The 56,260-nt window shown below is 54.6% G+C and carries 63 protein-coding genes; 21 read left to right on the top strand and 42 right to left on the bottom strand.

All coding sequences use genetic code 11. The features are described from left to right. Nucleotides 1-530: 530 nt before the first annotated feature. Entirely contained in the window at nucleotides 531-2,402 is a 1,872-nt protein-coding gene (locus LG198_RS10235; RefSeq protein WP_230343089.1) for a methanol/ethanol family PQQ-dependent dehydrogenase, read from the bottom strand. A 305-nt stretch (nucleotides 2,403-2,707) separates the two neighbouring features. Here LG198_RS10235 and LG198_RS10230 point away from each other — a divergent pair, with 305 nt between their 5' ends. Further along, the gene (locus LG198_RS10230) at nucleotides 2,708-4,597 is read left to right on the top strand and encodes a sigma-54-dependent Fis family transcriptional regulator (protein ID WP_230343088.1); all 1,890 of its coding nucleotides are present in this window, start codon (nucleotides 2,708-2,710) and stop codon (nucleotides 4,595-4,597) included. A gap of 327 nt (nucleotides 4,598-4,924) precedes the next feature. On the opposite strand, the gene LG198_RS10225 is transcribed toward LG198_RS10230, so the two are convergent. From LG198_RS10225 to ilvD, 3 genes are all read right to left on the bottom strand, one after another. Next, on the bottom strand, nucleotides 4,925-5,251 hold the full coding sequence (locus LG198_RS10225) for a c-type cytochrome (protein WP_230343087.1): 327 nt from the start codon (nucleotides 5,249-5,251) through the stop codon (nucleotides 4,925-4,927). A 102-nt stretch (nucleotides 5,252-5,353) separates the two neighbouring features. Continuing rightward, nucleotides 5,354-6,265, bottom strand: a complete 912-nt coding sequence (locus tag LG198_RS10220) for a D-hexose-6-phosphate mutarotase (RefSeq protein WP_230343086.1) — start codon at nucleotides 6,263-6,265, stop codon at nucleotides 5,354-5,356. 51 nt (nucleotides 6,266-6,316) lie between these two features. Beyond that, on the bottom strand, nucleotides 6,317-8,167 hold the full coding sequence (gene ilvD / locus LG198_RS10215; RefSeq protein ID WP_230343085.1) for a dihydroxy-acid dehydratase: 1,851 nt from the start codon (nucleotides 8,165-8,167) through the stop codon (nucleotides 6,317-6,319). A 60-nt stretch (nucleotides 8,168-8,227) separates the two neighbouring features. On the opposite strand from ilvD, the gene lgt reads away from it, so the two are divergent. The 4 genes from lgt (at nucleotide 8,228) to LG198_RS10195 (ending at nucleotide 13,644) form a co-directional block, all read left to right on the top strand. After that, complete coding sequence (lgt, locus tag LG198_RS10210) at nucleotides 8,228-9,025, top strand: prolipoprotein diacylglyceryl transferase (RefSeq protein WP_230343084.1); 798 nt, start codon at nucleotides 8,228-8,230, stop codon at nucleotides 9,023-9,025. Nucleotides 9,026-9,489: 464 nt separating this feature from the next. Next, on the top strand, nucleotides 9,490-11,814 hold the full coding sequence (locus LG198_RS10205; protein ID WP_230343083.1) for an FdhF/YdeP family oxidoreductase: 2,325 nt from the start codon (nucleotides 9,490-9,492) through the stop codon (nucleotides 11,812-11,814). Beyond that, on the top strand, nucleotides 11,804-12,115 hold the full coding sequence (locus LG198_RS10200; protein ID WP_230343082.1) for a methyltransferase family protein: 312 nt from the start codon (nucleotides 11,804-11,806) through the stop codon (nucleotides 12,113-12,115). The genes LG198_RS10205 and LG198_RS10200 overlap by 11 nt, the downstream gene beginning before the upstream one ends. Nucleotides 12,116-12,216: 101 nt before the next feature. After that, nucleotides 12,217-13,644, top strand: coding sequence for an aminotransferase-like domain-containing protein (locus LG198_RS10195; RefSeq protein ID WP_230343230.1), 1,428 nt, complete (start codon nucleotides 12,217-12,219; stop codon nucleotides 13,642-13,644). Nucleotides 13,645-13,671: 27 nt separating this feature from the next. Here LG198_RS10195 and LG198_RS10190 read toward each other — a convergent pair whose 3' ends face one another. Both LG198_RS10190 and LG198_RS10185 read right to left on the bottom strand, forming a co-directional pair. Continuing rightward, on the bottom strand, nucleotides 13,672-13,890 hold the full coding sequence (locus LG198_RS10190) for a CstA-like transporter-associated (seleno)protein (RefSeq protein ID WP_407659188.1): 219 nt from the start codon (nucleotides 13,888-13,890) through the stop codon (nucleotides 13,672-13,674). Continuing rightward, complete coding sequence (locus LG198_RS10185) at nucleotides 13,875-15,944, bottom strand: carbon starvation CstA family protein (RefSeq protein ID WP_230343081.1); 2,070 nt, start codon at nucleotides 15,942-15,944, stop codon at nucleotides 13,875-13,877. Before LG198_RS10185 ends, LG198_RS10190 begins: the two co-directional genes overlap by 16 nt. Before the next feature lie 393 nt (nucleotides 15,945-16,337). Here LG198_RS10185 and LG198_RS10180 point away from each other — a divergent pair, with 393 nt between their 5' ends. The 12 genes from LG198_RS10180 (at nucleotide 16,338) to LG198_RS10125 (ending at nucleotide 33,276) form a co-directional block, all read left to right on the top strand. After that, complete coding sequence (locus LG198_RS10180; protein WP_230343080.1) at nucleotides 16,338-16,646, top strand: hypothetical protein; 309 nt, start codon at nucleotides 16,338-16,340, stop codon at nucleotides 16,644-16,646. A gap of 140 nt (nucleotides 16,647-16,786) precedes the next feature. Further along, complete coding sequence (locus LG198_RS10175) at nucleotides 16,787-18,532, top strand: ABC transporter transmembrane domain-containing protein (RefSeq protein ID WP_328485379.1); 1,746 nt, start codon at nucleotides 16,787-16,789, stop codon at nucleotides 18,530-18,532. A 345-nt stretch (nucleotides 18,533-18,877) separates the two neighbouring features. Next, nucleotides 18,878-20,173 carry a CmpA/NrtA family ABC transporter substrate-binding protein gene (locus LG198_RS10170; RefSeq protein WP_230343227.1) on the top strand — a complete coding sequence of 432 codons (1,296 nt, stop codon included), beginning with the start codon at nucleotides 18,878-18,880 and terminating at the stop codon, nucleotides 20,171-20,173. A gap of 64 nt (nucleotides 20,174-20,237) precedes the next feature. Next, the gene (ntrB, locus tag LG198_RS10165) at nucleotides 20,238-21,128 is read left to right on the top strand and encodes a nitrate ABC transporter permease (RefSeq protein ID WP_230343079.1); all 891 of its coding nucleotides are present in this window, start codon (nucleotides 20,238-20,240) and stop codon (nucleotides 21,126-21,128) included. Nucleotides 21,129-21,139: 11 nt separating this feature from the next. Next, nucleotides 21,140-21,964, top strand: a complete 825-nt coding sequence (locus tag LG198_RS10160; protein ID WP_230343078.1) for an ABC transporter ATP-binding protein — start codon at nucleotides 21,140-21,142, stop codon at nucleotides 21,962-21,964. A gap of 92 nt (nucleotides 21,965-22,056) precedes the next feature. Then, a complete protein-coding gene (locus LG198_RS10155; RefSeq protein ID WP_230343077.1) occupies nucleotides 22,057-23,376 on the top strand; it encodes an alginate export family protein in 1,320 nt (439 codons plus the stop codon). 19 nt (nucleotides 23,377-23,395) lie between these two features. Beyond that, nucleotides 23,396-24,148, top strand: coding sequence for a uroporphyrinogen-III C-methyltransferase (cobA, locus tag LG198_RS10150; protein ID WP_230343076.1), 753 nt, complete (start codon nucleotides 23,396-23,398; stop codon nucleotides 24,146-24,148). Nucleotides 24,149-24,167: 19 nt separating this feature from the next. Next, nucleotides 24,168-26,729, top strand: a complete 2,562-nt coding sequence (nirB, locus tag LG198_RS10145; protein ID WP_230343075.1) for a nitrite reductase large subunit NirB — start codon at nucleotides 24,168-24,170, stop codon at nucleotides 26,727-26,729. A 17-nt stretch (nucleotides 26,730-26,746) separates the two neighbouring features. Continuing rightward, the gene (gene nirD / locus LG198_RS10140; protein ID WP_230343074.1) at nucleotides 26,747-27,148 is read left to right on the top strand and encodes a nitrite reductase small subunit NirD; all 402 of its coding nucleotides are present in this window, start codon (nucleotides 26,747-26,749) and stop codon (nucleotides 27,146-27,148) included. A 19-nt stretch (nucleotides 27,149-27,167) separates the two neighbouring features. After that, the gene (locus LG198_RS10135; protein WP_230343073.1) at nucleotides 27,168-31,352 is read left to right on the top strand and encodes a sulfite reductase subunit alpha; all 4,185 of its coding nucleotides are present in this window, start codon (nucleotides 27,168-27,170) and stop codon (nucleotides 31,350-31,352) included. 184 nt (nucleotides 31,353-31,536) lie between these two features. Then, nucleotides 31,537-32,862, top strand: coding sequence for a nitrate regulatory protein (locus LG198_RS10130; protein ID WP_230343072.1), 1,326 nt, complete (start codon nucleotides 31,537-31,539; stop codon nucleotides 32,860-32,862). Nucleotides 32,863-32,979: 117 nt separating this feature from the next. Beyond that, complete coding sequence (locus LG198_RS10125) at nucleotides 32,980-33,276, top strand: hypothetical protein (RefSeq protein ID WP_230343071.1); 297 nt, start codon at nucleotides 32,980-32,982, stop codon at nucleotides 33,274-33,276. A 181-nt stretch (nucleotides 33,277-33,457) separates the two neighbouring features. Here LG198_RS10125 and radC read toward each other — a convergent pair whose 3' ends face one another. After that, the gene (radC, locus tag LG198_RS10120; RefSeq protein WP_230343070.1) at nucleotides 33,458-34,132 is read right to left on the bottom strand and encodes a RadC family protein; all 675 of its coding nucleotides are present in this window, start codon (nucleotides 34,130-34,132) and stop codon (nucleotides 33,458-33,460) included. A gap of 82 nt (nucleotides 34,133-34,214) precedes the next feature. On the opposite strand from radC, the gene coaBC reads away from it, so the two are divergent. The 4 genes from coaBC (at nucleotide 34,215) to rpmG (ending at nucleotide 36,361) form a co-directional block, all read left to right on the top strand. Beyond that, a complete protein-coding gene (coaBC, locus tag LG198_RS10115) occupies nucleotides 34,215-35,423 on the top strand; it encodes a bifunctional phosphopantothenoylcysteine decarboxylase/phosphopantothenate--cysteine ligase CoaBC (protein WP_230343069.1) in 1,209 nt (402 codons plus the stop codon). Then, nucleotides 35,420-35,872, top strand: coding sequence for a dUTP diphosphatase (gene dut / locus LG198_RS10110; RefSeq protein ID WP_230343068.1), 453 nt, complete (start codon nucleotides 35,420-35,422; stop codon nucleotides 35,870-35,872). Before coaBC ends, dut begins: the two co-directional genes overlap by 4 nt. A gap of 86 nt (nucleotides 35,873-35,958) precedes the next feature. Then, nucleotides 35,959-36,195: a 50S ribosomal protein L28 gene (gene rpmB, locus LG198_RS10105; protein WP_011478680.1), complete on the top strand. Its 237-nt coding sequence runs from the start codon at nucleotides 35,959-35,961 to the stop codon at nucleotides 36,193-36,195. Between the two features lie 10 nt (nucleotides 36,196-36,205). Beyond that, nucleotides 36,206-36,361 carry a 50S ribosomal protein L33 gene (gene rpmG, locus LG198_RS10100; protein ID WP_230343067.1) on the top strand — a complete coding sequence of 52 codons (156 nt, stop codon included), beginning with the start codon at nucleotides 36,206-36,208 and terminating at the stop codon, nucleotides 36,359-36,361. 126 nt (nucleotides 36,362-36,487) lie between these two features. Here rpmG and LG198_RS10095 read toward each other — a convergent pair whose 3' ends face one another. From LG198_RS10095 to LG198_RS09925, 35 genes are all read right to left on the bottom strand, one after another. Beyond that, entirely contained in the window at nucleotides 36,488-36,967 is a 480-nt protein-coding gene (locus LG198_RS10095; RefSeq protein WP_230343066.1) for a cupin domain-containing protein, read from the bottom strand. 194 nt (nucleotides 36,968-37,161) lie between these two features. Then, nucleotides 37,162-37,716, bottom strand: a complete 555-nt coding sequence (locus LG198_RS10090) for a TetR/AcrR family transcriptional regulator (protein WP_230343065.1) — start codon at nucleotides 37,714-37,716, stop codon at nucleotides 37,162-37,164. 1 nt (nucleotide 37,717) lies between these two features. Further along, a complete protein-coding gene (locus tag LG198_RS10085; protein ID WP_230343064.1) occupies nucleotides 37,718-38,506 on the bottom strand; it encodes a hypothetical protein in 789 nt (262 codons plus the stop codon). A gap of 78 nt (nucleotides 38,507-38,584) precedes the next feature. Continuing rightward, entirely contained in the window at nucleotides 38,585-39,121 is a 537-nt protein-coding gene (locus tag LG198_RS10080) for a DUF2380 domain-containing protein (RefSeq protein ID WP_230343063.1), read from the bottom strand. Nucleotides 39,122-39,661: 540 nt separating this feature from the next. Further along, the gene (locus tag LG198_RS10075; RefSeq protein ID WP_328485372.1) at nucleotides 39,662-40,948 is read right to left on the bottom strand and encodes a mechanosensitive ion channel family protein; all 1,287 of its coding nucleotides are present in this window, start codon (nucleotides 40,946-40,948) and stop codon (nucleotides 39,662-39,664) included. Nucleotides 40,949-40,965: 17 nt separating this feature from the next. Continuing rightward, nucleotides 40,966-42,405 carry a magnesium transporter gene (mgtE, locus tag LG198_RS10070; protein ID WP_230343061.1) on the bottom strand — a complete coding sequence of 480 codons (1,440 nt, stop codon included), beginning with the start codon at nucleotides 42,403-42,405 and terminating at the stop codon, nucleotides 40,966-40,968. Nucleotides 42,406-42,744: 339 nt separating this feature from the next. Continuing rightward, nucleotides 42,745-43,140 (bottom strand): 50S ribosomal protein L17, encoded by a 396-nt coding sequence (rplQ, locus tag LG198_RS10065; protein WP_230343060.1) that lies wholly within the window; start codon nucleotides 43,138-43,140, stop codon nucleotides 42,745-42,747. A 10-nt stretch (nucleotides 43,141-43,150) separates the two neighbouring features. Further along, nucleotides 43,151-44,137, bottom strand: coding sequence for a DNA-directed RNA polymerase subunit alpha (locus LG198_RS10060; protein WP_230343059.1), 987 nt, complete (start codon nucleotides 44,135-44,137; stop codon nucleotides 43,151-43,153). Between the two features lie 81 nt (nucleotides 44,138-44,218). After that, complete coding sequence (gene rpsK, locus LG198_RS10055; RefSeq protein ID WP_011478671.1) at nucleotides 44,219-44,608, bottom strand: 30S ribosomal protein S11; 390 nt, start codon at nucleotides 44,606-44,608, stop codon at nucleotides 44,219-44,221. A 13-nt stretch (nucleotides 44,609-44,621) separates the two neighbouring features. After that, nucleotides 44,622-44,984, bottom strand: coding sequence for a 30S ribosomal protein S13 (gene rpsM, locus LG198_RS10050; RefSeq protein WP_230343058.1), 363 nt, complete (start codon nucleotides 44,982-44,984; stop codon nucleotides 44,622-44,624). 124 nt (nucleotides 44,985-45,108) lie between these two features. After that, nucleotides 45,109-45,222 carry a 50S ribosomal protein L36 gene (gene rpmJ / locus LG198_RS10045; protein WP_081620790.1) on the bottom strand — a complete coding sequence of 38 codons (114 nt, stop codon included), beginning with the start codon at nucleotides 45,220-45,222 and terminating at the stop codon, nucleotides 45,109-45,111. Nucleotides 45,223-45,244: 22 nt separating this feature from the next. Further along, nucleotides 45,245-45,463 (bottom strand): translation initiation factor IF-1, encoded by a 219-nt coding sequence (gene infA, locus LG198_RS10040; RefSeq protein WP_011478668.1) that lies wholly within the window; start codon nucleotides 45,461-45,463, stop codon nucleotides 45,245-45,247. Between the two features lie 11 nt (nucleotides 45,464-45,474). Next, complete coding sequence (secY, locus tag LG198_RS10035) at nucleotides 45,475-46,761, bottom strand: preprotein translocase subunit SecY (RefSeq protein WP_230343057.1); 1,287 nt, start codon at nucleotides 46,759-46,761, stop codon at nucleotides 45,475-45,477. A gap of 43 nt (nucleotides 46,762-46,804) precedes the next feature. After that, nucleotides 46,805-47,239: a 50S ribosomal protein L15 gene (gene rplO / locus LG198_RS10030; protein ID WP_230343056.1), complete on the bottom strand. Its 435-nt coding sequence runs from the start codon at nucleotides 47,237-47,239 to the stop codon at nucleotides 46,805-46,807. Then, nucleotides 47,239-47,436 (bottom strand): 50S ribosomal protein L30, encoded by a 198-nt coding sequence (gene rpmD, locus LG198_RS10025; protein WP_230343055.1) that lies wholly within the window; start codon nucleotides 47,434-47,436, stop codon nucleotides 47,239-47,241. The genes rplO and rpmD overlap by 1 nt, the downstream gene beginning before the upstream one ends. A 2-nt stretch (nucleotides 47,437-47,438) precedes the next feature. Next, on the bottom strand, nucleotides 47,439-47,948 hold the full coding sequence (gene rpsE / locus LG198_RS10020) for a 30S ribosomal protein S5 (RefSeq protein WP_089375849.1): 510 nt from the start codon (nucleotides 47,946-47,948) through the stop codon (nucleotides 47,439-47,441). A 15-nt stretch (nucleotides 47,949-47,963) separates the two neighbouring features. Next, entirely contained in the window at nucleotides 47,964-48,317 is a 354-nt protein-coding gene (gene rplR / locus LG198_RS10015; protein WP_230343054.1) for a 50S ribosomal protein L18, read from the bottom strand. Nucleotides 48,318-48,326: 9 nt separating this feature from the next. After that, nucleotides 48,327-48,860, bottom strand: a complete 534-nt coding sequence (gene rplF / locus LG198_RS10010; RefSeq protein WP_230343053.1) for a 50S ribosomal protein L6 — start codon at nucleotides 48,858-48,860, stop codon at nucleotides 48,327-48,329. A 10-nt stretch (nucleotides 48,861-48,870) separates the two neighbouring features. Beyond that, entirely contained in the window at nucleotides 48,871-49,266 is a 396-nt protein-coding gene (gene rpsH, locus LG198_RS10005) for a 30S ribosomal protein S8 (protein ID WP_230343052.1), read from the bottom strand. Between the two features lie 14 nt (nucleotides 49,267-49,280). Further along, on the bottom strand, nucleotides 49,281-49,586 hold the full coding sequence (rpsN, locus tag LG198_RS10000; RefSeq protein ID WP_230343051.1) for a 30S ribosomal protein S14: 306 nt from the start codon (nucleotides 49,584-49,586) through the stop codon (nucleotides 49,281-49,283). A gap of 2 nt (nucleotides 49,587-49,588) precedes the next feature. Further along, on the bottom strand, nucleotides 49,589-50,128 hold the full coding sequence (gene rplE / locus LG198_RS09995; RefSeq protein ID WP_230343050.1) for a 50S ribosomal protein L5: 540 nt from the start codon (nucleotides 50,126-50,128) through the stop codon (nucleotides 49,589-49,591). A gap of 9 nt (nucleotides 50,129-50,137) precedes the next feature. After that, entirely contained in the window at nucleotides 50,138-50,455 is a 318-nt protein-coding gene (gene rplX, locus LG198_RS09990) for a 50S ribosomal protein L24 (protein ID WP_230343049.1), read from the bottom strand. Nucleotides 50,456-50,466: 11 nt separating this feature from the next. Beyond that, on the bottom strand, nucleotides 50,467-50,835 hold the full coding sequence (rplN, locus tag LG198_RS09985; RefSeq protein WP_011478657.1) for a 50S ribosomal protein L14: 369 nt from the start codon (nucleotides 50,833-50,835) through the stop codon (nucleotides 50,467-50,469). Nucleotides 50,836-50,997: 162 nt separating this feature from the next. Continuing rightward, nucleotides 50,998-51,270: a 30S ribosomal protein S17 gene (rpsQ, locus tag LG198_RS09980; RefSeq protein WP_230343048.1), complete on the bottom strand. Its 273-nt coding sequence runs from the start codon at nucleotides 51,268-51,270 to the stop codon at nucleotides 50,998-51,000. 11 nt (nucleotides 51,271-51,281) lie between these two features. Beyond that, nucleotides 51,282-51,491, bottom strand: a complete 210-nt coding sequence (gene rpmC, locus LG198_RS09975; RefSeq protein WP_230343047.1) for a 50S ribosomal protein L29 — start codon at nucleotides 51,489-51,491, stop codon at nucleotides 51,282-51,284. Nucleotides 51,492-51,493: 2 nt separating this feature from the next. Beyond that, on the bottom strand, nucleotides 51,494-51,910 hold the full coding sequence (gene rplP / locus LG198_RS09970) for a 50S ribosomal protein L16 (protein WP_011478654.1): 417 nt from the start codon (nucleotides 51,908-51,910) through the stop codon (nucleotides 51,494-51,496). Further along, entirely contained in the window at nucleotides 51,894-52,604 is a 711-nt protein-coding gene (gene rpsC, locus LG198_RS09965; protein WP_230343046.1) for a 30S ribosomal protein S3, read from the bottom strand. The genes rplP and rpsC overlap by 17 nt, the downstream gene beginning before the upstream one ends. A 10-nt stretch (nucleotides 52,605-52,614) precedes the next feature. Beyond that, nucleotides 52,615-52,944: a 50S ribosomal protein L22 gene (gene rplV, locus LG198_RS09960; protein ID WP_230343045.1), complete on the bottom strand. Its 330-nt coding sequence runs from the start codon at nucleotides 52,942-52,944 to the stop codon at nucleotides 52,615-52,617. Nucleotides 52,945-52,954: 10 nt separating this feature from the next. Then, entirely contained in the window at nucleotides 52,955-53,230 is a 276-nt protein-coding gene (rpsS, locus tag LG198_RS09955) for a 30S ribosomal protein S19 (protein ID WP_230343044.1), read from the bottom strand. A gap of 5 nt (nucleotides 53,231-53,235) precedes the next feature. Next, entirely contained in the window at nucleotides 53,236-54,069 is an 834-nt protein-coding gene (gene rplB, locus LG198_RS09950) for a 50S ribosomal protein L2 (RefSeq protein ID WP_230343043.1), read from the bottom strand. A gap of 8 nt (nucleotides 54,070-54,077) precedes the next feature. After that, nucleotides 54,078-54,386, bottom strand: a complete 309-nt coding sequence (gene rplW / locus LG198_RS09945; protein WP_230343042.1) for a 50S ribosomal protein L23 — start codon at nucleotides 54,384-54,386, stop codon at nucleotides 54,078-54,080. Next, the gene (gene rplD / locus LG198_RS09940) at nucleotides 54,383-55,009 is read right to left on the bottom strand and encodes a 50S ribosomal protein L4 (RefSeq protein WP_230343041.1); all 627 of its coding nucleotides are present in this window, start codon (nucleotides 55,007-55,009) and stop codon (nucleotides 54,383-54,385) included. The genes rplW and rplD overlap by 4 nt, the downstream gene beginning before the upstream one ends. Next, the gene (rplC, locus tag LG198_RS09935) at nucleotides 55,009-55,653 is read right to left on the bottom strand and encodes a 50S ribosomal protein L3 (RefSeq protein WP_230343040.1); all 645 of its coding nucleotides are present in this window, start codon (nucleotides 55,651-55,653) and stop codon (nucleotides 55,009-55,011) included. Before rplC ends, rplD begins: the two co-directional genes overlap by 1 nt. 97 nt (nucleotides 55,654-55,750) lie before the next feature. Beyond that, nucleotides 55,751-56,059 carry a 30S ribosomal protein S10 gene (rpsJ, locus tag LG198_RS09930; protein ID WP_011478646.1) on the bottom strand — a complete coding sequence of 103 codons (309 nt, stop codon included), beginning with the start codon at nucleotides 56,057-56,059 and terminating at the stop codon, nucleotides 55,751-55,753. A gap of 78 nt (nucleotides 56,060-56,137) precedes the next feature. Beyond that, nucleotides 56,138-56,260: EF-Tu C-terminal domain-related protein (locus LG198_RS09925; RefSeq protein ID WP_456085633.1), on the bottom strand; the 123-nt coding region annotated here is incomplete at its 5' end.

Below are 56,260 nucleotides of genomic sequence, written 5' to 3'. Positions count from 1 at the left end.
CGCCTTTTCTTTGGTATCTTTCTTTTGGCAAAGCAAAAGAAAGATACTCGCTGGCAAGCGAAAGGCAACCGTTCAATTGTTTGCAATGAGGGACAAGATCATTGCCCTTAACACTTAAAAATTTCTGGTCTTAATTCAATACTGCTATTTACGAGAGGATGGGTTTCGCCCCGCCGGGCGAGTCCATTTCTTTTGTCTCGCCAAAAGAAACAGGACCAAAGAAAAGGCGACCCAACTGCCCGCGACATCCCCTGCGCTGCTCGGCGCGGTCACATGGGAGCGAAGGTCAAACCCGGACTTGGCATCGCTGCGCTCGCCCTTGATTTCGCAAAAAAAGAGCCAGCCCACAAGGGACTGGCTAGAAGGGACTACTAAAATGGAGATGAGCCCTGTCTGGCGACAGGGGTACTGCTTAACGATGGTTTATACGGTTTTGCATTCAAGCGTAGAACAAGGCGGGCCGCCGCAGGCAGTGCTTGCGCACGGCAAGTGCGGCCCAACGCCGTTATACGTTTGAAGGTGAAACCGTATTAGAGGCTGAATACGTTGAGTGCACCACCACCAGGTGCCGCATTCCACTCCTTCAACTCCTTGTAACCACCTGCTGCGCCCAGACCTTCGTTGTCGTTGGTCAGGCCCAGGTTCATTGCCACACCTGCCCAGCCACCAATGCCGGAGAGGATTGCGACGTATTGCTTGCCCTTGTGGCCATAGGTAATCGGGTTGCCGACGACACCAGAGCCCACGCGGAATTTCCAAAGTTCCTTGCCGCTCTTGGCGTCAACAGCCTTGAACCAGCGATCCAGCGTGCCATAGAAGACAACGTCGGATGCGGTTGCCAAAGCGCCGCTCCATACCGAGAACTTCTCTTTCTTGTACCAAGCTTGCTTGCCCTTCAGGCCATCCCAGGCCATAAAGCCACCCATCACGCCATCAGGACCAGGGTACATGCTCAGTGTGGCGCCAACCCAAGGTTGACCGGCCACATACTTCACTTCGACTGGCTCGTAATCCATGCAAACATGGTTGAGCGGAACATAGAACAGCTTGGTCTTGGGTGAGTAAGCAGCAGGCTGCTGATCCTTCACGCCCAAGGCGGCAGGACAAATACCTGTGACGTTCACATCCTCATGGGTAGAGAACTTGGGATCCTTGACTGGAATACCAGTCGTCAGGTCGATACCAGTGGCCCAGTTAACGAAGGGATGCATCTTCTCGGCAACCAGCAGCTTGCCGGTTTGACGGTCCAAGGTGTAGCCAAAGCCGTTGCGGTCGAAATGAGTCGCCAGCTTCTTGCCGTCGGCATCCCAGAGAATGGTTTCGTTCACTGCATCAAAGTCCCATTCATCATGCGGCGTCAGCTGATAGCCCCATTTGGCAAACCCAGTGTCCAGATCACGTGCAAAAATGGTCATGGACCACTTATTGTCACCAGGACGTACGTCCGGGTTCCAGACGGATGGGTTACCAGTGGAGTAGTACACCAGGTTCAGGCCGGAATCATAGGAGAACCAGCCCCAAGTAGCGCCGCCGCCCTGCTCCCAACCGTTCTTGGTCGCTTGTGGCTTGAGCCATGTCTTAACACCCAGGTCTTTTTCAGGGAACTTCAGCTTTTCCTTGGGTAATGGCTTGAAGGAGCCGCCTTCCTTGTTGCCGCCATTGACGTCTTCATATACTGACAGAGCGCTGTAGTGCGGGTTGTCCTTGTTGAAGTTGTCGCCGATCAACACTTCGCTGTCAGGACCGGTGCTGTAAGCACGCCATGCCTGCGAACCATCCTTGATATTGTAGGCAGTCAGGTAACAGCGCACGCCGTATTCGCCACCGGAGCAACCAGTGATGACTTTATCCTTGAATACATGAGGGGCGTTGGTCGTGGTTGCGCCTTGCTTCACATCGACAACGCTCACTTCCCAGACCTTGGCGCCTGTCTTGGCATCCAGTGCAACCAGCTGGCCATCATTCTGCTGCAGGAAAATCTTGCCGTCGCCATAAGCAAGACCACGCGTCACGTTATCGCAGCACAACAGCGCCTGCACGGAAGGATCCTGCTTAGGGAAGTACGACCACTTGATCTTTTCCTCATTATTAAGATCAAGCGCGTAGACATTGTTAGGAAAGGCTGTCGTGAAATACATGATATCGCCGATGACCAGCGGGGCACCTTCGTGACCGCGGTTCACGCCTGTGGCAAAAGTCCAGCTTGCCTTCAGATTCTTGACGTTGGACGCGGTGATTTGCGACAGCTTGCTGTAACCAGTGCTGGCGTAATCCTTACGCGGTGCCACCCACTGGTTATCGTCCTGAATCAGCTTTTCCAGCTCATCTGCTGCAAAAGCAGGAATGGATGTCAGGCCAATCAGGCTGGCACCCAGTGCTATTTTCAAACTCTTGGCTTTCAAGGGATATTCTCCATAGTGTGATTGTTGTTTTATCTGCCGTATGACGTTCTCCACCGTCAATACGGCACCATGACCAATGAACCTCTGGTCACCAACTTGCAGGCCCTATTCAGCAAGCTGCATGCCAGCCGGCACAACAATCGGGAATAATTCCCAAAAACCAAACAAAAATAATATGTTGCCATACCGTTTCATCCCTAAATGTCGCTCAAGGCAGGCGATGAGAGGTTGTAACAAAATTGCACAAGTGCTACATTTGGGAACAGTTCCCAAAATTATCCATGAAGTTACTCATGCATCACCCCATGACAAAATCCCTGCAACAAATCGGACATGCAAGGCGACAGTTTCTTGCACAAGGCGATATGCAGGAGGGCGTGGTCAACAAAACAATTGCACAATCCTGGCGACGCAGCCTGAAGAATGGCATCAGCGCCTCCCAGCCATTAAGTACGGCGATACTGAATAGTGCTGAGCTGGATAAAAAGCGCAGCAAGAATCGTTTGCTGCTTACCCAGGCAAAACCCGAGATCACTACGCTGTATGAACAAATCGCCCACTCCCATAGCGTGGTAGCACTCACCGATGCAGAAGGCACCATCCTGCACAGCCAGGGCCAGCACCTGCTGACTGACCTTGCCCCCAGTGAGCTGCTAAGCCCCGGTTATTCATGGTGCGAACAACAGCGCGGCACCAATGCCATCGGTACCGCGATTGTGGAAAAACAGGCCGTGGCAGTGCAAGGCGCCGAGCATTTTGTTGAGCAACTACACAGCTTTAGCTGCTATGCAGTCCCCATTTTTGGTCCCAATCAGCAACTGCTTGGCACACTCAATGTATCCAATGCCTTCTCCACTCAACAGCCGCACACGCTGGCGTTGGTGAAAATGGCAGCCCAGCTCATAGAAAACCGCATATTCAGGGCCTGCCACCAGGGGCCGGTACGGCTGCATTTCCATACCCACTCCGACTTCGTCAATACCCAGTGGGAAGGCATCGCAGTATTTTCGCGACAAGGCGAGCTGCTGGCCATCAACAGGCATGGACTCAGCCTGCTGGATTTGCAGGACATTCCTGGCGACTTCCAATCCATCTTCGCGGAGTCATTTACCGGCATTTGCAATCAATCCCAGCAAAATGTCGTATTAAACCTACGCCAGATCAATGGTGAACCGCTCCATGCCGTACTTGAGATTGAAGCAGATCCGTCTGCGAATGACAGGATTGCCGCGATACGCACCTCCTCCGCACCTACCGGCCTCTTGGTCGAAATGACCAGCGATGACCCGCGTATCGCCGAGGTATTAAGCCAGGCCAGACTGGTCATGAACCAGGATATTCCTATCCTGATCCAGGGTGAGACCGGCGTCGGCAAGGAATTGCTAGCAAGCGCCATTCACCGGAGCAGCGCCCGCGCTCATGGCCCGCTGGTTGCAGTCAACTGTGCCGCATTGCCCGAAGGATTGATTGAAGCCGAACTGTTTGGTTATGAGGAAGGCGCTTTCACTGGTGCACGCCAGAAAGGCAGCCAGGGCAAGATGGAACAAGCGCATGGCGGCACTTTGTTCCTGGATGAAATTGGCGATATGCCGTTGTTGTTGCAAGCCCGTTTGTTGCGCGTATTGCAGGAGCGCAGCGTTACCCCGCTGGGCGGCAGCAAGGCCAGAAAGCTGGATTTTGCCGTCATCAGCGCCACTAACCAGAAACTACAGGAAAAAGTAGCCTCGGGCGCATTCCGCAAGGATCTCTATTATCGCCTGAACGGTATCAGCCTGACATTGCCGCCATTGCGAGAACGTCAAGACTTGAACGCCCTCGTAAATCACATCATGGCCGCGGAAGGCGCCAGCGAGATCGAGATTCATGAAGAGGTGCTGGCACTGTTCCGCCAACACCCCTGGCCGGGCAACATCCGCCAATTGCACAATGTGCTGAAAACCATGCTGGCGCTAGCTGCAGGCAAGCCACTGGGCCGCCAGCACCTGCCACCAGGCTTTATGGAAGAACTGGGTAGCATCACCACGGAACAAGCCGCTACGGCAGCCCTGTCCGCAGGCTCTATCGACGATATTACCAATGAGGCAGTCAGGCTGGCATTGCAACATCATGAAGGCAATATCTCTGCCGCAGCACGCGAGCTAGGCATGAGCCGCAACCGTTTCTACCGCAAGCTCAAGGCGCTCGGCCTGGCATAAGAGCCTGTGCAGCCTTGTTTCATCGGGTACGTTGCCCACCATGGTAGTCGAAGCAAGGCGCCCACCACAGTCGGGCTTACTGCCCGGCGAGGATGGGCAACGCAGCAGCGGCTGCCATGGTGGGATAACCCGAAGGGCATGGACTCAAAACGCGCCCGCTCCGCGTCGCAGTCACAAGGCGTAAGCAATAAGCATCACCTGAGGCCTGCGCCTTGACCGGACGCGTTTTTAAACCATGCGTACCCCATGAAACGAGGCTGCACAGGCTCTAAGACAAGAAAAAACCAGCCGATCAGCGACTGGTTTTTCAAGATTAAACCACAGTGTTTACAAGGTCAGTATCCACTGCACAATGAGCTTGATGTCTTCATCCTTTACCTGTGGGCTGTTGGGCCGCATGGGAACCGGCCCCCAAACTCCGCTCGTGCCGTTCTTGACCCGGCCAATCAGCTTGGCTTCCGCCCCCTGCTCGCCCCGGTACTTCGCGGCAATATCCTGCAACGCGGGGCCAATGACCTTTTGCTTGATCGTGTGGCAAGCCAGGCAGCCATTCTTCTGGGCAAGCGCTTCTGCCGCTTTTGCATCCAGCGCTACCGCCTGCCCTGCCATGAACAAACAACTTGTGGCCACCAATATGCGTATGATTGTCTTCATTCCATCTCCTTGGGAGGCCGTCCTGCTTCACCTGAATGCATTACAACGGTTCAGGCCATAGCAGCGTTGACCATGCCGCCCGCCATGTCAATAATAGACCGGCTACAAGCTCTCGGTGCTGTACTGAACATTCAAGGTGTGTGAGCTGCCAGGCTCCACAGTCACCATATTATCCCTGACATTGGAAGACTCGACACAGAGCATATGCCGCCAGCCGTAATGGCTGCCCAGGTCGCCGATCTCGGCCGCTTTGCGTTCCCATGGCGTCCAGACCACGGTTGAACGGCTGCCCGACTTTTCAATAATGATCTTGCGCCGCAAGCCCGGGTCTTCCAACACGCAGGTAGACTCGGTATTAAGGTACACACGATCAACCTCGTCATTGAAAGTAACATCGCCAGACTGGCGCTTGAGCGCGTAATCCTCAACCTTGTCCTCGTATTCGGTATGGTCCAGGCCCAGCACTCTGACCACTTCGATATCGCTGACCTGGAAATAAGTATGCAACGCTTCGCCGATCACAAACGGTTCGCTGCCATGATTGATGGTGGTCAATGCCATCTTGAGCACCGGCCCCACATTAATCGTCAACGTGAGCTCGCAATCGTAAGGCCATTGCTTTTCCACCTGGCGGCTATCCACCAGACGCATTACCAGGCTGGTGGTATTGTCCGGCTCGGGCCTGGCATCCACGACTTCCCATGGCACGACACGGGCAAACCCATGCGGGCAGAGGGTTTCATCCGTGGGATGCGGCCCGAACCATGGCCAGCAGACCGGTACGCCGCCACGAATTGAGCGCCCGGCAACAAACCGTGCCTGATCGGACAGCCACAGCACCGGCGCCTCGTCATGCCGCGGATTCCATTGCATGACATGCCCACCCTGCAAGGCAACCTTGGCAGTGGCGTGCGGATTTTCAATCTCCAGCGTCACCAGGCCGTTAAGATCGGCGGAAAAATGGATTTTATGCCCGACCCCGTACCGGGCATTCAATTCGTGTACTGATTGCATACGCTCTTATTAATCTAATTAATGAATTCTTATTATTATTTTTCGTACCGCTTACTTCTCGATCTGGCTAACGTCGCGCACAGCTCCTCTCGCGGCTGAAGTGCTCATGGCAGCATACGCACGTAATGCAACGGATACATGGCGCTGGCGGTTGACCGGCTTCCAGGCATCCTTGCCTCGTGCCTCCATCGCGGCACGCCTGTGTGCCAGTACTTCATCCTTGACAGCCAAGTGGATGGTACGGTTCGGAATATCAATCTCGATGATGTCATTTTCTTCCACCAACCCAATGGCGCCGCCTTCTGCCGCCTCCGGCGAAGCATGGCCGATGCTCAGGCCGGAAGTGCCGCCCGAGAATCTTCCATCGGTGAGCAATGCACAAGCCTTGCCCAGGCCCTTGGACTTGAGGTAGCTCGTAGGGTAAAGCATTTCCTGCATGCCCGGGCCGCCACGCGGTCCTTCGTAGCGGATGATGACAATATCGCCGGCCTCGATCTTGTCGGCAAGAATCCCTGCCACGGCATCGTCCTGGCTTTCAAAGATACGCGCCCGCCCGGTGAACTTGAGGATGCTGTCATCCACACCGGCTGTCTTCACAATACAGCCATCCAACGCGATATTGCCGTAAAGCACGGCCAGGCCGCCATCCTGTGAGTAGGCATGTTCCTTGTTGCGTATGCAGCCTTCGTTGCGGTCTGTGTCCAGATCAGGCCAGAGCATGGACTGGCTGAAGGCGATCGTGGTTGAAATGCCGCCCGGCGCAGCACGGTAGAACTTTTTTACATCCTCATCCGTAGTGGTTGTGATGTCCCACTTGTCCAGCGCATCGCCCAGGCTGGGGCTGTGTACAGTAGGCGTATCTCGGTGGATCAGCCCCGCACGGCTCAACTCACTCAAAATGCCCATTACACCGCCCGCACGGTGCACATCCTCCATATGGTATTTGGCCGTGGCAGGCGCCACCTTGCAGACGCAAGGCACACCGCGCGAGATACGGTCGATGTCCGCCATGGTGAAATCCACCTGGGCCTCGTGCGCCGCTGCCAACAAATGTAATACGGTATTGGTGGAACCGCCCATGGCCACATCCAGGCTCATGGCATTTTCAAATGCATGCAGGTTGGCAATGCTGCGTGGCAGCACGCTTTCGTCATCCTGCTCATAGTAACGCTTGGCGATTTCCACAACCAGGCGGCCTGCCCTGAGGAACAAATCCTTGCGCGCGGCATGCGTTGCCAGCGTCGAGCCATTGCCAGGCAAACTCAAGCCCAAGGCCTCGGTAAGACAGTTCATGGAATTGGCAGTAAACATCCCGGAACAGGAGCCACAAGTCGGGCAGGCAGAGCGCTCAATCGCATCAGACTCTTCATCAGACACATTGCTGTCGGCAGCCGCCACCATGGCATCCACCAGGTCAAGCTTGTGGATGTTGCCCTGCCAGTTGACCTTGCCGGCTTCCATCGGGCCGCCGGAAACAAACACGACAGGAATATTGAGACGCAAGGCCGCCATCAGCATGCCCGGGGTGATCTTGTCGCAGTTGGAGATGCAGACAAGCGCATCTGCACAGTGCGCATTGACCATATATTCCACAGCATCCGCAATCAGGTCGCGGCTAGGCAGGCTGTACAGCATGCCGCTGTGGCCCATGGCGATGCCGTCGTCGACGGCAATGGTATTGAATTCCTTGGCAACGCCGCCAGCACGCTCGATCTCGCGCGCCACCAGCTGCCCCAGGTCCTTCAAGTGCACGTGCCCAGGCACAAACTGGGTAAAGGAATTGGCAATGGCAATGATAGGCTTCTGAAAGTCGTCTTCCTTCATCCCGGTGGCACGCCAAAGGGCGCGTGCGCCTGCCATGTTACGGCCATGGGTGGAGGTTCTGGAGCGGTATTGCGGCATAAAAACCCTAAACTAAACGTATAATTAGGAGATTTTACTCCAATCCAAGGGCCAATCCCAATGCTTGTTCACCCACAATTTGATCCGGTCGCCATTCATCTGGGCTCATTCGGCATCCATTGGTATGGCCTGATGTACCTTATCGGGTTCCTGGCCTTCCTCTGGCTGGGAAAATGGCGTATCCAACACCAAACCTGGTGGAGCCAATCAGGCTGGACAACCAAAACGCTCGACGATGCCCTGTTCTATGGCGCACTGGGCGTCATCCTGGGCGGCAGGCTGGGTTATGCCCTGTTCTACCAGGGCAGCTACTACCTTTCCCATCCACATGAAATTCTCTTCCTCTGGCAAGGCGGCATGTCCTTCCATGGCGGCTTCATCGGCGTCATGATCGCCATGTGGCTGTTCGCCAGGAAACGCGGCTTGACCTTCCTGGGCATCATGGACTTCGTCGCACCATTGGTGCCTGTCGGTCTCGGTGCCGGACGCATGGGCAACTTCATCAATGGCGAACTATGGGGCCGCGCCAGCGATGTTCCCTGGGCCATGGTCTTCCCGCAAATAGACAACGTTGCACGTCATCCTTCCCAACTCTACGAATTCCTCCTGGAAGGCGTCGTGCTCTTCATCCTGCTCTGGTGGTATTCGAGCAAACCGCGCGCAAGGGGATCAGTTTCTGCGCTATTCCTCATCGGCTACGGCGGCTTCCGCTTTCTGGTCGAGTTCACGCGTCAACCTGATGATTTCCTCGGGTTGCTGTCGCTCGGCCTGAGCATGGGGCAGTGGCTGAGCTTGCCTATGGTAATTGCGGGAGTATGGTTGATGATTGTGAGCTTGCGGCAGCCATCGCAAGTCTGATCATTGAACCTAGGAATGGTAAACAAGCATTCATTGCCAAACCTGCGGCGTAACATGGTGACAATAGGGGCACACGGTGCTATTGCACCACCCGAACCCGGAAAAACATCCTAATCAGTCCATGCTCAACCAAGCGGCGCTCCGGTTAAACTGGATGTCATGCGGAATCCTCAGCCTGTGCCGTGCCAACATTTGTGAGGTAAAGCACTATGTCAAAAACATCTAGGGACGTCACCATCCAGATGCCATCTGGTGGAAGCAGAATGGTGATTAACGTAGCAGCCAAGCAACCACGCGCCATCCCCGCCAGTTAAGTTCCAAACTGTACCCTAAAAATTCCCCTACTTCTGTATCTGGTTTCCTTCCGTTTGCTCCCTTACGATTGCTGTAATCGTCATTGTGTATTCATGGCCCATGCGTGAAAAAACGCGCAGGCCTAACTGTCAGGATCAAGTAGAGAACCTATGTCACAACCAAAAGCAGCCATCAAGCCATATCACCACCCTGCCGCAGGCTGGGGGGCGTTGAAGCAAGTCGCAGCCCAACTTGCATTGCAGAAGATTCCCGTCAAGGGCATCACCACCCTGTTGTCGCAAAACCAGCCCGATGGCTTTGACTGCCCAGGCTGTGCCTGGCCGGACAAGGAACACACTTCCACCTTTGAATTCTGCGAAAACGGCGTCAAGGCAGTGGCGGCTGAAGCGACCGCCAAGCGTGTGCCGCCTGCCTTCTTCGCAAAGCACACCGTCACTGAACTCATGGAGTGGAGCGACTTTGACCTTGAAGGTGAAGGCCGCCTGACCAACCCCATGCGCTATAACGCGGCCACAGACAAATATGAGGAAATTTCCTGGGACGGCGCATTCGGGTTGATAGCGCAACACCTGAATGCGCTTGACGATCCAGACGAGGCGATTTTCTACACCTCCGGTCGTGCAAGCAATGAAGCGGCGTTCCTCTATCAATTGTTCGTGCGTGAATTCGGCACCAACAACTTCCCGGATTGTTCCAACCTCTGCCACGAATCCACCAGCATGGCGTTGCCGCCTACCGTGGGCATCGGCAAGGGTTCAGTAACATTGCATGACTTCGAGCATGCCGACACCCTGCTGATCTTCGGCCAGAACCCTGCCACCAACCATCCGCGCATGCTGGGTGAGTTGCGTGAAGCCTCCAAGCGCGGTGCGCGCATCGTGGCGATCAACCCGCTGAAGGAACGCGGCCTGGAGCGCTTCGCCGACCCGCAAAGCCCGTTCGACATGTTGTCGTTCAAGGGCAGCAAGATCAGCGATATGTTCATCCAGCCCAAGCTGGGCGGCGACCTGGCCCTGGTCAAGGGCATGATCAAGTTCGTGATCCAGTGGGACGACGAAGCCATCAAGAATGGCACAGAGCGTGTCGTGGATGTGGAATTCATCCAGCAGCATACCAATGGCTTTGAAGCCATTGCAGCAGATGCACGCAATGAAAGCTGGGACCTGATCGTCGAAGAATCCGGCGTGCCACTGGCGCAGATCGAGGAAATTGCCCGCATCTATGCCACCGGCGACCGCGTGATCTCCACCTGGGGCATGGGCATCACTCAGCACAAGCATGGCGTGGCCACTATCAAGACCCTGGTCAATCTCATGTTGTTGCGCGGCAATATCGGCAAGGAAGGCGCCGGCCTCTGCCCAGTACGCGGCCACAGCAACGTGCAGGGCAACCGCACTGTGGGCATCTACGAAAAGATGCCATTGGCCTTCCTCGAAAGCCTAGAGCGCGTGTTCGACATTAAGGTGCCCAAGGAGCCGGGTTACGATGCAGTGTCTGCCATCCAGGCCATGATCGACGGCAAGGCCAAGTTCTTCTTCGCGCTGGGCGGCAATTTCTCGATTGCCACGCCCGACACTGATCGCACCTGGGATGGCCTACGCAATTGCGATCTCACCGCCCATGTCACGACCAAGCTCAACCGCAGCCATCTGGTTCACGGCAAGGAAGCGCTGATCCTGCCATGCCTGGGCCGCACCGAGATCGACAACCAGGAAACCGGGCCGCAAGGCGTGACCGTGGAAGATTCCATGAGCATGGTGCATATCTCCTACGGCATGAACAAGCCGGCATCGCCACATCTGTTGTCCGAGCCCGCGATCGTCGCCCGCATGGCCCATGCCACGCTCAAGAACAGCAAGACCCCATGGCTGGAATACATCAAGGATTACAGCAAGATCCGCGATGTCATCGAGCAGACCATGCCAGCGCTGTTCAAAAACTATAACGAACGCATCAAGCATCCAGGCGGCTTCCGCATGCCTGTACCTTCAAGCGAGCGTGTCTGGATCACGCCTTCCGGCAAGGCTGAGTTCACAGTGCATGAAATCCCGCGCAACTCGCCTATCCACCAGGCGCGCGAGCAATACGGCGACCAAATGTTCGTCCTGATGACCACCCGCTCACACGACCAGTACAACACCACGATCTACGGCATGGATGATCGTTACCGCGGCGTGTTCGGCCAGCGCCGTGTCGTGTTCATGAATCCGGAGGATATCAAGCGCATGGGACTCAAGGCGGGCGACTGGGTCAACCTGATCAGCGTCTGGCAGGATGGCATCACCCGTCGGGCCGACAACTTCCTGGTCGTGACCTATGACATCCCACAAGGTTGCCTGGGAGGCTATTACCCGGAAACCAACAACCTGGTGCCATTGGAAAGTGTTGCCGATCTTTCCCACACGCCAACTTCCAAGTCGATTCCCGTCATTATCGAAAAGACCGTCGCGGCAGAGGTATCCAATGCTGCTTGATCATGACCATGCCGAACACGAGGAGGTGGATGCCAACTTTGATCACGGACAACTGGACCAAAGCGCCGTGCTGATGCTGGGGATCCTGGAATTGCTGCATGCCGAGCATGAAGAGGGACGCGCACGTGTGTCCCTGGCCGCGATCTGCAAACGGCTGGGCATCCGCATGAGCACGCTGCAACGCCTCATGACCGCGCTCACCGAGCAGGAACTGGTTGAAGTTTCCACCGAGAAAGAGCGCCTGGTAGCGGCATTGACAGCAAGCGGCGAAGAAATTTCCCAGGCCTTGCAGGTCGCATAAGCTTCATGCGCCAGCCAGCCGGCTGGCAAAACACAAACCGCGTCGGCAGGCGGCTGGAGTACAATGGCAGGCATCAAGGACTCGACTCTCCCCGGCTTACCATGAAGCTTTATGTCTCGTTTGCTGCCCGCATACGCGCGATGATTGATGAAGGCGTTCTGCGGCCCGGCGACAAGATATTCTCCGTACGCCAGGCCAGCCAGAAATATGGGGTCAGCATCAGCACTGTGCTACGCGCCTACCTGCTATTGGAACAGGAAGGCATCATCAGCAGCCATCCCCAGTCCGGCTACTACGTCACACCACGCAAACGCCTGCAGCAGCGCGGTTCGCCGCTTGCCAAGGACATCAACCTCTCCGAGGTGGACGCAAGCAAGCTGGTACTCACCACGCTCAAATCCATCCGCGAGTTCGGCACTGTGCCACTGGGCTCGCCATTCCCGGATCCGCAGCTGTTCCCGCTCAAGAAAATCCACCAGTATGAAAAAGCCCTGACCGATGATGAAGGCGAATGGGGGATATTGAGCGACTTGCCGCCAGGCAATGAAATGCTGCGCCAGCAGATTGCCCGGCGCTATCTTGTCTATGGCATGGACGTTTCGCCTGACGACATTGTCATCACCCATGGCGCCACGGAGGCCATCACGCTTTGCCTGCAGGCAGTGACCAAGGCTGGCGACATCATTGCACTGGAAGCACCGGGCTATTATGCGCTTGCGCACACCGTGGAGCGGTTAGGCATGAAGGTTGCCGAGCTGCGCACCGACCCTGAAACCGGGATAGACCTCGATGCCTTGCGCGCCACGACAGACAATGTCCGGATTGCGGCCGTGGTGCTCACCACCACTTTCCAGAATCCGCTGGGCTTCGTCATGCCGGATGAGAAAAAACAAACCTTGGTGGAGTTCCTGGCAGAGCAACAGATTCCACTGATCGAGGATGACGTCTACAGCGAATTGTATTTTAGCGAAACCGCCCCCAAGCCGGCCAAGGCATTTGATCGCTCGGGCCTGGTGCTACATTGTTCCTCGTTTTCAAAATCACTGGCACCGGGTTATCGCGTCGGCTGGACCACTGCCGGGCGCTACCGGCAGGAGGTAGAACGGCTGATGTTCCTCAACAGCCTGTCGTTGCCTTCGGCACCGCAGATCGCCATTGCCAAGTTCATGCAGCGCGACAGCTTCGAGCAGCACCTGAAACAGTTGCGCCACACCTTGCGCTCGCAATACATCCTGATCCGCAACGTGATCGAGGAAAGCTTCCCTCCCGGCACGCAGCTCTCGGTGCCCAAGGGCGGATACGTGATCTGGGTACAATTGCCGCCGCAGCTGGACTCGCTCAAGCTTTACCGTGCCGCGATTGATAATGGCATTACCGTGGCGCCCGGCACCATCTTCTCGCGCAAGAAAGACCTCACCCACTATATCCGCCTCAACTTCAGCCATTTGTGGACATTGGCCATCGAACAGGCGGTGCGCAACGTGGGAATACTAGCCTGCGAAATGCTGGCAGGCACTGAGCAGAACTAGTCAAAGACTATTATCTGCACTGCCCCCTCAACAGCAGCGCTTTATCCCGTCCCACTTTTCATCCTGCCACGCCTTGAAAAATGCCTCCCGCGACAAAGGCGGGGCCTGGTGCCGGTGCTTTTTCTGATTGGCGGCATACAAACGCAGGTAACGCTCATAGGCATCGTCACCGGATACCTGGCGCAAAAAACGCCAGGTACGGTTCAAGGCTGGACGGAAAAACCGCAACATCAGTCGCGCACCCACGCTGAATCCAGTTGCGTCTGGACATAGGGCGCTTCAATCATGGGACGTACCGGCTTGCCGCTCAGGCTGCGGTAGCTCACGCGCAGCATATCCAGGATCACGATCCAGAGCACCACGACAAAAAACAATGTCAGCGCAGCATCAAGCTGCTGATTGAAAATAAGCTGGGGAGCGACAGCGGCTTTATCTGGCGGCAGCAAGCCTGCAGCCAGCTTGGCCGACATATCGTTGGCCGCCGCGAGGAAGCCGATACGCACATCATCGCTGGTGATCTTCTCCCAGGCTGCGCTCGTGGTTACCAACACCAGCCAACTCAACGGCAGCGCAGTGACCCAGGCATATTTCAGGCGGCCGGACTTGATCAGGATGCCGGTCCCTACCGAAAGCGCAATCGCCGCCAGCATCTGGTTGGAGATGCCAAACAAAGGCCAGAGGATATTCACGCCGCCGTTCGGGTCAATCACGCCGATATAAAGGAAATAACCCCAACCGGCCACCACAATGGCACTGGTCAGCAATACCGATGGATACCATGATGTCTGCCCCAGCTTGGGCCAGAAGTTACCCAGCATATCCTGCAGCATGAAGCGCCCAACCCGGGTGCCCGCATCCAGCGTGGTCAGGATGAATATCGCCTCGAACATGATGGCAAAGTGATACCAGAGTGCAAGCAGGTGCTGGCCAAATGCGCTGCCGAAGATGCTTGCCATGCCCACCGCAAGCGAAGGCGCGCCGCCGGTTCTGGCGAACAAGGTTGCCTCGCCCATCTGGCGCGCGAGTATTTCCATCTGTTCCACGGTCACCGGGAACCCCCAGCTTGAAATAGTCGCCACGGCATCAGCCGCTTCCTTGCCGACGAGGCCGGCCGGGCTGTTGATGGCAAAGAAGACGCCTGGATCAAGCACCGTGGCCGCAATCATCGCCATGATAGCAACAAACGATTCGAGCAACATCGCGCCATAACCTATCATGCGGATATCGGCTTCGCTGGCAATCAGCTTGGGCGTGGTGCCGGACGCAATCAAGGCATGGAAGCCGGAGACCGCACCACAAGCAATGGTGATGAACACAAATGGGAACAGGCTGCCGCCGAAGATTGGCCCGGTGCCGTCAATAAACTGGGTAAGCGCAGGCATCTTCACTTCAGGCTGGAGCAGGATGATCGCAATCGCCAGCAGGAAGATGGTGCCAAGCTTCATGAAGGTAGAAAGATAATCGCGCGGCGCCAGCAGCAGCCATACCGGCAGGATGGCAGCAGCGAAGCCATAAGCAATCACCCACCAGGCCAGGCTGAGCCCGTCATGGTCGAACAGGCCGCGCAGGAAAGCGTGCTGGTCGATATAACCGCCGCCAAACACCGAGAGCAAGAGCAACACCACCCCCAGCACGGAAGCTTCCAGCACACGTCCTGGCCGGAAATGGCGCATGTAAATGCCCACTATCATGGCAATCGGTATGGTAGCAGCCACTGTCGAGGTCGCCCATGGGCTATGCTTCATGGCGTTGACCACCACCAGCCCGAGCACGGCAATCAGGATCACCATGATGGTGAAGGTACCCACCAGCGCGGCAAAGCCGCCGATAGGGCCTAATTCCTCCCGTGCCATTTGCCCCAGGCTGCGGCCATTGCGACGCGTGGAGAGGAACAAGGTCACCATATCCTGCACGGCACCGCCAAGCACCGCGCCCACCAATATCCACAATGTGCCGGGCAAATAGCCGAACTGCGCGGCGAGCGTTGGCCCCACCAGCGGCCCGGGGCCGGCAATAGCTGCGAAATGATGGCCGAACACCACCCATTTGTTGGTGGGCACATAATCGCGGCCGTTATCCAACCTCTCCGCCGGGGTAGCGCGGCTGGCGTCCACTACCAGCACGCGGGCCGCTATCCATGCAGCATAAAAACGGTAGGCAATCGCGAATATACAGACTGCGGCAGCTATGAACCACAACGCATTAATGCTCTCGCCACGGTGCAGGGCAATGCCGCCCACCGCGGCAGCGCCGACAATAGCGACTGCGAACCAAGCCAATAATTGTAAGGTTTTATTCATTTAGGTTTATGATATGTCCCAATATTGCCCGCCAGTATAAAACCAAACCTGCAGGCTGAGAGCCTATTCACACTCTTTTCATGAGGCTCGTTGCCCCGGCAGGGTAGTCGATACAAGGCGCAAACCGCAGACGGGCTTGTTGCCCGGCGAGGATTTGCAACGCAGCAGCGGCTGCGCTGCCGGGACAACCCAGAGGGCATAGCTTCAAAACGCGCCCGCTCTGCGTTGCAGTCCTTGGCAAGGCAATGAGCATACCTGCGGACTGCGCCTTGATCGGACGCGTTTTGAAGCCATGCGTGCCTCTATGAAAAGAGGGTGAACAGGCTCTGAAAAACCGGCCGGAATAGATATTGCTAGTATTTGCACCCAAACCAACAATTGTGAGAGATAAGCATGAAATCAAGCTGTGTTAGCCTGTTGGCCTTGCTGGCCCTCAGCCTGCCTGCATGGGCAGCGCCAGATGAAGCGCAACCGATCGAAACCACAACCGCGAGCGGAGACAAGATTCTGCTGCATCCGAATGGCAAGTGGGAATATGTGGACAAGGTGAAAAAAGCCGAGGCCGACAAAATTGCCAAGGAATACCCGGAAAACAAGGGTTGCCCACCCGGCACCCAGGGCGGCCTATTTGGCTTTGGGCGCTGCATCCCGCCGGGTGACAAGGATTTCAACCGCGGCTCCATGAGCGGCAAGGGCCGCTAAGCCAACCACAGTGGCAACAGCATGCTTGCCCGGTCAATCCATAGGCACCGAAAGGTGCCTCATGCCAATATGATGAGGTCGACCTGCAACCCGTAACACCCAAACAACCCGCATTTCTGCTACGCCAGCTATGGCCGCTATTGCGGCCTTATCGCTGGCAAATTCTGCTTGCCTTTCTCCTGCTATGCCTGGCATCCGCGGCATTATTGCTGGTACCGCTGGCATTTCGCGACCTGATCGACCTCGGCTTTGATTCCAATGCCTCCAGCGCCGACATCGAGTCCAGCCTCAGCCGGCACTTTATATTATTGACGGGATTGGCGGCATTCTGGGCATTGGCAGTCGCCTGCCGCTATTACACGGTTTCATGGGTGGGCGAACGCGTCACGGCAGATTTGCGCAGCCAGGTCTATCAACGCGTGCTGACACAATCGCCGCAATTCTTTGAAACATTACAGACCGGCGAAGTGCTTTCGCGCCTGACCGCGGACACGACCCTGATCCAGACCGTGGTGGGAAGCTCGGCATCCATGGGGCTGCGCAGCCTGATCCAGTTCGTCGGCGGCATGACCATGCTGGCCCTGACCAGCTGGTACCTGTTTTCGCTCAACCTCGGGCTCATGCTACTGGTGACCGTGCCCGTACTGCTGATCGGACGCAAGGTAAAACACCTTTCACGAGAATCACAGGACAGGATTGCCGACAGCTCAGCGATGGCAGGGGAAATTCTCAATGCCATGCCTACCGTGCAATCCTATACCCAGGAACACCGTGAAACCGACCGCTTCCGCAATAGCGTGGAAGTCAGCTTCACAACCGCAGTGCGCCGCATTCGCGTACGTGCCGCCCTTGCCGCCGCCGTCATTGCCGGGATCAGCGCTGCCATTATTTTCGTATTGTGGATCGGTGCACGCCAGGTCGGCAGCGGCGAGCTTTCTGGCGGGCAACTCGCCTCCTTCATCCTTTATGCCGCCCTGGTAGCTGGCAGCGTCAGCACCATGGCCGAGGTCTGGGGCGATATCATGCGTGCCGCCGGCGCTACGGGACGCTTGCTGGAATTGCTGAACGCCCAGTCCCCAATTAAAAACCCGGACATGCCGCACAACCTGGAGAATCGTACGCAGGCCTCCATTACACTGGACGAAGTAAGCTTTTACTATCCGGCAAGACCTGGCCAGCCTGCGTTGGACAAGGTATCGCTACAAATCAGTGCAGGAGAAACTATTGCCTTGGTCGGCCCGTCTGGCGCAGGAAAATCCACGCTGTTCCAGCTACTGCTGCGCTTTTATGACATCCATCATGGACGGATTGCCATCAACGGCCAGGATATACGCTCTCTCAAGCTGGAGGACTTGCGCGGCATGATTGCCCTGGTGCCGCAAGACCCTGTGATATTTTCCACCAGTGCCTTGGAGAATATCCGCTACGGCAGGCCGCAAGCCAGCGACGAGGAAGTCAGGCAAGCTGCCATGGCCGCCAATGCCGCCGAGTTTATCGAGCAATTGCCGCAAGGCTACGATACCTTCCTCGGTGAACGCGGCACCCGGCTCTCGGGCGGTCAGCGCCAGCGGCTTGCCATTGCGCGCGCCATGCTCAAGAACGCGCCCATCCTGTTGCTGGACGAAGCCACCAGCGCCCTGGATGCGGAATCGGAAATCCTCGTGCAACAAGGCCTGGATGCCGCGATGCAGGGCCGTACCACATTGATCATCGCCCACCGCCTGGCCACGGTACAGAATGCCGACCGCATCGTCGTGCTGGAGCGTGGGCATATCGTGGAAACCGGCACGCCAGCCGAGCTTCGCCAGCAGTCCGGGCTATACAGCCGTCTTGCCCGCCTGCAATTCGACTTGCAAGCACAGCATGCACCGCATGAGGACAATTAGCCCATAAAATGCACTCCCACCGTGCATCACATCTCCATTGCCATTAGCGCAAACGTCACCACTGTTTTTGCTGTAACCCTGCGTCCAGTATGGATTTCAACCTAATTCCCCACACCCTGGCATGGCTGTTGCTTGAATGACAGCGAGCATAGACAGCAAAGTTGCTGTTGCAGTGCATCGAAACACAATACTTGGTTCCCAATGGCGGGAGCCAAACAGTAAATAGAAGTATCAGGGCCAGTGCTGGCCCACGCGGACAAAGGCGTCCTTGCCTGATGAGTTTACCTCATCGGCAGGACGCCTTTTTTATTGCCTGAATTCTGATTAACCATGTGGGGAAACATGATGAGTATTGAAGATAAAAAAACTTCCGGCGCAATAGTCCCGGAGAGTAACGCGGTCAATACCGAGCGCCGCGACTTTTTCCGTGCCAGTGCCGGCATGGTGCTGGCATCTGCCATGCTGGGCATCGCGCCAGGGAAGCTGGGCAACCAGGCATGGGCGGCGGGAAGCGATGCGCCTGAACTCAGCGAAGTCAAGATCGGCTTCATTCCGCTGACCGACTGTGCGCCTATCGTGGTCGCTTCCAAAATGGGTTTCGACAAGAAATATGGCATCAAGATCACGCCATCGAAGGAAGCTTCCTGGGCAGGCATTCGCGACAAGGTGGTCAACGGTGAACTGCATGCCGCCCATATGCTGTATGGCATGGTCTACGGCGTGCAGATGGGCATTGGCAGCCAACAGAAGGATATGTCCATTCTCATCACGCTGAACCAGAACGGCCAGGCCATCACCCTGAGCAACCAGCTCAAGGAAAAGGGCGTTACCGGCGGCACTGAGCTCAAACGCCTGCTGGGCAGTGAAAAGCGCGAGTTCACGTTTGCCCAAACCTTCCCTACCGGCACGCATGCCATGTGGCTCTACTACTGGCTAGCCAGCCATGGCATCGACCCGTTCAAGGACATCAAGACCATTGTGGTGCCGCCTCCGCAAATGGTCGCCAACATGCGCATAGGCAATATGGATGGTTACTGTGTAGGTGAGCCATGGAATGCCCGGGCAATTCACGACAAGATCGGTTTCACGGCGGCGACCACCCAGGATATCTGGCCCGAACACCCGGAAAAAGTGCTGGGCACCACCTCGGAATTCGTTGCCAAGTATCCCAAGACCGCCCTGGCCATCACCAAGGCCATTCTTGAGGCTTCCCGTTATATCGACACGGCAGCCAACCGCCCCGCCGTCGCCAAGCTGATCGCGAGCAAGGCCTATGTCAATGCGCCGGAAGCCGTCATTGAGGGCCGTTTCCTCGGCCACTACGACAATGGTATCGGCAAGAAATGGGAAGACCCGCACTACATGAAGTTCTTCGATGACGGCAAGGCCAGCTTTCCCTATCTCTCGGACGGCATGTGGTTCCTCACCCAGCACAAACGCTGGGGCATGTTGAAGGCAGACCCAGACTACCTCGCGGTCGCCAAAAAGGTAAACCGCATCGACATCTACACCGAAGCTGCCAAATCGCTTGGCATTTCCGTCCCCAGCGACCCGATACGCTCCAGCAAGCTGATCGACGGCGTGGTCTGGGACGGCAAGGATCCAAAGGCCTACGCCAACGGATTCAAGATCAAGGCATGAAAAATGAGCGGCGGCTCATGGATAAAGCCGCCATCAAAGCAACCGTGATGCGAGGTAAATCATTATGAGCGCAGTCAGTATCAGCAAGAAGGACATCAAGACCATCATGAAAAGCGATCAAACCATTGTAAAACCAGCGGCCGCTGTCACGCCTCCTGTGGCTGCCCGGCCCAGCATGCTGGCGCTGAAGTCACGCGCTTTTTTCCAGTGGCTGTTGCCTCCGGTATTTGGCCTGTTGTTGCTGGTGGCAATCTGGGCGCTGATTTCCTATCAGTCCCCCAACCTGCCCGGCCCTCTCCCCACCTGGCAGGCCGCAACCGAATTGTTCAGCGACCCATTTTATATCAACGACCCCAATGACCAGGGCATAGGCTGGAACATCCTGGCATCGCTCGAACGCGTAGCGCTGGGCTTTGGCCTGGCTGCCCTTGTCGGCATTCCGCTGGGATTCATCATCGGGCGCTTCCAGTTCATATCGCGCATGGCCGCACCAGTGATCGGCATCCTGCGCCCGGTATCGCCGCTGGCATGGCTGCCCATCGGCCTGCTGGTATTCAAGGCTGCCGATCCCGCTGCGATCTGGGTGATTTTCATCTCCGCCATCTGGCCAATGATCATCAATACCGCGGTTGGGGTTTCCAAGGTGCCGCAGGACTACATGAACGTGGCCAAGGTACTCAACCTTTCTGAATGGAAGATTGTGACCAAGATCCTCTTCCCTTTCGTGCTGCCTTACATGATGACCGGCGTGCGCCTGTCCATCGGTGTTGCCTGGCTGGTGATCGTGGCGGCGGAAATGCTCACCGGCGGCGTCGGTATCGGCTTCTGGGTCTGGGATGAATGGAACAACCTCAATGTGGAACACATCATCATCGCCATCTTTGTCGTGGGTATCGTCGGCCTGCTGCTGGAAGTCGCGCTGACCTCGCTGGCCAAACGCTTCAGCTACGAATAAGGAACTACATCATGGAAAAAACCGCGCAAGAAAAAATTAATCTGCAAACCAGATACGTACAGCTGGAAAACGTCAACATGACCTTTTTCACCAAAAAAGGCACATTCGAGGCGCTGAAGAATGTGAACTTCAGCATCCGCGAAGGCGAGTTCATCTCCATCATCGGCCACTCGGGTTGCGGCAAATCCACCGTGCTCAACCTGATAGCCGGCCTGCTGCACCCCACCGATGGCAACCTGTTCTGCGCCGGCCGCGAAATCGCTGGCCCTGGCCCGGAACGCGCCGTCGTGTTCCAGAACCATTCCTTATTGCCCTGGCTAACCTGTGCCGAGAATGTCCACCTGGCCGTCGAGCGCGTATTCGGCGGCAAGGAAAGCAAAGCGAAACTGGCGCAGCGCACCCAGGCCGCGATCGAGCTGGTCGGGCTGGCCCATGCGGCTGAGAAGCGCCCCAACGAAATTTCCGGCGGCATGAAGCAACGCGTAGGCATTGCGCGCGCACTGGCGATGGAGCCCAAGGTGCTGCTGCTAGACGAGCCTTTCGGCGCCCTGGATGCCCTGACCCGGGCGCACTTGCAGGATGAGTTGATGGGCATCATGGCCAAGTCTGGCTGCACCGCCGTCATGGTCACGCATGACGTGGACGAGGCCGTACTGCTTTCGGACCGCATCGTCATGATGACCAATGGCCCGGCAGCGACGATAGGGGAAATCCTCGAAGTCGACTTGGCGCGTCCGCGCAAACGCCTGGAACTGGCAGAAGACAGCCATTACAACCACCTGCGCAGCGAGGTATTGAAGTTCCTTTATGAGCGGCATGCCCGCAAGGCCGCCTGAGCAGGCAGGCGCGCAGACAAAAAAAGGGCCCGTCGGTCAGGACGGGCCGGTACTACCGTTACCCCTCATCCGCATAGAAAAAGGAGCAACCCATGCAAAGTAATTCGAGATTCACCATGCGTCAAGCCTGTTATGGCAGCCTGCTGGGACTCGCCATCAGTGCCGCTGCGCCGGCACACGCAGAAGATGCAGCACCCGACTACACATTGATTGAAGCAATCAATGCCGGCAAGAACATGAGCAACCTGCGCCTGCGCTATGAACATGTCGACCAGGACAACCGCAGCGAACATGCCAATGCGCTGACGCTGCGCACCCTGGTCGGCTGGCAGACCGCCGACTTCCACAAATTCAGCCTGGGCGTGCAGCTCATCAACGTCGCCAAGCTGGTGGACGACTACAACGACATGGACCTGGGCGCCTCCCAGCCCGGCATGGCCAATTACCCTGCGATCGTCGACCCCGACGCCACCGACATCAACCAGTTGTACCTGGACTGGAAAGGCATCAAGGACACCAGCATCCGCCTGGGCCGGCAGTCGGTCAAGCTCGACAACGTGCGCTTCATCGGCAATATAGAGTTCCGCCAGCTCATGCAGGTTTTCGACGGCGTCGCCATTGAAAACAAGAGCCTGCCCAACACCAGCCTTTACTTCGCCCACTTCGAGCGCGTGAAGCAGATCAACAACCGCAAGCGCAGCGGCAACTTGGATATTGCCCACGCCACGTACAGCATCTCGCCCGGCGAGACGGTGACAGCCTACGGCTATTTCAACAACTTCAACGACCTGGGCTTCAATGCCAACAATGGCCTGGGCTTGGATGCCGATGCCTCCAACAAGACATTGGGCTTGCGCCTGGATGGCGCCCGTAAGCTGGGTGATCCCTGGAAGCTGCTCTATACGGCTGAATATGCGAAACAAACCGATTATTCCGGCGGCGACTCCCGCATAGATGCCCATTACGCCCACTTCGGCGCCGGGGCAATGGTCCAGACCTGGTATCTGCGTCTCGATCAGGAACGCTTGTCGAGCAATGACGGCGTTTACGCCTTCCAGACGCCGTTCGGCACCAACCGCCTGTTCCAAGGCTGGGCTGACCAGTTCCTGGTCACGCCGGTATGGGGGATGCGCGACAGCTACCTGAGCTTTGGCGGCAAGCCCTTGCCGCAATTGAGCCTGGTGGGCGAGTTCCACGTATTCCGCGCCGACGAGGATTTTACTGCCTTCAATGGCGGCACCAGCAACCGCTATGGCAATGAAATCGACCTCGCGGCGACCTGGAGCTTCAACCAGAAGCTGTCACTCAAGGTGGAATACGCCAATTTCCGCGAAGGCGACCGCATCGCCCAGGCTGCTGCACGCAAGGCCGACCTGGAGCGGTTCTGGATCACCGCACTGTATAACTTCTAGGCAACAAAGGACCACCATCATGGCAGGCAGGATTTTTCTGATAGGCGCAGGACCCGGAGATGCAGAGCTCATTACGCTCAAGGCCGTCAAGGCCTTGGCATCGGCAGACGTGATCCTGCTGGACGACCTGGTCAACCGCGAGCTGCTGCAACATGCGCCACAAGCACGCGTGATCGAGGTCGGCAAGCGCGGCGGCTGCAAATCCACGCCTCAGCATTTCATCAACCGCATGATGGTGGCCCTGGCAGAACAAGGCCAGGTCGTCGCCCGGCTCAAGGGCGGCGACCCATTCCTGTTCGGCCGTGGCGGCGAGGAAATGCTGGAACTGCGTGCAGCCGGCATTCCGGTAGAAGTCATCCCCGGCATCACCAGCGGCATTGCCGTGCCCGCCATGATCGGCATCCCGGTGACCCACCGCGCCTACACGCATGGGGTGAGCTTCGTCACCGGCCACCTGCAGGACGGTGAAAACGGCCAGAACTGGAAAGCCCTGGCGGAAAGCGGCACCACACTGGTGATCTACATGGGTATGAAACATATATCCGCCATTACGCGAGAACTGCTGGCAAGCGGCATGTCTCCCGATACCCCGGCAGCAGCCATCCAGAATGGTTCGCTTCCGCAACAGCAACACGTCACCAGCACCTTGTCGCATCTCACAACCGCAGTGCGGCAGGCAGGCCTGGGCAGTCCCGCCATTATCGTCATCGGCGACGTCGTCCGCCTGGCACACAGCAAGGATCTGCTGCAGTCAGTATTGATTGCAGCATAGGCAACAAGAGGAGAAAGTCATGCAACAACAGAAACTAATCGTCGTCGGCAACGGTATGGTTGGCCACTACTTTGTCCAGGAACTGGTCAAGCGCCACCCTGACCTGGCCGCTGCGGGAATACAGGTGACAGTGCTGGGCGAAGAACCGCGCCCCGCCTATGACCGTGTACACCTCTCCAGCTTTTTCTCCGGCAGCACGGCGGAAGACCTCTCGCTGGTAGAACCCGGCTTCTACGACCGCCCTGGCCTGGAACTGCGCCTGAACGCCCGCGCCAGTCAGATTGACCGCAACAGGCAAACCGTCACCCTGACCGACGACAGCACCTTGCATTACGACAAGCTGGTACTCGCCACCGGCTCCGTCCCTTTCGTGCCGCCAGTACCTGGGCGCGACCGTGAAAACTGCTTCGTCTACCGCACCATTGAAGACCTGGAAGCCATGACGGCAGCGGGCGCCACTGCCAAGAGCGGCGTGGTGGTCGGCGGCGGCCTGCTCGGCCTGGAATGCGCCAAGGCCCTGCGCGACATGGGCCTGAAAACCCACGTGGTGGAATTTGCCCCACGCCTGATGGCCGTGCAGGTGGACGAAAGCGGCGGGCGCGTGCTGCGCACCAAGATCGAGGAGCTGGGTGTTAATGTGCACACCAGCCGCAACACGACTGCCATTACCGACGGCGCCACCGCACGCCACCGCATGGTGTTCTTTGACGAAACCTGGCTGGAGACAGACATGATCGTCTTCTCCGCCGGTATCCGCCCACGCGACGAACTGGCCCGCCAAAGCGGGCTGGCGATCGGCGCGCGGGGCGGCATCACCATTGATGATCGCTGCCGCACCAGCGATCACAACATTTATGCCATTGGTGAATGCGCAAACTGGAATGGGCAGATGTACGGCCTGGTCGCCCCCGGCTATGACATGGCCCGCATTGCATGCGCCCACTTATCCGGTGAGTCCGCTACCACCTTCCAGGGCGCAGACATGAGCACCAAGCTCAAGCTGATGGGTGTGGATGTGGCCAGCGTGGGCGATGCGCATGGTGAGACACACGGTTCCCGCAGTTACCAATACCTGGATGAAGTACGCAATATCTACAAGAAGATTGTCGTCAGCGAGGATGGCAAGAAATTGCTCGGTGCAGTCCTGATAGGCAATGCCGATGAATACGGCACCCTGCAGCAAATGACGGTCAATGGCATGCCATTGCCGGAAAATCCCGAGTTCCTGATCCTGCCTGCCAGCGACGGCAAGGAAAAGCCCGGCCTGGGCGTGGATGCCCTGCCCGAAAGCGCCGTGCTGTGCTCATGCAACAACGTCACCAAGGGAGCGATTGGCGAAGCGGTTGCCGCGGGCGCCTGCACCATTGGCGAGATCAAGGCCTGCACCAAGGCAGGCACGACCTGCGGCGGCTGCGTGCCACTGGTCACGCAGGTGATGAAGGCCGAGATGCGCAAGCACGGCATGGCGGTGAACAACCACCTATGCGAGCATTTCCCCTACTCGCGCCAGGAGCTCTACCACATCGTGCGCGTAGAGCAGATCAGAACCTTCGACGAACTGCTGGAAAAACACGGCAAAGGCCTGGGCTGCGATATCTGCAAACCCACCGCCGCAAGCATCCTCGCTTCCTGCTGGAACGATTTCATCCTCAAGAAGGACCTGGCATCGCTGCAGGATTCCAACGACTACTTCCTCGGCAATATCCAGAAAGACGGCAGCTATTCGGTCGTGCCGCGCATGCCCGGCGGCGAAGTGACGCCTGACGGCCTGATCGCCATCGGCCATATCGCCAAGAAATACGGCCTCTACACCAAGGTCACCGGCGGCGCGCGCGTGGACATGTTCGGCGCGCGCGTCGAGCAACTGCCCGATATCTGGGAAGAATTGATCGCTGCCGGCTTCGAGTCCGGCCATGCCTATGGCAAGTCGCTGCGCACCGTCAAAAGCTGCGTCGGCTCCACCTGGTGCCGCTATGGCGTGGACGACAGCGTGGGCCTCGCCGTGCAGCTAGAGAACCGTTACAAGGGCCTGCGCGCGCCGCACAAGATCAAGTTCGGCGTCTCAGGCTGCACTCGTGAATGCGCTGAAGCACAAGGCAAGGACGTGGGCATCATCGCCACAGAGCAGGGCTGGAACCTGTACGTGTGCGGCAACGGCGGCATGAAGCCGCGCCATGCCGAACTGCTGGCGAGCGACCTGAGCAAGGAAGACTTGATCAAGATGATTGACCGCTTCCTGATGTTCTACATCCGCACCGCGGACCGGCTGCAGCGCACCAGCACCTGGCGCGACAACCTCGAGGGCGGCCTGGATTACCTCAAGGACGTGGTCATCAACGACTCGCTGGGTCTGGGTGCCGAGCTGGAAGCCCAGATGCAGCATGTCGTGGATAACTACCAGGACGAATGGAAGTCCGCTGTGGATGACCCGGAAGTCCGCAAGCGCTTTCGCAGCTTCGTCAACAGCACGGTTGCCGACGCCAACATCGTGTTCGTGAAAGAGCGCGAGCAGATGCGTCCTGCCACGCCGGAGGAAAAACGCCAGGCAAAAGTCATCCCGGTGCTGGCACTGGTCGAGTAACCAATGGAGCAAAACTCATGAGTCAATTACAACAATCCGCCTCCTCCCAAGCAACAGGCAACCTGAATATGTCCATATCTGCAGAAAAAAACGGCACCTGGCAAGCAGTTTGCCCGCTTGAGGATATCTGGCCCAACACTGGCGTATGCGCTTTGCTGGGCGGACGGCAGATCGCGATTTTCCGCATGAAGGACGATCTGCTGTACGCCCTCGACAACCACGACCCGCACAGCGGCGCCAACGTGCTCGCGCGCGGCATTGTCGGCGACCTTGGTGGCGAGCCGGTGGTCGCGTCGCCTATCTACAAGCACCATTACCGATTGTGTACTGGCGCATGCGTGGAAGATGCGGACACCCGATTGAATACCTATCCGGTGGAACTGCGCGAAGGCATGGTCTGGGTGCAAGTCCCAGCCTAGCCAGAGCCAGGGGATCATCATGACGGAAGTCAAATCGGTCTGCCCCTACTGCGGGGTCGGCTGCGGTATCGTCATGCAGGTGGATGCTGGACGCATCATCAAGGTAGCAGGTGACAAACAACATCCATCCAACTTCGGCCGACTGTGTACCAAGGGCAGCAGTTGCATACAGGCGATCACCAATGGCGGCCGCCTTGAGCACGCCTATGCTCGCAGTCAGCGCGGGATGGAGCCTGTTCGTACCGATATCCAGAAAGCCATCGAAATGGCAGGCACCCGCCTGCGCGCCATTGTGGACGAACATGGCCCTGACTCAGTGGCACTCTATGTCTCCGGCCAGATGTCACTGGAAGCCCAATACCTGGCCAACAAACTGATCAAGGGCTATATAGGCAGCAACAATATCGAGTCCAACTCACGCCTGTGCATGGCCAGCGCAGGTACGGGCTATAAGCAGTCTCTCGGTGCAGACGGCCCGCCCGGCTCCTATCAGGACTTTGACACCACTGACCTGATCTTCGTTATCGGCGCCAATATGGCTGATTGCCACCCAATTCTGTTCCTGCGCATGATGGACCGCGTCAAGGCCGGTGCAAAACTGATCGTGGTCGACCCGCGCCGCAACGCCACTGCAGACAAGGCCAGCCTCTTCATGCAGATCAGGCCCGGCACCGACCTCGCCCTGCTCAACGGCCTGCTGCACCTGATCATCAAGAACGGCCACACAGACCCCGAGTTTATTGCCGAATTCACCGAGGGCTGGGACGCCATGCCCGAGTTTCTGCAAGACTATCCACCAGAGAAAGTGGCCGAAATCACCGGCATTCCCGAAGCCGATATCCGCAAGGCTGCCGAATGGATCGGTACCGCCCCCAACTGGATGAGCTGCTGGACCATGGGACTGAACCAAAGCACTCACGGCACCTGGCACACCAACCTCATCTGCAACCTGCACCTGGCGACCGGCGCCATCTGCAAGCCCGGCAGCGGGCCGTTCTCGCTGACTGGCCAGCCCAACGCCATGGGCGGACGGGAAATGGGCTATATGGGGCCAGGCCTGCCCGGCCAGCGTGCTGTCATGGCCGAGCAAGACCGCAAGTTTGTCGAGAAAGCCTGGGGCGTACCCGAAGGCACTTTGCGCACCGAGACAGGCAGCGGCACCATCGCCATGTACGAGGACATGGCGGCAGGCAAGATCAAGGCCTGCTGGATTATCTGCACCAACCCGGTGGCCACCACACCCAACCGCAAGACCACCATTGCCGGACTGGAAAAGGCCGAGCTGGTCATCACGCAGGATGCCTTTATCGATACGGAAACCAACCGCCATGCCGACATCCTGCTGCCCGGTGCATTATGGGCCGAGGCCGATGGCGTCATGATCAACTCCGAGCGCAACCTGACACTGATGCCCAAGGCCGTGGACCCTCCTGGCGATGCCATGCCGGACTGGAAAATCATTGCCAGCATCGCCACCGCGATGGGCTATGGCGATGGATTCAACTTTTCTTCAGCGGAAGAAGTATTCGAGGAGGTCAAACTCTTCTGGAATCCAAAGACCGGTTACGACATCCGTGGTGCCAGCTACGCTCGCCTGCGCGAAACGCCATTGCAATGGCCGATTCCTCCAGGCGACACGGCAGACCGTCACCCGATTCGCTATATCAACGATGGCATCAGCCAGGCCCTGCTGGAAAAAGAAAACGGCACACGCCCACGCCTGGCTTTTGCCACCGAAAGCCGCAAGGGTATTTTCTTTGCGCGTCCTTATATGACGCCGGCAGAACTGCCGGATGATGAATACCCCATCGTGCTCAACACCGGCCGTATGCAGCACCAATGGCATACCATGACCAAGACAGGCAAGATTCCAACGCTCAACAAGCTGAATCCTGGCCCGTTCGTTGAAATCAACCCGCAAGATGCCAAACGCCTGGGCATTGCCGACAAGGACCAGGTAGAAATACGTTCCCGCCGCGGCCTTGCCATCCTCCCTGCCATCGTGACCGGCCGGGTACTGCCCGGCAACTGCTTTGCACCATTCCACTGGAATGATCTATTTGGCGAGAATCTCTGTATCAATGCCGTCACCAATGACGCGGTTGATCCTGCCTCACTGCAACCCGAACTCAAGTTCTGCGCCGTCACGCTTTCTCGCGTAGCAGCGCAACAGGTCCAGACCAAACAAGAACCTGATGAAGAAACCTCTAACACTGGTACCGGGCCGTCAGCCGCCCATACCATCCAGTACAGTTGCAAGGAATTAGCAATGGAACAGATCGACACGCTTAGCACCATGCTGGGATTGGGCGAAGCGCCTTCACCATCCATCACCATCGCACTCAATGAGCATGAACACCTTTACCTGCAGGGCTATCTGGCTACCTTGCGCAGCGATGCCGCCAGGCAAGCAGGGGGCGTGCCCTTCATTCCTGCCACATCACCGCTGGCCCCCGCCAGGCGGATGATTGTCAACGGCATGCTCGCCGGCATGTTTGCACGCAGCTACGCTGGCGATGACAGCCTGCCTACAATCAGCCATACCCCAGCAGCACAGTCCGGCGCTACCATCCCAAAATCCGCCCCGGTGTTGATTCTCTGGGCTTCACAGACCGGCAATGCAGAGGCATTTGCCATACAGTGTGCAAAGCAACTACAGCACCAGGGCTACGCCACCACCCTGATGGAAATGAACGCAGCAAAACCCACACAACTAGCCAGTGCGCCCAAGGTACTGCTGCTGACCAGCACCTTTGGCGATGGCGACCCGCCCGACAACGCCAGCGAGTTCTGGGCCGAACTGCAAGGTGACTCGGCTCCCAGCCTGGCAGGGGCCAATTTTTCCGTACTGGCCTTTGGCGATTCAAGCTACGACCAGTTCTGCGGCTACGGCAAGGCGCTTGATGCCCGCTTGGAAGCCCTGGGTGCCCAACGCCTGTACCCGCGCGCCGACTGCGAACCAGATGATGAAGAAACCGCCATCACCTGGCTGGACGGCGTCACACAGGCACTCTCAACAATACCTGTTGCCGCCACGGCCAAGACTGGCCTAGCCGATGCCAGTGCCGGCAATGCCCCAATCATCGAATACAGCCGCAAGCACCCGCTTTCCACCAAACTGACATGCAATCGCCTGCTGAATAGCGAAGGTGCAACCAAGGAAACCCGCCAGTTCGGCTTCGATCTGAGCGGCTCCGCGCTGCACTATGACGCAGGCGATGCACTGGGCGTATGGCCACGCAACAATCCAGAACGTGTCCAAGAGCTGATCCAGGCCATGGGGCTGAATGGCACCACATCGGTCACCATCAAGGATCATGGCCCAATGCCGCTCGCGCAGGCGCTGGCACAGCACATCGACATCGCCCGCATCACCACTGGCCTGCTGGAATTTGTATATGTTCGCAACAAGGACTCAGCACTGGCCGAACTGTTGAATCCGGAAAACGCAGAAGCTCTCAAGAAATGGCTATGGGGCCGCCATATCGCCGACTTGCTGCTGCAGTTCCCCATCAAGGCCACAGCAGAAGAATGGTTGGGCGTGCTCAAGGGAATACAGCCACGCCTGTACTCCATCTCGTCCAGCGCCAAAACCACGCCAGACGAAGTACAGCTCACTGTCTCGGTAGTGCGCTATGACTGCGAAGGCCGGCCACGTGGCGGCGTATGCTCAACCTTCCTGGCTGATGACGCAGAAAACAGCGGTGTTTCCATCTTCGTGCAGAAATCCGCCCACTTCCACCCGCCACAGGACAGCACCAAGCCGATAATTATGGTCGGCCCAGGCACAGGGATCGCACCTTTCCGCGCCTTCCTGCTCGATCGCCAAGCCTCCGGTGCCGGCGGCAAAAACTGGCTGTTCTTCGGCGACCAGCACGCCGCAACCGACTTCTACTACCGTGACGAACTCAGCGCCATGCAGCAAAGCGGCCTGCTGACAAGGCTGGACACCGCCTTCTCGCGCGACCAGGCCGAAAAAATCTACGTGCAAAACCGCATGCTGGAACACGGTGCGGAACTCTGGACCTGGTTGCAAGAGGGCGCGCACTTCTATGTCTGTGGCGATGCCAGCCGTATGGCCAAGGATGTGGATGCCGCGCTCGTACAGATTGTGCATGAACATGGCAAAATGGACGAAAAATCCGCACAGGCATATGTCAAGCAAATGGCCAGCGACAAACGCTATGTGCGTGACGTATATTGAGCGTGCCCGACCAGCTCAGGACGTCTCTGCTAACAGTACCGCATATTACGTGCTGGCCGGTCGCCAGCTAAATCCCATTGACAAGCAAGACCTTCAAATTCAGCATGCCCTGCACCTATTACATAGCATTTTAATAGCATGATTCTTGCTTAAGTATGAATAACATAATCACCTCAAGCAGACGATGAAATCCGGACTGAGCTTTCTGGTTGCCGCCAGGCAAGGTGAAATCGTAGAGCTGGAACAACTCGCCCGATCCAGCGAACTCACCAACCTCCTGGGCCAACTCATACACAAACTGCAACGCGAACGCGGTGCCTCCAACGTGTTCCTCGCCTCCGGCGGCGTGCAGTTCGCCGAGCAGCGCCAGCAGATCATGGCTTCCAGCGACGTGGCCATTGCCCATGCGCGGGACTTTTTTGACCGGCTTGACCCGCAAGCGAGCTTCGCGGGGATCAGCCGCGCCCGCCTGTTCAGCCGGATCGCCTACGCACTGCACGGGCTGGACGCCCTGCCCGGTTTACGCCAACGCATCGCGCAACAGGCCATTGCTGCCATGGACGTGGTCAATGCCTACGTCAAGCTGATTACCAGCCTGTTGGCCGTGGTGTTTGAAGCTGCCGACAGTGCCACCGACCCCGACATATCGCGCCTGCTAGTAGCCTACTTCAATTTCATGCAGGGCAAGGAACTGGCCGGGCAAGAGCGGGCGATCGGTGCCGTCATTCTCGGCTATGGCAGAAGCAATGCCGAGCAGCAACAGCAATTGCTGAACCTGATTGACGGGCAGGAGCGCTGTCTGCAAACCTTTCGCAGCTTTGCCGACCAGGACACGCTGTCATTCTGGTCCACCCAGGAGTCCGGCCCTCTCACCGCAGAACTGGAGCGCCTGCGCCGCATGGTCTGCACGACGCACCTGGCGGCAAAGCCCCAGGCACCTGCGCCCATGGACGATTTGAGCGTGACCTGGTACGACTGCTGTACCCGCCGCATCGATGGCATGCGGCAGATCGAAGACCGGCTGGCCGAACAGCTGCAAACCCTGTGCCGCGAAAAGATTCTGAGGGCAAAAAGCGAGCTGCAAGCCTACAACGAAATCCTCCAGACCCTGTCCTCACAGAAAGCGACAGCAGAAGCAGAACATGCCAACGCCACCCACAGCACTTTCTCATTTTTTGACGATCACCAGCCACGCCCTCCCGGCGAAGTCACGGGCAGTATGGCGGCCAGCTACGGTCCGCAAATGGAACGGGCGATTCTGGAAATGATGCAGGAACAGGCACAGCGGCTGCAAACCATGAGCGACGAACTCAACAAGGCCAAGGCGGCCTTGCATGAGCGCAAATACGTTGAGCGGGCCAAGGGGCTGCTGATGACACACCGCCAGCTCAGCGAAGAAGCCGCCTACAAAATGATGCGGCAGATGGCCATGGAACAAAACCGCCACCTGGTGGACGTGGCCAAATCCGTTCTTGCGCTGGAGAGCTATCTGAACACGCCTGCGGCTTGATCCTTCCCGCCCAAGGCATATATACGCAGCAGGAACCATCCTGACAATATGCATGTCACTCCTATAATAATGGCAAAATTGCGCCTGACAATAATCAGAACATGAGGAGATCGCGACATGAAACAGTTTCTTTTTGCTGCCATTCTAGGCAGTGTATTAGCCTCGCCAGCTTGGGCCGACGATGCCGCCAATGCGGAGTCTCCGCAACATGCCACCACAGCGGAAGGGGAACGCATCATCCTTAATCCTGATGGCAGTTGGAGATATGCAGACGATGCTGAACCGGCACAGAAGAAAGCCGCTTCCCGCAAGGATTGTCCGCCTGGTTCGCAAGGCGGCTGGTTCGGCACTCGCTGCGTCCCGCCGGGCGACAAGGATTTCAATCGCGGCTCACTGAGCGGCAAGGGCCGCTAAGAGAGCCAGTTCAGTTTCTTAGAGCCTGTTCAATATCTTTTCATGGGGTACGTTGCCCTGCCAGGGTAGTGGATGCAAGGCGCAAACCGCAGACGTGCTCATTGCACGGCGAGGATTTGCAACGCCGCAGCGGCTGCCGTGGCAGGGCAACGTACCCCATGAAAAGATATTGAACAGGCTCTTAAAGCAAGCCACGCTCGGCGAATGAGATCACCTTGTTGCCCGCGACGACAAAGTGATCCAGCACCTTGATGTCGATCAGGTTGAGTGCGGCCTTCAATGCCTCAGTCAGCGCATGGTCAGCCTGGCTGGGCTCAGGGACACCCGATGGATGATTGTGCGCAAAGATCACGGCCGCAGCATTATGTTGCAAGCTGCGCTTGACGACTTCCCGTGGGTAGACGCTGGTCTGGGTCAAGGTGCCGCTGAATAGCTCCTCGATTGCCAGTACCCGGTGTTGGGCATCGAGAAAAATCACCATGAACACTTCTCGCGGCAAGGCGCCTATTTTCAGGCTCAAATATTGGCGCACAGCCTGTGGCGAGGTCAATATATCCCGCTCCTGCATCTGCTCCAGCAACGCACGGCGGCTCATCTCGAAAATTGCCTGCAACTGCACAAACTTGCTGACGCCTATGCCGTGCACCTGGCAAATATCCCCGACACTGGCAGCAAAAATACCATTGAGGCTGCCAAACTGGCTTAACAGGTCACGCGCCAGATCAACGGCACTTTTACCCACCACGCCGGTACGCAGGAATATTGCCAGCAGCTCAGCATCAGAGAGTGCCACTGCCCCACCTGCCAACAGCTTCTCCCTGGGGCGCTCGCCCTCAGGCCAATCAGTAATCGCCACGGTCCAGCCTTTCAGATAAAATCAAGCAACTCCACAGCACAGCATTTGCGGGTACGGTTTTACGCATCTGCCCACTATCCCGATGAGCCATTATTCCATAAAAAAACTATTGCTCGGCGTCACTGGCGGTATCGCTGCGTATAAAGCCGCTGAGCTTGTCAGGTTGCTGACCAAGCAAGATATTGATGTGCAAGTAGTCATGACAGCGGCAGCAACACAGTTTATTACCCCAGTGACATTCCAGGCTCTGTCCGGCAACCCGGTCTATACCGATTTATGGCAGCCTGATGTCGGCAACGGCATGGCCCATATCGACCTTTCCCGCCAGGTAGATGCCATTCTGGTTGCGCCAGCCAGTGCGGACTTCCTGAGCAAACTGGTACATGGCGCTGCAGATGACCTGTTATCCACCTTGTGCCTCGCCCGCGATTGCAAGCTGCTCGTGGCCCCGGCCATGAACCAGCAGATGTGGCATAACCCGGCAACGCAGCGCAATATCCGCCAGTTGCAGCATGACGGCATCACCGTCCTCGGCCCAGCAAGCGGCGCGCAAGCCTGTGGCGAGACCGGGCTTGGACGCATGCTGGAGCCGGAAGAGCTACTTGAACGCTTATTGGCCCGTGCCCAACCCCAATTACTCACAGGCAAGCGCATCCTCATCACGGCAGGCCCGACGCAGGAAGCTATCGACCCGGTACGCGCCATTACCAACCACAGCTCCGGCAAGATGGGTTACAGCATTGCCCGCGCCGCCATTGAAATGGGGGCTGAGGTCACCCTGGTGAGCGGGCCTGTTGCCCTGACAGCGCCAGCCAATGCGCGCACCCTTTACGTTACCAGCGCCAATGAAATGCTCACTGCCGTGGAAAACAATCTCCAAGGCCAGGACATCTTTATTTCCGTCGCTGCGGTGGCTGATTATCGACCGCAACAAACCAGCACCAGCAAAATCAAGAAAAACGGCACACCGCTCACACTGACCCTGGAAGCCAATCCGGATATCCTTGCCACCGTAGCATCACGGCCTGACGCGCCATTCTGTGTAGGCTTTGCTGCAGAAAGTGAAAACCTGCTGCAATATGCCGAAGAAAAAAGACGCAGGAAACACTTGCCCTTGATTGCAGCCAATATCGCCAGCGAGGCATTAGGCCAGGATGAGAGCAGCCTTGTGCTGATAGACGCCCAAGGCTCCCACCCCTTGCCACTAGCTCCCAAGATCACACTGGCACGTGGACTGTTGCAACATATTGCCGCGATGCTGGACAACCCCACCAGGAAAATACATTCATGAGCCTCAAGATCGACGTCAAGATTCTGGATAGCCGCCTGCAACATATGCTACCCAGCTACGCTACACCAGGTTCTGCGGGCCTGGACCTGCGCGCCTGTATAGCACATACGCAAACCCTGCATCCCGGCGAAACCACCATGATCCCCACTGGCATGGCCATCCACCTTGCCGACCCCAACTATGCAGCCCTGATCTTGCCGCGTTCTGGCCTCGGCCATAAGCATGGCATTGTGCTCGGCAACCTGGTCGGCCTCATCGACTCGGATTACCAGGGCCAGCTCCTGGTCTCATGCTGGAACCGTGGCAAGGAAAGCTTCATCCTCAACCCGCTGGAGCGCATTGCCCAACTGGTGATCGTGCCGGTAGCGCAAGCCAGCTTCAATATCGTTGATGATTTCAGCGCCAGCGAACGCGGTGAAGGCGGTTTCGGCAGCACAGGCACCCAGTAAGTACCAGATAAAAATCTTTGAATTCACTTGAAAAGATGTCGTTTTTCATGGTATAAATGCGGTCTTTTCGAATTTCGGAGTCCGCCATGGCACGCGTATGTCAGGTAACCGGCAAAAAGCCGATGGTTGGGAATAATGTTTCCCACGCAAATAACAAGACCAAGCGTCGTTTCCTTCCTAACCTGCAAAACCGCAAGTTCTGGGTCGAAAGCGAAAACCGCTGGGTAAGCCTACGTATCACCAATGCTGCACTGCGCACTATCGACAAGAACGGCATCGATGCTGTTCTGGCTGATCTGCGCGCCAGCGGCGAAAAGATCTAAGGACTAAATCATGCGTGAAAAAATCAAATTGGAATCCAGCGCAGGAACTGGTCACTTCTACACCACGACCAAGAACAAGCGCACTACGCCTGAAAAGCTAGAGATCAAAAAATTTGATCCCGTTGCCCGCAAGCATGTCCTGTACAAGGAAACCAAGCTGAAGTAATATAATCTCAGCTGAACAAAAAAGCCCGCGAATGCGGGCTTTTTATTCGCCTAGAAGGCCCCTATCAAGGGTTAGAGCTTTCTAATTGTCGTTTGCTTAAGTTAGACAAAATCACACTCAAGCATTTTATTTTTTTCTGGGGTCATCTTTTGGATTGGAATAGGTAATATCCCATGGCCCAGTAGCAATCAACTCTACAATAGTTTCCTCATTCCCTGTCCATACATAATGCGCATGGCCCGCTGGCAGGACAAAACTCTCACCTACGTTCAAAGTTTCTCCCTTTTTCTTATCCAAAATCTCACCCATCCCATTTCCCAGTTTACCCTTAAGCACGGTAATGACCTCAGTAAATGGATGTGTATGCGCCGGGATTGGGTAGTTTGCTGGGAATTTAAGCCACGCAATGAAAACACCTGGTTTTGATGGATCACCCAGAATGAGTGCGCTTTTTGCACCTTTTGGGAGAATAGTTTCGTCTTGCCAGTCGATCTTAGACTCTTTATACGATTGCATCTTATCAGCTGTCATTCTCTCAATCTGATCAGCAGCATATGAACTCAAAGCTGTAAGTGAAAGACACAGCGCTATTAATATGTTTCTCATTGCAACTCCTCCATTTAATTATCGCTCGCGTTTTCGCGTGCCATAGCAGATTTTTAAAAAACCTATAAACCTTGAATCTTAGTTAAATCTTAGGAATCTCAACTCTAGGCCCAAGTTGACCACTCAGCTGTATTTCACATATCCGTGACGGAGGCAGTGGCTGCAAAATGGACTCTCTTAGCAGCCTCCCTTCGTTAAGTAGCGGAGTTAATCAGTGTCTTGACCAAGGCCTGTGCATGCAAAATTGATTGACTGCCTTGTTGGTTTCTCTCGGCAATTGAAGCACCTTCAATTACCAAGGCCAGCTGCAATGCCAGCGCTTCCGCATGCTTGATTCCTGCTCGAGTAGCTAACTCAGTCATTTGTTCTCGAAGTTGTTTGGAGAACTCTTTCGATATTTGATTGACTGGATTGTCGGCTTGGGGAAACTCAACTCCGGCATTGATGGAGGCAAACCCCTTGAAGTCCTTGTCGCCAATGACTTCCAAGAGGCTGATCACCATGGACTCAAGCTCATCCCGTGCATTTCCCTGTTGAGGCGATTCAGCTAGCTTTTTCCACAGCTTTGAATTCTGCTCGCGCAGATATTCAATGATGAGCAACTCTTTGGATTTGAAATATTTATATAGCGTGACTTTGGCCACTTGTGCCTGTGCGGCAATATTATCAACACTGGTCGAATTGAAACCTTGGCGAGAAAAAAGATCGCCTGCAGCTTCAAGGATATAATCGCGCATTCTTGATGACATGTTAAACACCTATCCTAGATATGAATCGTTGCTTGATTTGAGATTTTGGGTAGCACTCCCACGCACGCTGTTGGTCATACCACGCCAAGAAAGTCGAAAGTCTCTTATTATCGATATCCGGATTATTGGATAACCTAGAGTGAACAATATCCATATATACCGGTATCTGTTCCTTGGGCATACTAAAGAAATTTGGGGCCGGGCAAGTCCCGGTCTCCATGCTTTTTCTAAGTGCAAAAGCTTTTAGAAGTAACTCAGGATCGATACTTGATGTCAAAGTAGCCTGCTGATATCCGACATCCTGCCGTGCATTGTGTACTGGAGCTGAGTTCTTTGAAGGCCAAAAATGCGCTGCCAATATAGTGGATGCCAAGAATGAAGCGGCATAGCCACTTGTCCGAATGGCTTTATCCGCTCTCACCATCATTGATGGCCTTGCTTGTTTTACTACTGCCTTGGCAGCCTGTTGCGCAGCAAGCAGAGCGCCCATCCCGGGATTGCGTAATTCCTCTGCTATCGCCCCCTGCAGGAGAATCATCATTTGAGTAACGACAATTGCAGGATTCTTGAGCTTGGACGCTATGGCTAAGGAGACAAGATAGGAAGTTAGTGCAGGACAGCTCTGGAACATTAGCGAGTTTTTGGAATATTCTTCATTGATGCCTTGCCGAACTCCAGGCGCATGCAACCAAGTTTCCAATAAGGTATACAAAGAAAGAAGCTTGTCGATTGGCTGTGGCCCTGCCTTTTCGATCATACGAATTAACCATGAACTATTCAGCAATTCCATTATTCGGACTCCTGCAAATTCAACAGTGACGTAATGGATACTTCCTTGAGCATTTTCATACCTCTAAATCTTCATTATTTACTGTTCTGCTGCAGCATGAAGAGCATCCACGCGTTCTTTAACTACCTGGGCAAGCTTTTCAGCGGTACGGATTGTCGTATTTTCGTCTGTCCAGGAACTCTCCAATTGAGCAGACTTCGACATCACCACAGATTTGTTTTTGACATCCACAATGATCAAGCGGGGATAAACAAACAGATACGTAGGCTTCAGTGCCACTCCGATCACTAGATAATCTGCACCAGTATTCTTATTGAGCTCAATGGCCGTTTCAACGTTATCGTAAAGGTAGGTGGGAGAGTGCTTTTCGATTTCCGATTTAACTTTCGCGCCTTCAGGCACCACATTGATACCTTTGCTCTTGAGGCTTTCATGAAATTTGGTCGAGAGTAAATCGATCCGTTTCAACTCTTCAGGAGCATTTGGCAGATTAGTCATGTCATTTAATAAAAAGGCCATGACTGCGACCTTAGGTCCAACCTCAGCATTTGCTGCTGAAGAAACTAAACAGCCGATTATTACTACGGATTTTATTGTTCTCATCAACTTGTGCATATCCATCACCCCAACAATACCAACAATACCAACAATACCAACAATACCAACAATACCAACAATACCAACAATACCAACAATACCAACAATACCAACAATACCAAACAGTATAGTATGATTATGAACTTAATAGTACATTTTCTGGAATTATTTACAAGCTTCTGGTTTTAACTGAAAGGTGTTTGTCTCTAATGGTTTCGCAGGATAGAAAATATGACTAAAGCACTTCAAACTCCGGATGGGGAGGTGGCAACAGCAAATCTGGAAGTAGATTAATTACCTTTTGATCACCTACAAACCCAATTATTGTCGCAATGCACTAGTGGGTATTACGTAAGGCTTTTTTGGAAGATCACTGAAGATAAGCAATCAGATAACCCTGGGATTGCATTCTGCAAAGAAAATTACACGGCAGTTATCGAAGGTGGGATGATGAAAGGCGGAGTGAACGAATATAGTTTTGCGACTATCATGGAAAGTTATAAGCAAGACACTTGCAAATAAAACAAACTCCCTTTTGTTAAACTCACTAACATCAGACTAAGCTGCGCCAGCATTATTCAATCCAGATTTGGCCTCTTGTATACTCACCCCATGCCCAAAAACATGCACCTCACGCTGTGGATAAGGAATCGAAATGCCCCGCGCTTTGAACTCGTCCCATAAATCAAGATAGACGGTAGAAGGAATATCTCCCGCGCCATTCTCTGGATCGGGCACCCAAACCGTCAGGTTAAGATCTATGCCACTTTCGCCAAAACCAACCAGCTTGGCATCCGGGCCGGGATCCTTCATCACGCGCGGGTGGCGTTTGGCTACTTCTACCATCAATGCCAGCGCAGCTTTCAAATCCGTGTCATATCCTACCTGGATAGGCAATTTGACCGGCACCCTGCGGCGAATCGCCGTATGGTTAATCACAGCGCTGGTGATCAATGTTTCATTCGGGATGATGACCTCCGTGCCATCCAGTTGGCGCAGCACCATGTAGCGCGAGCGTAGTTCCTGCACAATGCCGTAATAGGAGCCGATCGTCACGATATCGCCCAGGTTCATGGACTCATCCAGCAGGATGATGAAACCGCTGACGTAATTGCTCGCAATCTTCTGCAAACCGAAGCCCAGGCCTACGCCCAGGGCACCGCCAAACACTGACAGCAATGTGATATCCAGGCCTACCGCGGACAATGCTACCAACACTGCGAGAAACACGAAGGCAATACGTATGACCTTGTTGATGACGACTCGCATATTGATGTTGATATGCGAAGCCTGCATCAATTTATTCTCAATCAGGCGGCTTAGCCACAGGGCAATGAACACTGTCACCAGGACAGTGAACAAACCCTGGATGACCAGCCACAAGCTGACCGGGCTCTTGCCGATATTGAAGCGCACAGCATCCAGAGCATTAATGATGTCTGGCAGCAAGCCGGTGACATGCAATACCAGGATCAACCAGACCGTGGTCGAGAATATGCTTTCCGTAGTCCTGAGCCAGCCGCTGGGCGAAAACACGTAACGCAACACATAAACTGCAAGCCTGATCACTGCCATTGCAATCAGGAGGCGGGAAGCCAGCTCCAGCAGGCTGGTGCTATACCAATGACTGATCGCCAATTGACCGAGCAACACCATGATGAGCGAGGAGATCGGGAACAGGATGCGCGTCAGGCCATCAATTGCCGCCTGGTGTACATTGCTTTTGGCAAGGCGGCCGCGCTGGAAGCTATTGATTGACCACGCAATCGCAAGACTCGCTACGATAATGCCGGCCTGCCACAGCACGACTGCCGAGGAGAAGTCCGTGACTAGATCTTGCCACACGGTATATAAGGCATTGTTCATAGCAGGAAGATTGTTGCCAGTCCAAGGAAGATGAAGAAACCACCGCTATCTGTCACCGCAGTGATCAACACGCTGGAACCCACCGCCGGATCACGGTTGAAGCGCGTCGACATCACGATAGGGATCATGACCCCCATGACAGCAGCCAGCAACAGGTTAAGTGTCATCGCAGCCGTCATCACCACGCCAAGCGCGACATTGTCATAGAGGAAATAAGCCAGAATCCCCAACACGCTGCCCCAGATCAGGCCGTTCAACAAGCCCACGCCGGTTTCCTTGATCAGCAGCGACTTGGTGTTGTAACCGGAAACCTGTCCCAAGGCCAGGCCACGCACAATCATGGTGGTAGTCTGGTTTCCGGAATTGCCGCCTATTCCTGCGACGATCGGCATCAAGGCCGCCAAGGCCACTATTTTCTCGATCGACCCCTCGAACAGGCCAATGACACGGGATGCAACAAATGCTGTCACCAGGTTAATGGCCAGCCAGGTCCAACGGTTCTGCACTGACTTCCAGACCGAAGAGAAAATATCCTCTTCTTCGCGCAAACCGGCCATGGACAGCATGTCGCTTTCCGCTTCTTCACGGATATAGTCCATCACCGTATCTACGGTCAACCGGCCCACCAGGCGATTATTCGCATCTACTACAGGTGCCGTCACCAGGTCATAACGCTCAAATGCCTTGGCAGCCTCATCAGCCTTGTCCTCCGGGTGAAAAACGACCGCATCATCCGCCATGATTTCTGCAACGCCTGAATCCAGGTCGTTAACGACCAAGCGCTTCAAAGGCAGCACGCCGCGCAACACATCATTGCGATCCACTACAAACAGCTTGTCGGTATGGTCAGGCAGGCTGCCTATGCGGCGCAGGTAGCGCAGCGCCACCTCCAGGGTAATATCTTCACGGATCGTGACAATATCGAAGTCCATCAAGGCGCCCACGGCGTCATCGGGATATGCCAGCGCAGATTGCAGGCGCTCACGATTGCGGCTATCCAGGCTTTCCAACAGCTCCTGCAACACATCTTTGGGCAAGTCAGGGGCAAGGTCTGCCAGCTCGTCAGTATCCAGCTGTTCGGCAGCGGCAAGCAGTTCGTCGCTGTCCATATCAGCAATCAGGGTTTGCCGTACAGCATCCGAGACTTCCAGCAGGATTTCACCATCCCGCTCCGCCTTGACCAAATCCCAGACATCCAGCCGCTGCTCAAGCGGCAACGCCTCAAGAATATAGGCCACGTCAGCCGGATGCAGGCTATCCAGCTTTTTCTGCAACTCAACGAGATTCTGACGATGCACAAGGGTCTGCACCAACTCCTGCTTGGGCATATCCTGCTTGTGCACGAGATCCTCGACAAGACGGTGCTTATTCAGCAGGGTAATGACCTGCTGCAGACTTTCCTGCAAACTTTCTTTTGATTCCTGAATATCCGCCATACGCTCTTAAGACCCGTGCCAATATGTTGAGGTCAATGCCTGCCAGGCATTGATAGCAGCAAGAAATTATATATTCAGCATCAATACCGCTTCACCAAATATTAAACTATTTCTTTAAGTATCTTGGCTTAACTCGAAGATTTTACAATTAATCCTGAAATTAAACTCAATCAAGAAAGATCATCTTTACTATATGGTAATGATGATTTCCCATTTGTGAACCTTGCCATTAAAAGTCAGGCAATAGCTCCATTATCGGATTTGAATAAGTATTCTTGATGGCAACAAAAAAGCCGGTTCAAGAACCGGCTTTTTGCTTAATGGCTTGCTGCGGCTGATTTACTCAGCTGATACAACTTCACTATCTGTAGCCAGTTCAGGACGGTCTACCAGTTCAACCAATGCCATCGGTGCATTGTCGCCTACACGGAAACCGCACTTCAGGATACGCAGGTAACCGCCATTGCGAGTCTGGTAACGTGGGCCAAGTTCGTTGAAAAGCTTGCCAACGATAGCACGGTCACGCAGGCGATTGAACGCTAAGCGACGGTTAGCCAGTGTTGCCTGCTTGCCCAAAGTAATCAAAGGCTCAGCCACGCGGCGCAATTCTTTAGCCTTGGGCAAAGTTGTCTTGATAACTTCATGGCGCAGCAGAGAGTTGGCCATGTTACGCAACATAGCCTGACGATGGCTGCTGGTGCGGTTTAATTTACGATTGCTGTTGCGATGACGCATAGTGATTTCCTCACACCTTTTCCAGGCCCGCTGGTGGCCAGTTTTCCAGTTTCATGCCTAATGTCAGGCCCTTAGAGGCCAGTACATCCTTAATCTCATTCAAAGATTTACGGCCCAGATTTGGTGCTTTCAACAGCTCATTTTCAGTACGCTGAATCAGGTCACCAATGTAATAAATATTTTCTGCCTTGAGACAGTTTGCCGAACGCACGGTCAACTCAAGATCATCTACCGGACGCAGCAGGATAGGATCAACTTGTGGCGCATGCTTTACCTCAACTTCGGAAGGCGCACCTTCAAGATCTGCGAACACAGACAATTGACCGATCAGGATACGAGCCGCGTCACGGATAGCCTGCTCAGGCTCAACCACGCCGTTGGTTTCCACATCCATGATCAGCTTGTCCAAGTCAGTACGCTGTTCAACACGCGCACTTTCAACCTGGTAACTCACCTTGCTGATTGGGCTGAAAGAAGCATCAACCTGGATGAAACCCAAGATGCGATCCTCGTCTTCAGTTTTCTGACGCTGCGGTACTGGCTGGTAGCCACGTCCCATTTCGACCTTGACTTCCAGGTTGAGCTTGCCGCCCTTGGTCAAGTGAGCAATCACATGATCAGGATTAGCGATTTCTGCGTCATGACCGGTCTCGAAATCACCAGCGGTCACAACACCCTCAACGCTCTTGTTCAGGGTCAGAGTAGCTTCACTTCTGCTATTCAGCTTCAGTGCAACACCCTTGAGGTTCAGCAGGATATCTACCACGTCTTCCTGCACACCATCCAGCGTAGAGTACTCATGCACCACGCCATCGATCTTGACTTCAGTAATCGCAAAGCCAGGAATGGATGACAGCAACACACGACGCAAGGCATTTCCCAGCGTGTAGCCAAAACCGCGTTCCATTGGCTCGAGTGTCACGCGTGCACGCACGGGCGAAATTACCTCAACATCAACAACGCGTGGCTTCAAATATTCAGTCGGACTGTTTTGCATAGCTATCCTTACGGTCCTCGATTTCTTTAAACAAATCAACCACGACAACCAGGTTATCGTGGTTGAAACCTTGTATCCAGCTTAGATACGACGCTTCTTGGGTGGACGGCAACCGTTGTGTGGCACAGGGGTTACGTCGGAAATACTGGTGATCTTAAAACCAACGGCATTCAATGCACGTACGGCAGATTCACGACCAGGGCCTGGGCCCTTGATGCGTACTTCAAGATTCTTGACACCACACTCTTGCGCAGCCTTGCCAGCAGCTTCAGCAGCAACCTGGGCAGCAAAAGGTGTACTCTTACGAGAACCCTTGAAACCTGCGCCGCCTGAAGTCGCCCACGAAAGCGCGTTGCCTTGACGGTCGGTAATCGTAATGATGGTGTTATTGAAAGAAGCATGCACGTGAGCAATGCCCTCGGCAATATTCTTTTTGACTTTCTTGCGTACGCGTACGTTAGCTTTAGCCATTATTTGCTATTCCTTACTTGGATGCCTTGATAGGCTTGATTGGACCCTTGCGAGTGCGCGCATTGGTCTTGGTACGTTGACCTCGAACTGGCAAACCACGGCGATGGCGAATGCCACGATAGCAACCAAGATCCATCAAGCGCTTGATGTTCATTGTCACTTCGCGACGCAGATCACCTTCCACCTGCAACTTGGCGACTTCATCACGCAGCTTTTCCACTTCAGCATCATTCAGATCCTTGATCTTCGCTGTAGCGGATACACCTGCAGCCAGACAAATATGTTTTGCCGTAGTACGACCCACACCGTAAATCGAAGTCAATGCGATTTCGGTATGTTTATGATTTGGGATGTTTACCCCTGCTATACGAGCCATGTAGCTACTCCAAAATAATGGCGCATCGTTTAATCAAATCGCCAAAAAAGCCCAAAATTTTAACAGCTTGACTGGTTTTTAACAAATAGATTAAAAACCAGTCCCATTAAACCACGTTACCGAATTAACCCTGGCGTTGCTTATGACGTGGATCGGTGCAAATAATACGCACGACACCACGACGGCGAACCACCTTGCAATTACGGCACAATGTCTTTACTGATGCACGAACTCTCATCTCTCACCTCTTCGCTAAAATCTTACTTGGCGCGGAAAATAATCCGCGCACGCGATAAATCATAAGGAGTCATTTCCACGGTGACCTTGTCACCGGGCAGGATACGAATATAGTGCATACGCATCTTGCCTGAAATATAGCCCAGTACTACATGGCCATTTTCCAGTTTGACCCTGAATGTTGCATTCGGCAGGTTCTCCAGAACCTCGCCCTGCATTTCAATACGATCTTCTTTTGCCATACTGCTGCCAATTAACGCGGGAGACCCGCCCCACCCTTAAAGTTAGCCTTTTTCAGCAGACCTTCATACTGGTGTGACATCAGGTGAGATTGCACTTGCGCCATGAAATCCATAGTCACAACCACGATAATCAACAGTGAAGTACCGCCAAAATAGAACGGAACATTGAACTTCAGAATCAAAAATTCTGGAAGCAGACATACTGCAGTGATATATAACGCTCCTGCCAGGGTCAAGCGACCCATGATGCGATCAATATATCGCGCTGTCTGCTCTCCAGGACGAATCCCAGGAACAAATGCACCACTCTTCTTCAAGTTATCCGCTGTTTCTTTTGGGTTGAATACCAACGCCGTGTAAAAGAAACAGAAGAAGATAATTGCCGTAGCAAAGAAAATAATATACAGCGGCTGGCCTGGGGACAGGGTTGAACCAATATCCTTCAGCCATGACATACTTTCGTGGCTACCGAACCAACCCGCCATCGTTGCCGGGAACAAGATAATGCTCGAGGCAAAGATCGGCGGAATCACCCCAGCCATATTCAGCTTCAATGGCAAGTGGCTGGTTTGTCCACCAAATACCTTGCGGCCCACCTGACGCTTGGCATAATTCACGGTGATCTTGCGCTGGCCGCGTTCAACAAACACGACAAACGCAGTGACCAAGATAGCCGCAACAAACAGGAACAATACCAATGGAATTGAGAATGCACCTGTACGCGCCAACTCCAGAGTCCCACCAATCGCATGCGGCAACCCTGCAACAATACCGGCAAAGATGATGATTGAAATCCCATTGCCAATACCGCGCTCGGTAATTTGCTCACCCAACCACATCAGGAACATGGTACCGCCAACCAGGGTAATCACCGTGGTAAAGCGGAACATCAATCCTGGGTCAAGCACCAGACCTGCCTGCCCTTCAAGCGCAATCGCAATGCCCAGTGCCTGGAAAGTCGCCAGGAACACAGTGCCGTAGCGCGTGTACTTGGTAATTGTGCGACGACCGCTTTCACCTTCCTTCTTCAGCTGCTCCATGCGTGGCGAAACCACGGTCAAGAGCTGCATGATAATGGAAGCCGAAATATACGGCATGATACCCAAGGCGAAAATGGTAAACCGCTCAAGGGCACCGCCCGAGAACATGTTAAACATGCCAAGAATACCGCCACTCTGCGACTCAAACAGACGGGCAAGCACATCCGGGTCGATACCCGGCACCGGAATGTGCGCGCCAAGACGGAAAACGATCAGAGCTCCCAGTACGAAAAGTAAGCGGTTTTTCAACTCGCTCATTTTACCTACTGCGCCAAAAATACTATCGCTAGCCACGAATCGATTACTCTACAATCTTGCCGCCAGCTGCTTTTACCGCAGCACGAGCACCCTTGCTCAGGATCAGGCCTTGTACAGTCACTGCACGACCTACATCACCTGACAGGTATACCTTGACAGTGCGAGCACTACCGGAAATCACGTTAGCTTGCTTAAGTGCCAACAAGTCGATCACTTCAGCTTCTACGCGAACCAGATCACTAGTACGCACATTCGCTGTATCAGCCTTGGTCAAGGAATTAAAGCCACGCTTTGGCAAGCGACGTTGCAAAGGCATTTGACCGCCTTCGAAACCTACCTTATGGAAACCGCCTGTACGGGACTTTTGACCCTTGTGACCACGGCCGGCAGTCTTGCCCAGGCCAGAACCAATACCTCGGCCAACACGGCGTTTGGCATGCTTCGCGCCCTCAGCAGGCTTGATAGTGTTCAGTTTCATTATTCTTCTACCTTTAACAGATAGCTCACCGCATTGATCATGCCACGATTCGCTGGAGTGTCTTGCACTTCAACGGTCTGGTTCAGGCGACGCAAGCCAAGACCTGCGACACTTGCACGGTGAGACTGGATTCTACCGATGGTGCTCTTGACCAAGGTAACCTTGATCAATTCAGTTGCTTTTTTTGCCTTAGCCATTATTAACCTCTGATTTCTTCTACGCTCTTGCCGCGCTTGGCAGCAACTTCAGCAGGAGTATTCATGGATTGGAGGCCATTGAGTGTTGCACGTACCACGTTGTATGGATTGGTAGAGCCGATACATTTGGCCAGCACATTCGTCACACCCATTACTTCGAAGATGGCGCGCATTGCACCGCCGGCAATAATACCGGTACCTTCGGAAGCTGGCTGGATGAACACCTTGGCAGCACCATGGACACCAGTCACTGCGTGATAAAGCGTGCCATTGTTCAGGCTTACCTTGATCATGCCGCGACGTGCTTCGTCCATTGCTTTCTGCACGGCAACCGGCACTTCACGCGCCTTGCCCTTGCCCATACCAACACCACCATCACCGTCACCTACTACGGACAGTGCGGCAAAACTCATGATCCGGCCACCCTTCACCACTTTGGTGACACGGTTGACACCGATCATCTTTTCGCGCAAACCATCAGTTTGCTGCTGTTCAATTTCAACTTTTGCCATCATCAACCTCAGTCTTTAGAAGGACAAGCCGTTTTCACGGGCGGCATCAGCCAGCGCCTTGATACGACCATGGTACTTGTAGCCGGAACGGTCAAACGCAACAGTAGTAACTCCTGCAGCCTTGGCCTTTTCAGCAATACGCTTACCGATCACCGCAGCGGCAGCAATATTGCCGCCATTCTGGATATCCTTGCGCACTTCAGCTTCAAGCGTAGACGCGCTGGCAAGCACCTTGTCGCCAGTTGCATCAATAATCTGAGCATAGATGTGGCTATTGCTACGATGCACACTCAGGCGTGTAACTCTCAACTCGGCGATCTTGGCACGAGTTTTACGTGCACGACGCAGACGTGAATTAACATTATTCATGGCTAAACCTTACTTCTTCTTGGTTTCTTTGATAATTACCACTTCATCGGCATAGCGCACGCCCTTACCCTTGTAAGGTTCTGGAGCACGATATGCGCGAATCTGCGCGGCAACCTGACCAACCACTTGCTTGTCGGCACCGGTCAACACGATCTCGGTAGGAGATGGTGTCTGCACGGTCACGCCTTCAGGCATCTTGTGGTTTACTGGATGGGAGAACCCCAGGTCCAGGTTCAGGTTAGTACCCTGCGCCTGCGCCTTGTAACCCACACCCACCAGAGTGAGCTTGCGAGTAAAACCCTGAGAAACACCAGCCACCATATTGGATACCAGTGCACGCAACGTACCAGACATGGCACGCGCATGTTGTGTTTCACGAGCAACGGCAAATGTAATATTGTCGCCATCACGCTCAAGCGCAACATCACCACTCAATGGCAGCGACAGTTTTCCAAGCGGACCACTCACTGCAATATTGTTAGCGCTCAGAACGACTTCAACCTTGGCAGGGATAGCGACTGGATTTTTAGCTACACGAGACATCGTTTTCTCCTTAAGCCACTACGCACAGCACTTCGCCACCGATACCGGCGTCACGTGCTTTACGATCAGTCATTACACCCTTGGACGTGGAAACAATCGTCACGCCCAAACCATTCAATACCACTGGAATATCTTGATTGCCGCGATAAATGCGCAGACCAGGGCGGCTTACGCGCTCGATCTTCTCAATTACCGGACGTCCAGCATAGTACTTCAGGCTGATATTCAGCTGCGGCTTGCCATCTACATCCTGCACAGCAAAATCATCAATATAGCCTTCGTCCTTCAGCACATTAGCAATTGCGCGCTTCACCTTGGACGATGGCATGGAAACAGATACCTTATTAGTGCTTTGCGCATTACGGATGCGTGTCAGCATATCGGCAATCGGATCACTCATACTCATACTAAATTCCTCCGTTACCAGCTAGCCTTGGTGACGCCTGGCACTTCGCCACGCATCATCAACTCGCGCAGCTTACCGCGCGCAATGCCAAATTTACTAAACACACCACGTGGGCGACCAGTCAGCGCACAACGATTACGCAGGCGAACCGGACTGGAATTACGTGGCAGACTTTGCAGCTTGCTGCGAGCAGCGCGACGGTCTTCAATCGATGCATTCACATCATTTGCAACCGCAGTCAGCTCAGCACGCTTGGCTGCATATTTCTTTACTGTATCGCGACGCTTTTGTTCGCGTTCAATCAAGCAGGTTTTTGCCATGATTAGTTCCTAAAAGGGAAGCTGAATGCGGAGAGGAGCGCACGCGCCTCTTCATCAGTCTTTGCAGTGGTAGTGATGGTGATATTCATCCCGCGCAACGCATCGATCTTGTCGTATTCAATTTCCGGGAAAATAATCTGTTCACGCACACCCAGATTGTAATTACCACGACCATCAAACGATTTAGGTGAAATACCGCGGAAGTCACGGATCCGGGGAATTGCAACCGTGATCAGACGATCCAGGAACTCATACATATGTTCGCGACGCAGCGTTACCTTGCAACCAACAGGATAGCCATCACGGATCTTGAAACCGGCAATAGACTTCTTGGCCTTGGTTACAACAACCTTCTGGCCTGCAATCTTCTCCAGGTCAGCCACGGCATTTTCCATGACCTTCTTGTCGGCAACAGCTTCGCCAACACCCATATTGACGGTAATCTTCTCGATGCGAGGCACTTCCATCACAGACTTGTAGCCAAACTGCTCGACCAGCTGCTTAACCACGGTGTCCTTATAAAAATCTTTTAAACGAGCCATGATCTACCCTTATGCGTCCACAACTTCACCACTGGACTTGAATACGCGAACCTTGCGACCATCATCCAATGTCTTGAAGCTAACGCGATCACCCTTCTGGGTGGCACGATTGAATAAAGCAACATTAGAGATGTCGACAGGCATCTCCTTACTGATGATGCCACCAGCCACACCGCGCATTGGGTTGGGCTTGGCATGCTTCTTCACAATGTTGATACCCTCGACCAGAACCTGGCCAGACTCCAGTACGCGCAGCACTGTGCCGCGCTTACCCTTGTCTTTACCTGTATTCAGGATGACTTCATCACCCTTGCGAATCTTACTCATCCAGCAACTCCTTACAGAACTTCGGGTGCCAGAGAAACGATCTTCATGAAACGCTCGCCACGCAGCTCACGTGTCACCGGCCCGAAAATACGGGTACCAATCGGTTCCAGCTTGTTGTTTAACAATACTGCAGCGTTGCTATCAAACTTGACCAGGGAACCGTCAGGACGGCGCACACCCTTGGCTGTGCGAACAACAACCGCGCTATAGACCTCGCCTTTTTTGACGCGACCACGTGGCGCAGCATCCTTGACGCTGACTTTGATGATGTCACCAATACCAGCATAACGACGCTTAGAACCACCCAACACCTTGATGCACATAACAGAACGCGCACCAGTGTTATCGGCAACATCCAGCCGAGACTGCATTTGAATCATGAGAATAATCTCCAACTTAATCCGTTAAACCAACACCAGCCGCTTGTCAAAAACGGCTGACAGCACTACGGTCAGTATTGGGGCGCCAGCTTGTTGGGCGCCAAAAGGTCAAACATTATATATTGCCCTCCCAGGCGATTGCAAGTGGAAGGGCAATATTAATTACACAATACGTGCTTTTTCTACAATCTTGCTTACGCGCCAGGCTTTGGTCTTGGAAAGCGGGCGGCTTTCCTCGATCACGACCAGGTCGCCTTCTTTGCACTCATTGTTTTCGTCGTGAGCGTGGAACTTGTTGGAACGACGTACCACCTTGCCGATCAAAGGGTGTTTCACCTTACGCTCGACCAGCACGGTTACCGTCTTGTCCATTTTGTCGCTCACTACACGGCCACTCAAAGTGCGAACCAGTTTTTCTGTTTGATTTTCGCTCATAATGACTCCGCTTAAGCTTGACTTGAATTAGCCACTTTGGCTTTTTCAGCAAGCACAGAGCGAACGCGAGCAATATCACGGCGCACTTTGCCTACCTGGTCAACTTTGTTTAATTGTTGAGTGGCAAGTTGCATGCGCAGAGAGAATTGCGCACGACGCAACTCGATCAACTCATTATTCAACTCTTCAACAGTCTTGTTTCTCAATTCGGACGCTTTCATGACTAGCTCCCAATATGACGTGTAATGAAGGTAGTCTCGATTGGCAGCTTGGCAGCAGCCAGACGGAACGCTTCACGTGCCAGCTCTTCGCTAACACCGTCCATTTCATACAACATCTTTCCAGGCTGGATCTGGGCAATGTAGTACTCGGTACTACCCTTACCATTACCCATACGCACTTCAGCTGGCTTCTTAGAAATCGGCTGATCTGGGAAGACGCGGATCCATACTCGACCACCACGCTTGATATGACGGGTCATCACACGACGGGCCGCTTCAATCTGGCGTGCGGTCAAACGACCACGACCAATTGCTTTCAGACCGAACTCGCCAAAGCTTACCTTGTTGCCGGTAGTTGCGATGCCCTTGTTACGGCCCTTCTGCATCTTGCGGAATTTTTGTCTAGCTGGTTGCAGCATTTTTTGCCCCCGACTTTCTTACTCTCTTTTCTGGCTCAGCAGGCTGGGCAGCTTGTTCAAGCTTGTTGCCGAACACTTCGCCCTTGAATACCCACACCTTGATACCGATGATACCGTAGGTGGTTTTCGCTTCAGCCACACCATAATCAATATCAGCACGCAGGGTATGCAAAGGCACACGGCCTTCACGGTACCATTCAGTACGTGCAATCTCGATACCATTCAAGCGACCGGAACTCATGATCTTGATGCCTTGAGCACCCAGACGCATGGCGTTTTGCATCGCACGCTTCATGGCACGACGGAACATTACGCGCTTTTCAAGCTGTTGTGCAATGCTTTCGGCAATCAGTGTCGCATCGATTTCAGGCTTGCGCACTTCTTCAATGTTCAAATGAACAGGTACACCCATCAAACCTTGAAGATTAGAGCGCAATGACTCGATGTCTTCGCCCTTCTTGCCGATGACGATACCGGGACGTGCACTGTAGATGGTAATTTTGGCGTTCTTGGCAGGACGCTCAATCACGATCTTGCTCACAGCAGCATGAGAAAGTTTCTTTTTCAGGAACTCACGCACCTTGACGTCGCTGTTCAGCATCGCAGGGAAATTACTGCTATTGGCATACCAACGAGAAGACCAGTTTTTCTGGACGCTCAGACGGAAACCAAACGGATGAATTTTCTGACCCATAACGATTCCTTTAGTTACCGACTGTCACAGTGATGTGACAAGTTGGTTTGATAATCCGTCCAGCGCGACCCTTGGCACGAGCGCGAATACGCTTCAATACCAGACCCTTGTCGACATAGATTGAGGTCACCCTCAACTCATCGATATCTGCGCCTTCATTGTGCTCTGCATTGGCAATCGCGGACTCAACTACCTTCTTGATGATTTCAGCACCCTTTTTAGGCGTGAAATTCAGGATATTGAGTGCATTGTCAACTTTCTTGCCACGGACCAAGTCAGCAACCAAGCGAGCCTTTTGCGGGGACAGATGAACACCTCTTAATACTGCGGATACTTCCATCGTCATTCTCCTACCTCTTGGCCTTCTTGTCGGCAGCATGACCCTTGAACGTACGGGTCAGCGCAAATTCGCCGAGCTTGTGACCTACCATGTTTTCAGAAATCAACACCGGCACATGCTGTCTGCCGTTGTGAACCGCGATGGTCAAACCAATGAAATCAGGCAGAATGGTAGAACGACGGGACCAAGTCTTGATCGGCCTTCTATCGCGAGCAGCTGCAGCCACTTCTACCTTCTTAGCCAGATGGCCATCAACAAATGGCCCTTTCTTAATTGAACGTGCCATATTGATTACCTCTTATTCGCAGGACGACGGCTGACGCGCATGTTATCAGTACGCTTGTTGCTACGCGTACGGTAACCCTTGGTAGGCGTACCCCATGGACTGACAGGATTCATACCAGCAGCTGTCTTACCTTCACCACCACCGTGCGGGTGATCGACAGGGTTCATGACCACACCGCGAACGGTAGGACGAACACCACGCCAGCGCATTGCACCAGCCTTACCGATAGAACGCAGGGAATGTTCCTCATTACCTACTTCGCCGATAGTTGCCTTGCAGTCAACGTGCACGCGGCGAACTTCACCGGAGCGTAAACGCAACTGAGCATAACTGCCTTCACGTGCCAACAACTGCACAGAAGTACCAGCGGAACGCGCAATCTGCGCACCCTTGCCAGGTTGCAATTCGATGCAATGGATCGTACTACCGACAGGAATGTTGCGCAGTGGCAATGCATTACCTGCACGGATAGGCGCATCGGAACCGCTCACCAATTGCGCACCAGCGGAAACACCGCGTGGCGCAATAATATAGCGTCGCTCGCCATCTGCATAAACCAGCAATGCCAAGTGCGCACTGCGGTTTGGATCGTATTCCAGACGCTCAACCTTGGCGGCAATGCCATCCTTGTTGCGGCGGAAGTCAACGATACGGTAGTGCTGCTTGTGACCGCCACCCTGGTGACGTGTCGTGATACGGCCGTTGTTATTACGGCCAGCGTTTTTACTTTGCTTCTCCAGCAGCGGCGCATAGGGCTTACCCTTGTGCAGATCAGGCGTTACCACCTTAACTACGGCGCGCCGGCCTGGGGAAGTAGGCTTGACTTTAATCAGTGCCATGATTTCTCCTATTCGCCCGCTGCGAAATTAATTTCTTGACCTGGCTTCAGGCTCACATAAGCCTTCTTCCAGTCCTTGCGGCGGCCAAAATTACGGCCTGCGCGCTTCACCTTGCCGCCAACATTGACAACAGTCACCGCATCCACTTCCACCTTGAACACCAACTCAACTGCAGCCTTGATTTCAGGCTTGGTTGCATCAGTGCGCACACGGAAAGCGATTTGCTGGTTCTTGTCAGCAATGCGAGTTGCCTTTTCTGTAATTTGCGGCGCAAGAATCACTTGCAGCAAACGCTCTTGGGTACTCAATGCGCTCATGCCAGGATCTCCTCAAGTTTCTTAACCGCACCCTTGGTTGCCAGCACGTTGGGGAAACGCACCAAACTAACAGGATCAACATACTGCGCTTCGATCACGAGCACATTTGGCAGGTTACGGGCAGACAGGTAAAGATTTTCATCAAAGCTGTCAACCAACACCAGCAAACCATCGGTGTAACCGAAGTTCTTGATCTTTTCCACCAACTGCTTGGTTTTAGGACTATCCACTGCAAATTCTTCAACCGCACTCAAGCGCTCTTGGCGCACCAACTCGGAGAGAATAGCGCGAACACCGGCGCGATAAACCTTACGGTTGATCTTGTGGCTGAAATTTTCGTCAGGGCTATTTGGGAAGGCACGACCGCCTCCACGCCAGATCGGGCTGGAGCTCATACCGGAACGGGCACGGCCAGTTCCCTTCTGATTCCATGGCTTGTGGGTGGTATGGCTAACATTGCCACGACCCAATTGGGCACGAGTGGCTGTACGCGCATTCGCCTGGTAGGCCACCACAACCTGGTGTACCAGCGCCTCATTGAATTCGCGACCAAAAGTCGCCTCAGAAACAGCCAAACCAGCCTTTGCTGGCTTGCCATTCTTGTCGATTAATTTGATTTCCATTATGCCTTCACCTTCACACTAGGGCGCACGACAACATCGCCGCCTTTAGAGCCAGGAATCGCACCCTTGATCAACAACAGGTTGCGCTCAGCATCTACACGCACAATTTCAAGATTCTGCACGGTAGTCTTCGCCGCACCCAGGTGACCAGGCATGCGCTTACCAGGGAAAACACGGCCAGGATCTTGCGCCATGCCGATAGAACCGGGCACATTGTGGGACCTGGAGTTACCATGGGAAGCACGATTGGAACTAAAGTTATGTCGCTTGATGGCACCTGCAAAACCTTTACCCAGCGAAGTACCGGTAACATCTACCAGCTGACCCGCCTGGAAAAGCTCAACAGTAATCTGGCCACCAACATTGTAGTTAGCCAGAATATCATCAGTAACAGGGAATTCCTTGATACCAGCGCCGGCAGATACGCCAGCTTTGGCATAGTGACCTGTCAGTGCCTTGCCAACACGGCTGGCACGACGCTCGCCGTAAGCAATTTGAAGGCCTGTATAGCCATCGCTTGCGACAGTCTTGATCTGTGTCACACGGTTAGGAACGACTTCCAGCACTGTTACCGGAATGCTTTCGCCTTCTTCGGTAAAAATGCGGGTCATGCCCACCTTGCGACCAATAAGCCCTAAGCTCATGATCGATTCCTTATAATAATTAAAAAGGCCGATTACAATTGACCGACCCGGTACGCGAAAGGGTCGGATTATATCCGACCCACTTCAAAAAAACAAGTTACAGCTTGATTTCTACATCAACACCAGCTGGCAGGTCCAGCTTCATCAATGCATCCACTGTCTTGTCAGTAGGATCAACAATATCCATCAGGCGTTGATGGGTACGAATCTCGAACTGATCACGAGAAGTCTTGTTAACGTGTGGTGAACGCAGAATATCAAAACGCTCGATACGCGTTGGCAAAGGCACAGGACCCTTGACTACTGCACCGGTACGCTTAGCCGTTTCAACAATCTCAAGCGCAGATTGATCAATCAGACGGTAATCAAATGCCTTGAGGCGGATACGGATTTTTTGAGCTGCCATATAACTTTCCTTAAAGAGCGATACTTCCAAAGAGCGAAAAGGCCGCAAGCATTAAAGCCTGCGGCCTGACGGGATCAACTATTCAATAATCTTAGCGACGACGCCGGCACCCACGGTACGGCCACCTTCGCGAATCGCGAAGCGCAGGCCTTCTTCCATGGCGATCGGGGCAATCAGGGCAACGGTGATGGAGACGTTGTC

Source organism: Methylobacillus arboreus (assembly GCF_020532725.1).
In the GTDB taxonomy this organism is placed as follows: Bacteria; Pseudomonadota; Gammaproteobacteria; order Burkholderiales; family Methylophilaceae; genus Methylobacillus; species Methylobacillus arboreus.
This window is presented reverse-complemented; position numbering and strand designations above follow the sequence as displayed.

Bases quoted from the DNA above. Each gene is read 5' to 3' on its own strand.
- LG198_RS10230 (WP_230343088.1), top strand. From the start codon at position 2,708: ATGACAAAATCCCTGCAACAAATCGGACATGCAAGGCGACAGTTTCTT.
- LG198_RS10225 (WP_230343087.1), bottom strand. From the start codon at position 5,251: ATGAAGACAATCATACGCATATTGGTGGCCACAAGTTGTTTGTTCATG.
- LG198_RS10220 (WP_230343086.1), bottom strand. From the start codon at position 6,265: ATGCAATCAGTACACGAATTGAATGCCCGGTACGGGGTCGGGCATAAA.
- ilvD (WP_230343085.1), bottom strand. From the start codon at position 8,167: ATGCCGCAATACCGCTCCAGAACCTCCACCCATGGCCGTAACATGGCA.
- lgt (WP_230343084.1), top strand. From the start codon at position 8,228: ATGCTTGTTCACCCACAATTTGATCCGGTCGCCATTCATCTGGGCTCA.
- LG198_RS10205 (WP_230343083.1), top strand. From the start codon at position 9,490: ATGTCACAACCAAAAGCAGCCATCAAGCCATATCACCACCCTGCCGCA.
- LG198_RS10200 (WP_230343082.1), top strand. From the start codon at position 11,804: ATGCTGCTTGATCATGACCATGCCGAACACGAGGAGGTGGATGCCAAC.
- LG198_RS10195 (WP_230343230.1), top strand. From the start codon at position 12,217: ATGAAGCTTTATGTCTCGTTTGCTGCCCGCATACGCGCGATGATTGAT.
- LG198_RS10185 (WP_230343081.1), bottom strand. From the start codon at position 15,944: ATGAATAAAACCTTACAATTATTGGCTTGGTTCGCAGTCGCTATTGTC.
- LG198_RS10180 (WP_230343080.1), top strand. From the start codon at position 16,338: ATGAAATCAAGCTGTGTTAGCCTGTTGGCCTTGCTGGCCCTCAGCCTG.
- LG198_RS10170 (WP_230343227.1), top strand. From the start codon at position 18,878: ATGAGTATTGAAGATAAAAAAACTTCCGGCGCAATAGTCCCGGAGAGT.
- ntrB (WP_230343079.1), top strand. From the start codon at position 20,238: ATGAGCGCAGTCAGTATCAGCAAGAAGGACATCAAGACCATCATGAAA.
- LG198_RS10160 (WP_230343078.1), top strand. From the start codon at position 21,140: ATGGAAAAAACCGCGCAAGAAAAAATTAATCTGCAAACCAGATACGTA.
- LG198_RS10155 (WP_230343077.1), top strand. From the start codon at position 22,057: ATGCAAAGTAATTCGAGATTCACCATGCGTCAAGCCTGTTATGGCAGC.
- cobA (WP_230343076.1), top strand. From the start codon at position 23,396: ATGGCAGGCAGGATTTTTCTGATAGGCGCAGGACCCGGAGATGCAGAG.
- nirB (WP_230343075.1), top strand. From the start codon at position 24,168: ATGCAACAACAGAAACTAATCGTCGTCGGCAACGGTATGGTTGGCCAC.
- nirD (WP_230343074.1), top strand. From the start codon at position 26,747: ATGAGTCAATTACAACAATCCGCCTCCTCCCAAGCAACAGGCAACCTG.
- LG198_RS10135 (WP_230343073.1), top strand. From the start codon at position 27,168: ATGACGGAAGTCAAATCGGTCTGCCCCTACTGCGGGGTCGGCTGCGGT.
- LG198_RS10130 (WP_230343072.1), top strand. From the start codon at position 31,537: ATGAAATCCGGACTGAGCTTTCTGGTTGCCGCCAGGCAAGGTGAAATC.
- LG198_RS10125 (WP_230343071.1), top strand. From the start codon at position 32,980: ATGAAACAGTTTCTTTTTGCTGCCATTCTAGGCAGTGTATTAGCCTCG.
- coaBC (WP_230343069.1), top strand. From the start codon at position 34,215: ATGAGCCATTATTCCATAAAAAAACTATTGCTCGGCGTCACTGGCGGT.
- dut (WP_230343068.1), top strand. From the start codon at position 35,420: ATGAGCCTCAAGATCGACGTCAAGATTCTGGATAGCCGCCTGCAACAT.
- rpmB (WP_011478680.1), top strand. From the start codon at position 35,959: ATGGCACGCGTATGTCAGGTAACCGGCAAAAAGCCGATGGTTGGGAAT.
- rpmG (WP_230343067.1), top strand. From the start codon at position 36,206: ATGCGTGAAAAAATCAAATTGGAATCCAGCGCAGGAACTGGTCACTTC.
- LG198_RS10095 (WP_230343066.1), bottom strand. From the start codon at position 36,967: ATGAGAAACATATTAATAGCGCTGTGTCTTTCACTTACAGCTTTGAGT.
- LG198_RS10090 (WP_230343065.1), bottom strand. From the start codon at position 37,716: ATGTCATCAAGAATGCGCGATTATATCCTTGAAGCTGCAGGCGATCTT.
- LG198_RS10085 (WP_230343064.1), bottom strand. From the start codon at position 38,506: ATGGAATTGCTGAATAGTTCATGGTTAATTCGTATGATCGAAAAGGCA.
- LG198_RS10080 (WP_230343063.1), bottom strand. From the start codon at position 39,121: ATGCACAAGTTGATGAGAACAATAAAATCCGTAGTAATAATCGGCTGT.
- mgtE (WP_230343061.1), bottom strand. From the start codon at position 42,405: ATGGCGGATATTCAGGAATCAAAAGAAAGTTTGCAGGAAAGTCTGCAG.
- rplQ (WP_230343060.1), bottom strand. From the start codon at position 43,140: ATGCGTCATCGCAACAGCAATCGTAAATTAAACCGCACCAGCAGCCAT.
- LG198_RS10060 (WP_230343059.1), bottom strand. From the start codon at position 44,137: ATGCAAAACAGTCCGACTGAATATTTGAAGCCACGCGTTGTTGATGTT.
- rpsK (WP_011478671.1), bottom strand. From the start codon at position 44,608: ATGGCTAAAGCTAACGTACGCGTACGCAAGAAAGTCAAAAAGAATATT.
- rpsM (WP_230343058.1), bottom strand. From the start codon at position 44,984: ATGGCTCGTATAGCAGGGGTAAACATCCCAAATCATAAACATACCGAA.
- rpmJ (WP_081620790.1), bottom strand. From the start codon at position 45,222: ATGAGAGTTCGTGCATCAGTAAAGACATTGTGCCGTAATTGCAAGGTG.
- infA (WP_011478668.1), bottom strand. From the start codon at position 45,463: ATGGCAAAAGAAGATCGTATTGAAATGCAGGGCGAGGTTCTGGAGAAC.
- secY (WP_230343057.1), bottom strand. From the start codon at position 46,761: ATGAGCGAGTTGAAAAACCGCTTACTTTTCGTACTGGGAGCTCTGATC.
- rplO (WP_230343056.1), bottom strand. From the start codon at position 47,239: ATGAAACTGAACACTATCAAGCCTGCTGAGGGCGCGAAGCATGCCAAA.
- rpmD (WP_230343055.1), bottom strand. From the start codon at position 47,436: ATGGCTAAGGCAAAAAAAGCAACTGAATTGATCAAGGTTACCTTGGTC.
- rpsE (WP_089375849.1), bottom strand. From the start codon at position 47,948: ATGGCAAAAGTTGAAATTGAACAGCAGCAAACTGATGGTTTGCGCGAA.
- rplR (WP_230343054.1), bottom strand. From the start codon at position 48,317: ATGAATAATGTTAATTCACGTCTGCGTCGTGCACGTAAAACTCGTGCC.
- rplF (WP_230343053.1), bottom strand. From the start codon at position 48,860: ATGTCTCGTGTAGCTAAAAATCCAGTCGCTATCCCTGCCAAGGTTGAA.
- rpsH (WP_230343052.1), bottom strand. From the start codon at position 49,266: ATGAGTATGAGTGATCCGATTGCCGATATGCTGACACGCATCCGTAAT.
- rpsN (WP_230343051.1), bottom strand. From the start codon at position 49,586: ATGGCAAAAACCTGCTTGATTGAACGCGAACAAAAGCGTCGCGATACA.
- rplE (WP_230343050.1), bottom strand. From the start codon at position 50,128: ATGGCTCGTTTAAAAGATTTTTATAAGGACACCGTGGTTAAGCAGCTG.
- rplX (WP_230343049.1), bottom strand. From the start codon at position 50,455: ATGAGTAAGATTCGCAAGGGTGATGAAGTCATCCTGAATACAGGTAAA.
- rplN (WP_011478657.1), bottom strand. From the start codon at position 50,835: ATGATTCAAATGCAGTCTCGGCTGGATGTTGCCGATAACACTGGTGCG.
- rpsQ (WP_230343048.1), bottom strand. From the start codon at position 51,270: ATGAGCGAAAATCAAACAGAAAAACTGGTTCGCACTTTGAGTGGCCGT.
- rpmC (WP_230343047.1), bottom strand. From the start codon at position 51,491: ATGAAAGCGTCCGAATTGAGAAACAAGACTGTTGAAGAGTTGAATAAT.
- rplP (WP_011478654.1), bottom strand. From the start codon at position 51,910: ATGCTGCAACCAGCTAGACAAAAATTCCGCAAGATGCAGAAGGGCCGT.
- rpsC (WP_230343046.1), bottom strand. From the start codon at position 52,604: ATGGGTCAGAAAATTCATCCGTTTGGTTTCCGTCTGAGCGTCCAGAAA.
- rplV (WP_230343045.1), bottom strand. From the start codon at position 52,944: ATGGAAGTATCCGCAGTATTAAGAGGTGTTCATCTGTCCCCGCAAAAG.
- rpsS (WP_230343044.1), bottom strand. From the start codon at position 53,230: ATGGCACGTTCAATTAAGAAAGGGCCATTTGTTGATGGCCATCTGGCT.
- rplB (WP_230343043.1), bottom strand. From the start codon at position 54,069: ATGGCACTGATTAAAGTCAAGCCTACTTCCCCAGGCCGGCGCGCCGTA.
- rplW (WP_230343042.1), bottom strand. From the start codon at position 54,386: ATGAGCGCATTGAGTACCCAAGAGCGTTTGCTGCAAGTGATTCTTGCG.
- rplD (WP_230343041.1), bottom strand. From the start codon at position 55,009: ATGGAAATCAAATTAATCGACAAGAATGGCAAGCCAGCAAAGGCTGGT.
- rplC (WP_230343040.1), bottom strand. From the start codon at position 55,653: ATGAGCTTAGGGCTTATTGGTCGCAAGGTGGGCATGACCCGCATTTTT.
- rpsJ (WP_011478646.1), bottom strand. From the start codon at position 56,059: ATGGCAGCTCAAAAAATCCGTATCCGCCTCAAGGCATTTGATTACCGT.